General features: G+C 62.2%; 43 protein-coding genes (2 of these 43 running past the window's edge). 14 read left to right on the forward strand and 29 right to left on the reverse strand.

Annotated features, from left to right (window positions below; genetic code table 11):
- A protein-coding gene (locus tag VJ464_09050) for a zinc-dependent metalloprotease family protein (GenBank protein HKQ05265.1) crosses the window boundary here: on the forward strand, positions 1 to 338 show its final stretch. The gene continues 2,680 nt to the left of window position 1, outside the view; 338 of the gene's 3,018 nt are visible here — the last part of the coding sequence; its start codon lies beyond the left edge, outside the window; it ends in the stop codon at positions 336 to 338.
- Between the two features lie 61 nt (positions 339 to 399).
- Here the strand turns inward: VJ464_09050 and VJ464_09055 are convergent, their stop codons facing one another.
- The 7 genes from VJ464_09055 to VJ464_09085 all read right to left on the reverse strand — a co-directional run bounded on the left by VJ464_09055 (position 400) and on the right by VJ464_09085 (position 8,806).
- Entirely contained in the window at positions 400 to 1,209 is an 810-nt protein-coding gene (locus VJ464_09055) for a 2OG-Fe(II) oxygenase (protein HKQ05266.1), read from the reverse strand.
- 110 nt (positions 1,210 to 1,319) lie between these two features.
- Positions 1,320 to 3,833, reverse strand: coding sequence for a TIM-barrel domain-containing protein (locus tag VJ464_09060; protein HKQ05267.1), 2,514 nt, complete (start codon positions 3,831 to 3,833; stop codon positions 1,320 to 1,322).
- A 78-nt stretch (positions 3,834 to 3,911) separates the two neighbouring features.
- Entirely contained in the window at positions 3,912 to 4,862 is a 951-nt protein-coding gene (locus VJ464_09065) for an MBL fold metallo-hydrolase (protein ID HKQ05268.1), read from the reverse strand.
- Between the two features lie 118 nt (positions 4,863 to 4,980).
- A complete protein-coding gene (locus tag VJ464_09070; protein ID HKQ05269.1) occupies positions 4,981 to 6,303 on the reverse strand; it encodes an inositol-3-phosphate synthase in 1,323 nt (440 codons plus the stop codon).
- Positions 6,304 to 6,439: 136 nt separating this feature from the next.
- The gene (locus VJ464_09075) at positions 6,440 to 7,357 is read right to left on the reverse strand and encodes a helix-turn-helix domain-containing protein (protein ID HKQ05270.1); all 918 of its coding nucleotides are present in this window, start codon (positions 7,355 to 7,357) and stop codon (positions 6,440 to 6,442) included.
- On the reverse strand, positions 7,358 to 8,263 hold the full coding sequence (locus VJ464_09080) for a glycerophosphodiester phosphodiesterase (GenBank protein ID HKQ05271.1): 906 nt from the start codon (positions 8,261 to 8,263) through the stop codon (positions 7,358 to 7,360).
- 78 nt (positions 8,264 to 8,341) lie between these two features.
- Positions 8,342 to 8,806: a transcriptional repressor gene (locus tag VJ464_09085; GenBank protein ID HKQ05272.1), complete on the reverse strand. Its 465-nt coding sequence runs from the start codon at positions 8,804 to 8,806 to the stop codon at positions 8,342 to 8,344.
- A 178-nt stretch (positions 8,807 to 8,984) separates the two neighbouring features.
- Here VJ464_09085 and VJ464_09090 point away from each other — a divergent pair, with 178 nt between their 5' ends.
- On the forward strand, positions 8,985 to 9,899 hold the full coding sequence (locus VJ464_09090) for a proline dehydrogenase family protein (GenBank protein HKQ05273.1): 915 nt from the start codon (positions 8,985 to 8,987) through the stop codon (positions 9,897 to 9,899).
- Positions 9,900 to 10,009: 110 nt separating this feature from the next.
- Here the strand turns inward: VJ464_09090 and VJ464_09095 are convergent, their stop codons facing one another.
- On the reverse strand, positions 10,010 to 11,335 hold the full coding sequence (locus VJ464_09095; GenBank protein ID HKQ05274.1) for a S41 family peptidase: 1,326 nt from the start codon (positions 11,333 to 11,335) through the stop codon (positions 10,010 to 10,012).
- A gap of 244 nt (positions 11,336 to 11,579) precedes the next feature.
- Between VJ464_09095 and ruvX the strand changes: the two genes are divergently transcribed.
- Positions 11,580 to 12,020 carry a Holliday junction resolvase RuvX gene (gene ruvX, locus VJ464_09100; GenBank protein ID HKQ05275.1) on the forward strand — a complete coding sequence of 147 codons (441 nt, stop codon included), beginning with the start codon at positions 11,580 to 11,582 and terminating at the stop codon, positions 12,018 to 12,020.
- Complete coding sequence (mltG, locus tag VJ464_09105) at positions 11,998 to 13,131, forward strand: endolytic transglycosylase MltG (GenBank protein HKQ05276.1); 1,134 nt, start codon at positions 11,998 to 12,000, stop codon at positions 13,129 to 13,131. Before ruvX ends, mltG begins: the two co-directional genes overlap by 23 nt.
- Positions 13,132 to 13,260: 129 nt before the next feature.
- Here mltG and VJ464_09110 read toward each other — a convergent pair whose 3' ends face one another.
- The 3 genes from VJ464_09110 to VJ464_09120 all read right to left on the reverse strand — a co-directional run bounded on the left by VJ464_09110 (position 13,261) and on the right by VJ464_09120 (position 18,028).
- Positions 13,261 to 14,451 carry a trypsin-like peptidase domain-containing protein gene (locus tag VJ464_09110; protein HKQ05277.1) on the reverse strand — a complete coding sequence of 397 codons (1,191 nt, stop codon included), beginning with the start codon at positions 14,449 to 14,451 and terminating at the stop codon, positions 13,261 to 13,263.
- A gap of 235 nt (positions 14,452 to 14,686) precedes the next feature.
- The gene (locus VJ464_09115; GenBank protein HKQ05278.1) at positions 14,687 to 14,836 is read right to left on the reverse strand and encodes a lmo0937 family membrane protein; all 150 of its coding nucleotides are present in this window, start codon (positions 14,834 to 14,836) and stop codon (positions 14,687 to 14,689) included.
- 336 nt (positions 14,837 to 15,172) lie between these two features.
- Positions 15,173 to 18,028 (reverse strand): FG-GAP-like repeat-containing protein, encoded by a 2,856-nt coding sequence (locus VJ464_09120; protein ID HKQ05279.1) that lies wholly within the window; start codon positions 18,026 to 18,028, stop codon positions 15,173 to 15,175.
- Positions 18,029 to 18,667: 639 nt separating this feature from the next.
- Between VJ464_09120 and VJ464_09125 the strand changes: the two genes are divergently transcribed.
- Entirely contained in the window at positions 18,668 to 19,420 is a 753-nt protein-coding gene (locus VJ464_09125; protein HKQ05280.1) for a glycosyltransferase family 2 protein, read from the forward strand.
- On the opposite strand, the gene VJ464_09130 is transcribed toward VJ464_09125, so the two are convergent.
- Entirely contained in the window at positions 19,421 to 20,416 is a 996-nt protein-coding gene (locus VJ464_09130) for a transglutaminase-like domain-containing protein (GenBank protein ID HKQ05281.1), read from the reverse strand.
- 17 nt (positions 20,417 to 20,433) lie between these two features.
- On the opposite strand from VJ464_09130, the gene VJ464_09135 reads away from it, so the two are divergent.
- Both VJ464_09135 and VJ464_09140 read left to right on the forward strand, forming a co-directional pair.
- A complete protein-coding gene (locus VJ464_09135; GenBank protein HKQ05282.1) occupies positions 20,434 to 21,786 on the forward strand; it encodes a hypothetical protein in 1,353 nt (450 codons plus the stop codon).
- 87 nt (positions 21,787 to 21,873) lie between these two features.
- Positions 21,874 to 23,031, forward strand: a complete 1,158-nt coding sequence (locus VJ464_09140; protein HKQ05283.1) for an acyl-CoA dehydrogenase family protein — start codon at positions 21,874 to 21,876, stop codon at positions 23,029 to 23,031.
- A 103-nt stretch (positions 23,032 to 23,134) separates the two neighbouring features.
- On the opposite strand, the gene VJ464_09145 is transcribed toward VJ464_09140, so the two are convergent.
- From VJ464_09145 to VJ464_09165, 5 genes are all read right to left on the reverse strand, one after another.
- The gene (locus VJ464_09145) at positions 23,135 to 26,206 is read right to left on the reverse strand and encodes a SpoIID/LytB domain-containing protein (protein ID HKQ05284.1); all 3,072 of its coding nucleotides are present in this window, start codon (positions 26,204 to 26,206) and stop codon (positions 23,135 to 23,137) included.
- Between the two features lie 4 nt (positions 26,207 to 26,210).
- The gene (locus VJ464_09150; protein HKQ05285.1) at positions 26,211 to 27,173 is read right to left on the reverse strand and encodes a TonB C-terminal domain-containing protein; all 963 of its coding nucleotides are present in this window, start codon (positions 27,171 to 27,173) and stop codon (positions 26,211 to 26,213) included.
- Between the two features lie 83 nt (positions 27,174 to 27,256).
- Entirely contained in the window at positions 27,257 to 28,501 is a 1,245-nt protein-coding gene (locus VJ464_09155) for a serine hydrolase domain-containing protein (GenBank protein ID HKQ05286.1), read from the reverse strand.
- Positions 28,502 to 28,592: 91 nt separating this feature from the next.
- Positions 28,593 to 29,447 (reverse strand): RNA methyltransferase, encoded by an 855-nt coding sequence (locus VJ464_09160; protein ID HKQ05287.1) that lies wholly within the window; start codon positions 29,445 to 29,447, stop codon positions 28,593 to 28,595.
- 165 nt (positions 29,448 to 29,612) lie between these two features.
- On the reverse strand, positions 29,613 to 29,771 hold the full coding sequence (locus tag VJ464_09165) for a hypothetical protein (GenBank protein ID HKQ05288.1): 159 nt from the start codon (positions 29,769 to 29,771) through the stop codon (positions 29,613 to 29,615).
- A gap of 480 nt (positions 29,772 to 30,251) precedes the next feature.
- On the opposite strand from VJ464_09165, the gene VJ464_09170 reads away from it, so the two are divergent.
- Together VJ464_09170 and VJ464_09175 are read left to right on the forward strand one after the other, a co-directional pair.
- Positions 30,252 to 32,552 carry an APC family permease gene (locus tag VJ464_09170; GenBank protein ID HKQ05289.1) on the forward strand — a complete coding sequence of 767 codons (2,301 nt, stop codon included), beginning with the start codon at positions 30,252 to 30,254 and terminating at the stop codon, positions 32,550 to 32,552.
- A gap of 42 nt (positions 32,553 to 32,594) precedes the next feature.
- Positions 32,595 to 33,044, forward strand: a complete 450-nt coding sequence (locus VJ464_09175; GenBank protein HKQ05290.1) for a GatB/YqeY domain-containing protein — start codon at positions 32,595 to 32,597, stop codon at positions 33,042 to 33,044.
- A 76-nt stretch (positions 33,045 to 33,120) separates the two neighbouring features.
- On the opposite strand, the gene larB is transcribed toward VJ464_09175, so the two are convergent.
- On the reverse strand, positions 33,121 to 33,903 hold the full coding sequence (gene larB, locus VJ464_09180; GenBank protein ID HKQ05291.1) for a nickel pincer cofactor biosynthesis protein LarB: 783 nt from the start codon (positions 33,901 to 33,903) through the stop codon (positions 33,121 to 33,123).
- Between the two features lie 376 nt (positions 33,904 to 34,279).
- On the opposite strand from larB, the gene VJ464_09185 reads away from it, so the two are divergent.
- The 4 genes from VJ464_09185 (at position 34,280) to VJ464_09200 (ending at position 37,924) form a co-directional block, all read left to right on the forward strand.
- Complete coding sequence (locus VJ464_09185; GenBank protein ID HKQ05292.1) at positions 34,280 to 34,735, forward strand: CBS domain-containing protein; 456 nt, start codon at positions 34,280 to 34,282, stop codon at positions 34,733 to 34,735.
- 242 nt (positions 34,736 to 34,977) lie between these two features.
- The gene (locus tag VJ464_09190) at positions 34,978 to 36,114 is read left to right on the forward strand and encodes an NAD(P) transhydrogenase subunit alpha (protein ID HKQ05293.1); all 1,137 of its coding nucleotides are present in this window, start codon (positions 34,978 to 34,980) and stop codon (positions 36,112 to 36,114) included.
- Between the two features lie 113 nt (positions 36,115 to 36,227).
- Positions 36,228 to 36,557, forward strand: coding sequence for an NAD(P) transhydrogenase subunit alpha (locus VJ464_09195; protein HKQ05294.1), 330 nt, complete (start codon positions 36,228 to 36,230; stop codon positions 36,555 to 36,557).
- A complete protein-coding gene (locus VJ464_09200; GenBank protein ID HKQ05295.1) occupies positions 36,554 to 37,924 on the forward strand; it encodes an NAD(P)(+) transhydrogenase (Re/Si-specific) subunit beta in 1,371 nt (456 codons plus the stop codon). The genes VJ464_09195 and VJ464_09200 overlap by 4 nt, the downstream gene beginning before the upstream one ends.
- A 105-nt stretch (positions 37,925 to 38,029) precedes the next feature.
- Here VJ464_09200 and VJ464_09205 read toward each other — a convergent pair whose 3' ends face one another.
- The 9 genes from VJ464_09205 to VJ464_09245 all read right to left on the reverse strand — a co-directional run bounded on the left by VJ464_09205 (position 38,030) and on the right by VJ464_09245 (position 50,455).
- A complete protein-coding gene (locus tag VJ464_09205; GenBank protein ID HKQ05296.1) occupies positions 38,030 to 38,422 on the reverse strand; it encodes a hypothetical protein in 393 nt (130 codons plus the stop codon).
- A 155-nt stretch (positions 38,423 to 38,577) separates the two neighbouring features.
- A complete protein-coding gene (locus VJ464_09210; GenBank protein HKQ05297.1) occupies positions 38,578 to 40,161 on the reverse strand; it encodes a cbb3-type cytochrome c oxidase subunit I in 1,584 nt (527 codons plus the stop codon).
- Positions 40,162 to 40,499: 338 nt separating this feature from the next.
- Positions 40,500 to 41,603 carry a tryptophan 7-halogenase gene (locus tag VJ464_09215; protein HKQ05298.1) on the reverse strand — a complete coding sequence of 368 codons (1,104 nt, stop codon included), beginning with the start codon at positions 41,601 to 41,603 and terminating at the stop codon, positions 40,500 to 40,502.
- A gap of 65 nt (positions 41,604 to 41,668) precedes the next feature.
- Entirely contained in the window at positions 41,669 to 42,109 is a 441-nt protein-coding gene (locus tag VJ464_09220; GenBank protein HKQ05299.1) for a hypothetical protein, read from the reverse strand.
- 9 nt (positions 42,110 to 42,118) lie between these two features.
- Positions 42,119 to 44,725 (reverse strand): LodA/GoxA family CTQ-dependent oxidase, encoded by a 2,607-nt coding sequence (locus VJ464_09225; GenBank protein HKQ05300.1) that lies wholly within the window; start codon positions 44,723 to 44,725, stop codon positions 42,119 to 42,121.
- Between the two features lie 19 nt (positions 44,726 to 44,744).
- Positions 44,745 to 46,886, reverse strand: a complete 2,142-nt coding sequence (locus VJ464_09230; protein ID HKQ05301.1) for a tyrosinase family protein — start codon at positions 46,884 to 46,886, stop codon at positions 44,745 to 44,747.
- 18 nt (positions 46,887 to 46,904) lie between these two features.
- The gene (locus VJ464_09235) at positions 46,905 to 47,339 is read right to left on the reverse strand and encodes a hypothetical protein (protein ID HKQ05302.1); all 435 of its coding nucleotides are present in this window, start codon (positions 47,337 to 47,339) and stop codon (positions 46,905 to 46,907) included.
- 106 nt (positions 47,340 to 47,445) lie between these two features.
- Positions 47,446 to 49,956 (reverse strand): multicopper oxidase domain-containing protein, encoded by a 2,511-nt coding sequence (locus tag VJ464_09240; protein ID HKQ05303.1) that lies wholly within the window; start codon positions 49,954 to 49,956, stop codon positions 47,446 to 47,448.
- Between the two features lie 112 nt (positions 49,957 to 50,068).
- Positions 50,069 to 50,455 carry a hypothetical protein gene (locus VJ464_09245; protein ID HKQ05304.1) on the reverse strand — a complete coding sequence of 129 codons (387 nt, stop codon included), beginning with the start codon at positions 50,453 to 50,455 and terminating at the stop codon, positions 50,069 to 50,071.
- A 607-nt stretch (positions 50,456 to 51,062) separates the two neighbouring features.
- Here VJ464_09245 and VJ464_09250 point away from each other — a divergent pair.
- Positions 51,063 to 54,995 carry a tetratricopeptide repeat protein gene (locus VJ464_09250; protein HKQ05305.1) on the forward strand — a complete coding sequence of 1,311 codons (3,933 nt, stop codon included), beginning with the start codon at positions 51,063 to 51,065 and terminating at the stop codon, positions 54,993 to 54,995.
- 123 nt (positions 54,996 to 55,118) lie between these two features.
- Here the strand turns inward: VJ464_09250 and VJ464_09255 are convergent, their stop codons facing one another.
- Both VJ464_09255 and VJ464_09260 read right to left on the reverse strand, forming a co-directional pair.
- On the reverse strand, positions 55,119 to 55,859 hold the full coding sequence (locus VJ464_09255; GenBank protein ID HKQ05306.1) for a hypothetical protein: 741 nt from the start codon (positions 55,857 to 55,859) through the stop codon (positions 55,119 to 55,121).
- 24 nt (positions 55,860 to 55,883) lie between these two features.
- Positions 55,884 to 57,671: the 3' portion of a sigma 54-interacting transcriptional regulator gene (locus VJ464_09260; GenBank protein ID HKQ05307.1), read on the reverse strand. Its footprint extends 264 nt past the window's final position; only the last 1,788 of its 2,052 coding nucleotides appear in the window; its start codon lies off the right edge, out of view — the gene reads right to left on this strand; it ends in the stop codon at positions 55,884 to 55,886.

Genomic DNA, 57,671 nt, shown 5'->3' on the forward strand with positions numbered 1-57,671 from the left:
CGCCCATCGTTGCAGACTTTGACGGCGACGGCAGGAGTGATCTGGCTTACGTTACGCCGCCCGCCGGCGGCCAGAGCGCCGTCTATTCCATCCTCAAGTCGAGCACCGGCTATAGCACCGGCCAGCCGCTGTTCGTGCCGGCGGGCTACCCCTCGCTCGGAGACACGCCGGTTGTCGGCGACTACGATGGCGATGGCAAAGCCGATCCCGGCATCTGGCGCTCGTCGCAAGCCGTGTGGATCATTCCGAAGTCGTCGGCGAACTACACGCAGTTCATCATCACTCAGTGGGGTCTAACCGGCGACATCCCGCTGCCGCGCATCTTGTCGCAGAACTGAAGCAAAAGGCGGCTGATGAACTTCTCATCAGCCGCCCGCACGATCAATCGAAGCGATGGCGTCAATTCCCCTTCAGGCGGTGCCGGGTCATTTTGGTGAGTTGCGGGAAGGTCTTGCCGAGGGCGTTGAGCACTGCGGCATCGAGCTTCAACAAAGGCCGTTTGATGATCTCTTCCGGACGCCCGGCAAAGGTCGTGACGTTCAGGTAAGCCCTCTCGCTTGCGGGTTTCAGCGCGAAATAGTAATTCGACACGCAGAGCCGCGGCGCATCAACCCGCACCTGATTGACCGAGTGCCAGCTTGTGCGGTTGGTCAGCATGACGACCAGCCGATTGAACCGTGAAAGGACGGTATGCGGCTGGCGAATCTTCTCGTCCCATAGCTCCAGGTTGCCGCCATTCTCCAACTGCCAGTCCGGCGACACATAAAACAACAGGTTCAACAGGCGATATCTGGCGCGGTCGCCGTCATGCGAATTGTCTATGTGCGGGTTGAGGAAATCGCCTTTGCCCATCAGCGAAACGCCGGACGCATAAAGCGACGGATCGGCCTCAAGCCCCTCAAGCCCGGTGATCTCGGCGATGGCTTCGATCACCTGCGGGTGTTGAAAGGCGAACAGGCATTCGCCGATGCACGAGGCGTAGCGATTGACTTCGACGCCCGTGCGCTTGCGCTCGCGCAGCGAAGATTTCAAACTGAGCTGGTCAGGGTCTGGGAAGCTGCGGCTGATCTTCATGGCGTCATTTGCCGGCAGCAGGTCATCGATGAAGAAATGCTTGACCGGCTGCGCTTCGCGCCACATCTGCTTCAGTCCGGCGCTCTGCGCCCGGATACGTTCGGCAACAGCCTGCCCCATCTCATTGCGGTCCATGGGCTACAACCTCCGCTTGCTTGGATAATTAATCAGCAGGGGGCAAATCGCTTAGACAATAGTGAACACTGACAGGCGGCAAAGGTCAAGGTTTTTTTACGTCGCCGCTTTTATCTTATCTGTACGCTGTGCGCCCGGCCATCGTCGGCGATATGAATAACCAGCTCATCAGCCGCCTTCGTCCAGCCGGCGCCGCGCCCGCCGGCCGTGATCGCCGCCAGCGGTTTGCCGTCGAGCGACACCGATGCGGCTCTCGGAGCCGATTTCACGATCAACGTAATGCCGCGCGCGCCGGCGTTATAGCTGCCTTCCGGGGCGCTGAGCTTGATCTGCATTCCTGCGCCTGACCGCGTGGCGCTCACCTGTGTGCGGCGAAAAGCGCCTTGCCTGTAGGCTTGTGTCGCGCCATCGTCTTCATACACGCTCGCCACCGCCTCGCCTTTGGTGTCGGGATAGATCGTGAGCGTCAGCGGGTCGAACGGCTTCTCGCCGACATAGTTCATCTCTGGCCCCATCGGAATCACCGCGCCGGCGCGCACGTACATCGGCACCAGGTCAATCGGCGCGTCGGCTTGAATCAGCGCGCCGCCCTTGAATCGCTTGTTTGTCCAATAATCAACCCATTCGCCTTCGGGCAGGTAAACCCGGCGGCTGGTCATATCGGGCTTCATCACCGGCGCGACCAGCAAGTCTGTGCCGATCATGAATTCGTCGTCCAGCGACAGCACATTGGCGTCGTTCTGATAATTCAAGACCAGCGGGCGGAAGATGGGCAGCCCCGTGCGGTGCGCGTCTTCGAGCTGGGTGTAGAGGAAGGGCAGCAGCCGGTAGCGCAGCTTCAGGTACTTGCGAATGATGTCTTCGTAAGCCTTGCCGAAGCGCCACGGCTCGTGATCGTAGGTGTCGATCTGCTGATGATTGCGCAGCATCGGCGCGAGGAATCCCGCCTCGTACCAGCGCGTCAGCAGCTCGGCATTCGTCCGTCCGATGAAGCCGCCGACATCGCCGCCGATGAACGGCACGCCCGACAACCCCATCGTCGTATACATCGGGATGCTCAACTGCAAAGTCTCCCACGTCGCCGTGTTGTCGCCCGTCCACATCGTCGAGTAGCGCTGATAGCCCGCGTAACCGGCGCGCGTGATGACATAGGGGCGCAGGTTTGGCTGTAAGCGCAGCAGCCCTTCATAAGTGGCGCGCGCCATCAGCAGCGCGAAGACGTTGCGGTTCTTGCCGTAGAGCGAGCGCTCGCCTTCGTCGTCAAATATCAGGTCGGTTTGCGATTCGCCGGACTTATCAACGAAGTCCGACGGCTCGTTCATGTCTGTCCAGATGCCGGCGACGCCGTTGTCCGTGTAGGCGCGAAACAGGTCGCCCCACCAGCGCCGCACGTCTTCGCGGGTGAAGTCCGTGAAGACCGCTTTGCCCGGCCACACCTCGCCGACATACAGGTCGCCGTTCTTGCGACGCACAAAATAATCTTTCGCCACCCCCTGGTTGTAGACGTAGTAGCTCTTGTCTTGCGACGTCAGCTCGGGCGCAGCCGCCGCGTCGGTCGCGCCTTTGGCCGGCGGCTGGTACTTGACGCCGGGATCGACGATGGGAATCACCTTGACGCCTTGCTGTCTGAGCTTGTCGGTGAAAGCTTTCGGGTCGGGATAGCGCGAGGTGTCCCAGGTGAAAACGCGGTAGCCCTGCATGTAGTGGATGTCGAGGTACAGCACATCAAGCGGCAAGTCTTCCTCGCGGTAGCGGCGGACGATGTATTCGGCGACCGCTTGCGGATAATAGCTCCAGCGCGATTGCTGATGGCCGAGCGCCCACATCGGCTGCATCGGCATGCGGCCCGTCAGGTCTGTGTAGCGGCTGATGATCTTCTGCATCGACGGGCCGTTGAAGAAGTAATAGTTCATCTCGCCGCCTTCGGCTGACCATGCGATGTATTCCTGCGACGACGCGCCAAAGTCGAAATGCGAGCGGTAGCTGTTGTCGAAGAAGATGCCGTAAGCGCGCCCGTTTTCCAGGCCGATGTAGAAGGGAATCGTTTGATAGATCGGGTCGGTGCCTTCTTTGTAGGCCGGGGTGTCGGAGTTCCAGTTGGTGAACTGGCCGCGCCGTTTGTCGAGCGGCGCGGCTTTTTCGCCCAGCCCGTAGAAGCGCTCTTCGTAGCCGAGCCGTTTGGCGGCGGCAACCGTGGCGCTCTTCGGGTCATGCATCATCGGCTTGAAATCGCCGTTGATCAGCTCGTGAGTTTTGCTGTCGCGGAATTCGACCGTAAGCGGCGCGCGGCGGATGACGACTTCAAGCTCGTCTGTAGTGATGATGATCGCACCCGCTTGCTCACTGAGGTTCCAGCGCGTGGCGTCCCAACTCGCACGGGCAATCGCCCACGAATGATCGCGCGCCGGCAGCGGCTTCTTAAACGAAGCGCGCACGCGGACGAGATCAGCCGCCAGCACCGTGACCTGCACCTGCGAGCCATCGGCGCAGTTGATCAGCACGCCGTTTGCCGACCGGGTGAAGCTGCCCACCGCGCCGATGGGCTCAAGCCCCGCGAGGTCAATGGCGCTGCCGGTCAAGTTGACGAGAAAGAGCAAGCAGAACGAGGCGAGCAGTCTTTTCATAACGCCCACATCATAATCCCGCGCTCTGAAATTGCAAACGCGATTCGTGGCCCTGCCCGGATGCCGCGCCGCCGCGCACTAATAAATGTCCAGGTCGCTAGCCGAAGCGAGCTTGCCGCGATAATGCTCGCGCATCTCTTTGAGCAAGCCTTCGTCGGTGTCCTGCTCGCCGCCGAAAAACATCTGGTGGTAGAGCACGAGCAGAGCGGGCCTCGCCTTTGTCGCCAGCTCGGCCAGCTCTTTTGTAGAGGTGTGAAAGTGGGTGATGTACTGCCGCCAAGCCTCGCTGCTCTTGTCATAGCCTTGCTGCGTGTAGACCTCGTGCAGCAGGACGTCGCAGCCATTGCAGTTCTCGATGACGCTCGCAGAGGGCGCGCAGTCGCCCGAGATGACGATCACCCGGTCGGGCGTTTCGAAGCGATAACCGTAAGCTTCGGGCCACGAGCCGTGATGCACCAGGAACGCTTTGACGGTGACGTTCTGGTCTTTGTAGACGACGCCCGGCTTAATCTCATGCACGTTCACCTTGTAGCCGGTGCGGTTGCCTTTCTCCAACCCGTTGGTGCGGATGTCAATGTCTTCTTTGTAGGCGGCGAGCAGATGATCGGTCATCGCCTTGATGCCCTTCGGGCCGTAGACTTCGAGCGGCTCTTTTCGGCCCAGTACCCACGGCGAAAGGATGAGGTCGGCATAACCGAGCGTGTGATCCGAATGCAAGTGAGTGGCGAAGGCGATCTTGAGATTCGCAACCGCCAGGCCCGCTACCCCCTTGCGCACGGCGGCCGCCGTGCGCCGCACGACGCCGGGGCCGAAGTCAACCAGGTACGGCGTGTTGTTGACAACGATGGCGACCGCGGGGCCGAAGCGGTCAGGGTTGGCCGCCGGGTTGCCAGTGCCGAGCATCACCACCTGGGTGTGCGTCGCGGGCGCGCTCTGCGGCTGTGAGCGGCCTGGGGAAGGGAGCAGCGCCGGCAGCAGAATCAGCAGGGCGATGGCGGCACATTGAAAGGCCCGATTCTGAGATTTCATCAATCACCTCTAGCGAAATTGCCACGAAGGCACCAAGACATCAGGAATCACTATACACTTCGTGTCCCTTGGTGTCTTGGTGCCTTCGTGGCAATGGCAGACGGATTCGCGACCCGCGCTAGTCGTAATACTCAAGGCCGAGGTGGGTGATCAACTCTTCACCCTTCAAGTGGCGCAGGGTGTTCTTGAGCTTCATCAACTGAATGAACAGGTCATGCTCAGGGTAGAGGCCCGGCGCAGTCATCGGGCTCTTGAAGTAGAACGACAGCCACTCCTGAATGCCGCGCATGCCGGCGCGATGCGCCAGATCCATGAACAGCGCCAGGTCTAAGACAATCGGCGCGGCCAGAATGGAATCGCGGCAGAGAAAATCTACCTTGATCTGCATCGGGTAGCCGAGCCAGCCGAAGATGTCTATGTTGTCCCAGCCTTCTTTGTTGTCGCCGCGCGGCGGGTAGTAGTTGATCCGCACGATGTGGCTGAAATCTTTGTAAAGCGTCGGGTAGACATCGGGCTGAAGGATGTATTCGAGCACCGAAAGCTTCGACTCTTCTTTGGTCTTGAACGATTCGGGATCGTCCAATACTTCGCCGTCGCGGTTGCCGAGGATGTTGGTCGAAAACCAGCCGTGCAGACCGATCAAGCGCGCTTTGAGTCCCGGCGCAATCATGGTCTTCATCAAGGTCTGGCCGGTCTTGAAATCTTTGCCGCAGATCGGCAGGCCGGCGTCCTGCGCCAGCTTCGTCAGCGCCGGCACGTCTACGGTCAGGTTCGGCGCGCCGTTGGCGAACGGCACGTCAGATTTCAGCGCCGCGTAGGCGTAGATCATCGAAGGCGCGATACAGGAATTGTTGTCGCGCAGCGCTTTTTCAAACGACGCCAGATCATTATGCTCTTCGGTGCAGGTCATGAAGATTTCCGTAGACGCGCACCAGACCATGACCAGGCGGTCGCACTCGTTCTTGCGCTTGAACTCCTCGATGTCGGCCATCAACTGCTCGGCCATCTCCATCTTATTCGCGCCCTGCTTGACGTGTGTGCCGTTCAGCCGCTTGACGTAGCGCTGATCGAAGACCGCCTTCATCGGGCGGACGGCTTGCAGCTCTTCTTTGATCTGATTGATGAGGTCGCGTTCGAGGACGCCGGCGTGCAGCGCCGCCTCATAAGCGTCTTCCTCGAAGATGTCCCACGCCCCGAAGACGAGATCGTTGAGCGAGGCGAGCGGCACGAAGTCTTTGACCAGCGGCACGCGATTATCTGTGCGCTTGCCGAGGCGGATGGTGCCCATCTGTGTGAGCGAGCCGATGGGCTCGGCGATGCCTTTCTTGATAGCCGCGACACCGGCGATAAAGGTCGTCGAGACGGCTCCGAGTCCGACGAGCAACACGCCGAGCTTGCCTTTCGCTTCTTCGATAGCGGCGGGAGTTTTCTGATTTGACATAAGAATTCCTTTCTTGCAGTACGTCCGGTCTGCGCTTGTATTCAAGATGGAATTAAATCAGAGAATTGACCAGAGGCTTGCCGCGATGTTGCGCACTTTTAGCGACGGCTTGCTAAGCAGTAGGCGGGCGAGGGAGCTACCGCTTGCTGCTCTCGCGATAGGCGCGCGGCGGCAGGCCGGTGACGGCTTTGAAAATCTTGGTGAAGTGGCTCTGGCTTTGGTAGCCGACCATCGCGGCAATCTCGATGATCGGATGCGAGGTTTCAACGAGCAGGCGGCGGGCGCGCTCGATTCTCAGGTTGGCTAGATAAACGTGCGGCGTCGCGCCGGTGATCTGCTTGAACAGGCGCGCGAAATGATACTCCGACAGGTAAGCCGCGGCGGCGATCTCTTCGAGCCCTAGCTCGCGCTCGTAGTTGCCATGCATGAACTCAAGCGCGCGCCGCAGGCGGCGGTCTACAGGCCCGACGCGCGACAATTCGATCTGCGCAGACTTGCGCACCGTCAGGTGTGAGCGCAACAGGTGAATGACCATCTGGCGCACCAGCGCGTCGAGCATGATTTCGTGACCGGGCTTTTCATTGACTGCCTCGCCGGCGACCTGACGGCCAATCATCAGCAGCGCGTCGTCCGCCGCGCGCGGGGCGCGAAAGATAATCTCCGCGGTCGTCCGCGTCACATTCATCTCGGCGGCAAGCTCGTTGATGAGTGCCGGCTGAATGTGAATCGAAACGAAGTCAACTTCGTCGGCCTCTGCGGCGTGAAGTTGCCCCGCGCCTATGAAGGCCAGATCGCCAGCACTCAAAACGAACTCCTGGTCACCGACGCAAGCCAGCATGCGCCCGGCAAGCAGCACCGTGACGGTGAACGCCGCGTGCGCGTGCGCTTCAAACCGGCAATGCGCCGTCAGCGTGCGCCGGATGCTGTATTCGGGCCGCGACACGAACGCCTGAATCTCGTCGCCGAACGGTCCCTGGGCCGCGTCGCTTTCGAGCGCTTGCGGCGCGGGAGTCAGGCTGTCGGCTTCTTCGGCGATGTGTGATGGTTTAGACATTCAGCGTTTGCTCGGCCACTTCACCCGCTCGTCCTTACGCCTGCCGGCCTGTGCGGCCAGCACATCGGCGAGGCGATTCGGGTAGTTAGTCATTATCGCATCAACACCGACCGCCAGCATACGGCGCATGAGCAGTTTGCTGTTGACCGTCCACACGGCGACGCCGATGCCTTCGGCGTGCAGAGCGGCGACCATGCGCCGCGTTGCCAGCCCGTAATGCAGGGCCGCTTCGTCAGCGCCGGCGCGTTTGACGGCATTGATGATAGTGCGCGCCGTCATCTCGCCGCGACCGGGAATGGCGAACGTCGCGGCGGTGCGCAGCCGCCGCGCCTGCGCTTTTGCGCGTCTGACGATTTCATGATCGAATGACAGCAGGGTAACGGCACGCTCCATTTTATGCTGCCGGACAAGCGTCAGCACGGCATCGAGCAACGACTGTTTGTCTTGTCGGCGATTGCCTTTCAATTCGATGTAGACGCGCTTAACGTTTGCCGCCGCCGCCATCGCCAGAACGCCACCGAGCCCAGGCACCGATTCGCCGGCAAAGCTCAGGCCGTCATCCTTTGTGAGCTTTGCCACACTTTGCGCCATCGCCCGAGTGCGCGGTCGCCGCGCCAGTCTTCGCGCAAACCAACTGCCGGCGTCGCTCGCCGCCAGCTCGGCGGCGGTCAAGGCGGCGACGGCTCCCATATGATCGGTCGTGCGGTTGAGACGCGCGTCGTGAATGACCACGGGTTGGCCGTCTGCCGATAACTGAACATCAAGCTCGAAGCCGTCAGCGCCGAGCCCTATGGCAAGGCGAAACGCCGCCATCGTGTTTTCAGGCGCCAGTCCCGACGCGCCCCTGTGCGCGATGATCAGAGGAGCAGCCGGTTGCCGGTTCTCAGTTGCCGGTTGAAGAGCCATGAGCTTTTTATTATGCCACTCGGTCGCTTGATTGCTAATTGTGAAGAAGGGGCAGACAACTGACAGGCGGCAACTGCTCTATCCGCGCGCGGCTTTTTCGGCGACTTTGTGGGCGCGCTGGCAGTTGGCGCAGACGCCGAATATCCGGTGGCTGTGGCGCAGCGGCTTGAAGCGGTAGCGGCGGGTGATCTCGTCTTGCAGTCGTTCGATCTCTTCGCTGTAGAACTCGATGAGCGCGCCGCACTCTGTGCAGATCAAGTGATCGTGGTGCGTGTGCTTGTACTCGTGCTCGTAGAGCATGCGCCCGTCGTGGAATTCCAGCTCGCGCGCCAGGCCGCAATCTTTCAGGAGCTTCAGCGTGCGATAGACCGTCGTGAAGCCGACTGTCGGGTCTTTCGCCTTGACGATGGCATAGAGGTCTTCGCTGGAAACGTGGCCTTCAGTATCGAGAAAGACGTCGAGAATGAGATCGCGTTGCGACGTGCGTTTGAGCCGCGCGCGCTTGAGGTGGTCGTGAAAGATTTGTATCTCTTCGCGCTCCATACTCGGTTGCCAGGATTATACACGCGCGCCACTCAGCCGCAAAACTTTAAGGGCGCAAACCCGAAGGGGTGCCGCCTGTCGGCGGCCCGGTTGATTTCATTCGGGCGGTCGTTTATCCTCGTTCGTGGGTCGCTGCCGGCCACAGGCCAGTTCGTCCAAACCTGACATAAGAGAAACGATGCTGACCAAATCCATTCTCCTCTACCTCTCCAACAGTCCGGGATTCAAGAACTTTCTGACGCGCTTCAAATCCTTCAACAACGTCACGCACCGCTTCGTCGCCGGCGAAGAGCTGGCCGACGCGGTTGCCGCTATTCGCGAGTTGAACCGCAAGCAGATTCGCGCCTCGTTCGACCACCTCGGCGAAAGCATTTCGTCCGAGGCCGAAACCCGCGCCGAAGTGCAAGAGTATACGGAAGTGCTGCAAGCCATCAGCGACCATGCGCTCGACTCGAACGTCTCGGTCAAGCTGACGCAGCTCGGCCTGGACGTCAGTCCGGCGCTCTGCTACGACAACACGCGGCGGATTGTCGAGGCGGCCGCTCGCCATCGCAACTTCGTGCGCATCGATATGGAAGACTCGCCGAAGACCGACGCGACGCTGGATATCTTTCGCCGCCTGCGCGGCGAATTCGACAACGTCGGCATCGTCGTGCAGTCGTACCTCTACCGCACTGAAAAAGATGTTGATGAGCTGCTGGCCCTTGGCGCGCGCATCCGGCTTTGCAAAGGCGCTTACAAAGAGCCGGCGTCGGTAGCCTTTCAAGACAAGCGCGATGTGGATGCCAACTATGTCCTTGTCATGAAGAAGCTGCTGGCTTCGGGAATCTACCACGGCATCGCAACGCACGACGAAAAGATGATCGCGGCAACTCGCCAGTTCGCCGCCGAGCGCAAGATCAATGCCGACCAGTTCGAGTTTCAGATGTTGTATGGCATACGCCGCGACCTGCAAGACCAGCTCGTCGCCGACGGCTATCGAATGCGCGTCTATGTGCCGTATGGGCGCTCGTGGTATCCCTACTTTATGCGGCGGCTGGCCGAGCGCCCGGCCAATGTCTGGTTCGTCATGAAGAACGTCATGAAGGGTTAATCGGAGAAAAGAAAAAGCCGCTCACGGTGAGCGGCTTTTTCTTTTCCGTGTGGCGCAAGCTAACAGCTTGCGTCTGGTCTTGCGCAAGCTAACCGCCTTGCGCCACATGACTAGGTCGCCAGGCGGTCGGCGTAGGCGCTATCAATCGCGCTCGCGGCTTTGGCGGCGGCGCGCTTCTGCGCGGCAGCGCCTTTGGCCGGGGCCTGCTTGATGATCTCGAACGCCTTCTTCAACTGCACATCTTCGACCGGCGCTGGCGGCTTGACCGGCGCGGCCTGCGGCTGTTGTTGCTGCTCGGGCTTGTCGGCGTCGTCATCGTCGTCGGTGTCGGGCAGGATGGTTTCGGTTTCGGCCAACCGCTCGACCTTCACCGTCGGGGTGATCCCTTCTTCCATAAACGCCTTGCCCGAAGCCGGCGCGTACTTCGCCGTTGTCAGCAACAGCGCGCCGCCATCGCTCAACGAGAACAACTGCTGATCCGAGCCGGTGCCAAAGGTCTTCTCGCCAATCAACTCGCCGCGCTTCTGATCGCGGACGGCAGCGGCGACGACTTCGGCAGGCCCGGAGGTGCTGCGGTCTATGACCACTGCGAGCGGCCCGTTGAAGACGACCTTCGCCGGGTCAGCCGTGAAGCTTTGAATCTCTTTGTCGCCCTTGCCGAGGGTGCGCGCCAGCGTGCCGGAGCCGACGAAGAGGTTGGCGACGGCGACGCCCTCTTGCAGTTTGCCGTTGGCGGCGCCGCGCAGATCGAGGACGATCTTTTGCGCGCCCTTGGCGGTCAAATCATTCACCGCCGATTTCACTTCCGCGGCCTTGCCGTCGGCGAGACTGGTCACCTTGATGTAGCCAACGCCCGGCTCTTCGATGCGGGTCTCGACGGCGGGCTGGGCGATCTTGGCACGTGTCACCGTCAGCTTGTGCGATTGGCCCTGATGCAGGACGCGCAGATCAATCGTCGTTCCCGCCTGGCCGTTGACCAGTTGCTCGACGTCATAGAGGCTGAGGTCGCGCGACGGCACCTTGCCGACGTATTCGATGAAGTCACCGGCGCGAATGCCAAGCTGGTCGGCGGGCGATCCCTTGAGCACCGCGACGACGTAGGCGTAACCGCCAACCTTTGACAAGATCATGCCGGTCTCTGCACGGCTGGCTTTCGGGTCGTACTGCTTGACCTGCTCCGGCGTCAGATAAGCGCTGTACGGGTCAAGCCCTTCGGCGAGCCCGCGCAGGCTGCCGATGCGCACCTTTTCGAGATCAGGCTGCTCGACGTAGTCGCGGATGATGTGACTGAGCACTTCATCAAAGATGGAAATCTGGCCATACTGACTGCCGCGCGCCACGACCTGGCTCGACTTCGACATGAAGCTGCCGACGATGGCGTAGAAGGCGATAAGAGTTGAGAAAACGACAATCGCGATCTTGGTCTTGAACCGCATCAGGTACTCCTCGTGTGGGCTTTATCCGCCAACTCATGATAACCCGACCCGCTATCAGGCGCAATGGTCAGTTGCCAATGGTCAGGAGGCAGGAGGCAGGAAGCAGGAGGCAGCCAGAGGGTATAAACTGTTTTGACGATCAGTTGTAATCAACGATCAACTGCCTCCTGCCTCCTGCTTCCTGCTTCCTACCCCCGGTCCCCATCGTTGACACTCTCCAAATGCGCTTCATATACTCTTGCCAATGCGAGTACTCGCCATAGACCTGGGCTCGAAGCGCATCGGCACCGCTGTTTCCGACGCGCTCGGCCTGAGTGCCCGCCCGGTCGAAACGATTCGCAGGACGAGCCTCGAACGTGACCTCGCGCGCCTGCAAGCCCTCGTCGAAGACCTCGAAGTCGAAGCCGTCGTCGTCGGTCTGCCGCTGAGAATGGATGGACAGATCGGCGATGCGGCAAGCGGCGTGCTGCGCTTTGTCGAACGACTGCGCGCCCGGCTCGCCGTCCAGGTCTTTACTCAGGACGAGCGGCTGACCAGTTACGAGGCCGAGCAGATGATGATCGAACGCGGCCTCAACCGCGAAGCGCGGCGGGCGCGCTCGGATGAATTCGCCGCCCTGCTGATTCTCGAAGACTTTCTCGCGGCATCGCAAAGAGTGAACCGTGCCACAAATCACCATGATTGAACCGCTCAACATCGCGCCCGGCGCTGCGCCGCCTTCATCCGCACAGCGCGCCGGCGAGCGCGGCTTTTCGCTGTTAAAGTTTACGCTGCTGCTGCTCGTCTTGCTTATCCTGGCCGCGGGCGCCGGCTTGCTGTGGGTGCGCGCGGACGTCAACCGCCCGGTCGAGCATCCGTCAGCCGAACGAATCATCACCATCGAACCGGGCACCGGCGCGGCCGGCGTCATCGCCAAGCTCAGCGAAGCCGGCATCGTGCAGCACCCCATCCCGCTACGGGTCTACTTGCGGGTGACAGGGCACGGCAGCGGCTTGCGCGCCGGCGATTACAAGTTCGCTTCGCCCATCTCACCCATGCAGGCGATTGACAAGATTCGCCGCGGCGAAGTCTTTCTTGAGCGCGTCACGATCCCTGAAGGCTATAACCGCTTTGACATTGCCGAGACGCTCGCCGAGAAGACCGGCAAGGCGACCAAAGAAGAGTTCCTGCGCCTGATGGATGACACGTCGTTGATTCAGCGGATTGCGCCGCAGGCGCGCAACCTCGAAGGCTATCTCTTCCCGGACACCTATAACTACACGACGAAGACGACGGCCGAAGAGTTGGTTCGCGCCATGGTCAATCGCTTCAATGAAGTCTTTACGCCGGAATGGGGCACGCGCGCCAACCAGGCGAACCTCACCGTCCATCAGGTCGTGACGCTGGCTTCGATCATCGAGCGCGAAGCGAAAATCCCCGACGAGCGGCCACATATGGCCTCGGTCTTTTTCAACCGTTTGAAGATCGGCATGCCGCTCGGCAGCGACCCGACCTTTATTTACGCGGCGATTTTGGCCGGCGATTACGACGGCAACCCAAATCAGCCGCGCCACCGGCAGCGCCAATCCCCTTACAACACCTATCTGGTCAGCGGCCTGCCGCCCGGCCCCATCGCTTCGCCGGGCCGCGCTTCGCTCGAAGCCGTGCTTAATCCCGACCAGACCGAAGACCTCTACTTCGTCGTCAACAGCCGCGACGGGCGGCACAAGTTCTCGCGCACCGCCGCCGAGCACGACGCCGCCGTTTCAGAATACCGGAAGCTGCAAAAAGAATTGCGCGAAGAACAGAACCGCTGACCTGCGGTCAGGAAGGCAAAAGTAAAAAGTAAAAAGGCAAAAGGTCGGCAGGGGATTAAATAAGTAGCCTCAGGCTATCTATTATTTCGGCTCCGCCACTTTTGCCTTTTTACTTTTTACTTTTGCCTTTCACTGCTCCTGTGGCGGGCGTTCGCCGAGGCGCACAGGGACGGTCGTGTTGTTGCCGTCGCGCAGGACTTCGACCTGAACGGTTTCGCCAGGCTTCTTGTCTTGCAGCGCGTTTTGCAGATCGTCGCTGCTCGCGACCTTCTTGCCATCTATGCCAACGATGATGTCGCCCATGCGCTGAATCACGATGTTGCCCCAGACGTCCTGGTTGAGCGCCGCGCTGCGCAAGCCGGCAACCGCCGCGCCGCTGCCGCGCACCACATTGCTAATCATCAGCCCTTCGGCGACCGGCAGCTCGAAGGCGCGCGCCAGTCGCGCATTGATGGGGAACGAGCCGACGCCGAGCCACGGGCGCGACACATAGCCTTTGCTGATCAGCTCGGGAATGATCTTCTTGGCGACATCTATCGGCACGGCGAAGCCGATGCCGACCGAACCGCCGCCGTTCGGGCTGTAGATAGCGGTGTTGATGCCGATCTGCTCGCCTCTGGCGTTCAACAGCGGCCCGCCCGAATTGCCGGGATTGATTGAGGCGTCGGTCTGAATCGCGCCGTTGATCGTGCGCCGCGATGCCGGATCGTTCAAGGGGCGCTCAAGGCCGCTGATGATGCCGGTCGTCAGCGTTCGCTGCAAGCCGAACGGATTGCCGATAGCTAAAACTTTCTGGCCGACCTTCAAACCCGTCGAGGTGCCCAGGCGGATCACCGTCAGCTTGTGATCGCGCGGCGGCTCGATCTTGATGACCGCCAGATCATTGTCGCGGTCGGTGCCGACCAGCTTGCCCATGTACTTGTCGTTCTCGACCTGTACTTCGAGTTGCGTCGCCCCCTGGACCACATGAAAGTTGGTCAGGATGTAGCCTTTCTCATCGATGACCGAGCCGGAGCCGGTGCCTTCCGAAGGGTAGATGCCAAAGAGCGTTTGCTGATACACCTTGCTGGTGATATTGACAACGCCGGGGCTGTAGACTTGATAGATTTCGATGTTGTTCTGCTCGTCGGTGGCGACGGTCGGATCGGCGATGGCGACCGGCTCCAATCCGGCGCCGAAGCTGCCGAGACCGCGGCCCGATTTGTCCAACGTGCGCTGCGCCAGGACGATGACCAGAACCGCAAACAGTGCCGAGAGCATGGCAATCGCTACCAGTTGCTTGCCGGAGACGCGATACATAGTTACTTCCTCCTTCATCATAGCTACGACTCCCAACCCATTATGGTAATCCAAAGGCGCGCGTTCAACCATCAGCCGGCGCGCTTATCAATAACGCCTTCACCGCTGGTCGGGTTGCGCCATTTTCGCTCAGGGTTGTTAAGAGTTTGTAAAGAAGTGGAAGAAGTCGGCGCAGAAAAAGAGGCCGGCACACAGACCGGTCAAAAGACACGGGCCCGTGCGCCAGCCTATCCCAAAGTCAGTTTTGTTTGTCTGCTCACACAACTGTGCGGCGACCGCTCAGCAGGTTGATGATCAACACGACCGCGGCGATAACCAACAACAAGTGAATCAGCGCGCCGCCGACGTGGCCGACCAGGCCGAGCAGCCACAACACTAAAAGAATGACAAAGATTGTCCAAAGCATCGTGTCCCTCCATCTTCAGTTTGTAGTTACGCTCTGCCCGCATCGCCAGCTATCGGCTTCTGCGTCGAACGCTCACTCTTACTAGAGCAATGGCTGTGCCATCAGCGGAGAAGTTGCGGATAGGCCCAAGATGCGGAGAAATAAGTCGGTTTTGAAGGCCGCGGAGGAGCGGCCGGCGGCGTGCGTATCCTATCTTTACAAGCAAAGCAATGCAGTGTATCGAATGTCGCGTGGCGCGGTCAGCAGAGAGGAAAAGCAGGCCCGACGCGGGCGTTGCGCGAGGCGCGGCGACAAGGGGTATGACCTGTCGCCGCGCCTCGCACTCGTTGCCTTCTCCTAAGGCTGGGTCAGGCAGTTGGGAAGGGCCACATCGCCCTGCTGGCCCCATTGGGTGAAGATGAAGGACGTATAGTTGGCCGACGATTTCGGGATGATCCAGATGCCTTGCGAGGCGCGCCAGATACCGGGATCGGCTTTGCCGTCACCGTCGAAGTCACCGACGACCGGCGTGTCGCCTAAGGAGGGGTAGCCTGCCGGCACAAACAGCGGCTGGCCCGCCGCGAAGCTGTAGCCGTGGCTCGACAGCAGAATCGCAAAGGCCGCGCTCTGGCCGCCTACAGGCGCCGCCATATACCCGATGTCGGCTTTGCCGTCACCATCAAAGTCGCCCGCAATGGGCTGCAATCCAGCGCCGCCCCAATTGAAGAACTGTGCGTTGTTGGTGTTGTAGTTTGCAGACGACTTCAAGAAGCCCCATATGCCATTGCGATAGTAGCCGAAGTCGGCTTTGCCATCCCCATCGATGTCGGCAACGATGGGCATATCGCCCTGCTGGCCCCACTGGGTGAAGATGAAGGACGTATAGTTGGCCGACGATTTCGGGATGATCCAGATGCCTTGCGAGGCGCGCCAGATGCCGGGATCGGCTTTGCCGTCACCGTCGAAGTCACCGACGACCGGCGTGTCGCCTAAGGAGGGGTAGCCTGCCGGCACAAACAGCGGCTGGCCCGCCGCGAAGCTGTAGCCGTGGCTCGACAGCAGGATGGCGTAGCTCGCGCTCTGGCCGTTAGCCGGCGGCACGACGTAGGCGAGATCGGCTTTGCCGTCGCCATCGAAATCCGCGACGACGGGCGCCATGCTATTGCCGCCCCAATTGAAGTAGGTGCTGCTGTCGAAGCCGAGATTCTTCGACGATTGCAAAAAAGCCCACATCCCGTTGCGGTAAAAGCTGACATCGCTCTTGCCGTCGCCGTCCAGATCAGCCGCCACGCGATGCGGCGGCGCGCTGCTGCCGACATTAATGGCGACGTTGGGTGACATCGCGCCGAAAAAGCCCGTGACATTATCATTGCGGTACATCTGCCACTGGAAGTTATAGGTGCCGGGCGTCGTCGGCGCGGTCGCCTGGAATGTGATGTTCAGTTGCTGGCCCGCGGCTGTCGGCAGCAAGCTGTCGAGCGGCAGGCCATTGCCGCCCCAGGTCGAATTCAGCGCCGGGTTCTGCGAGCCGAGGTAGTACATGCCGGCTTCGTTCCAGTTTGCCGTGCCGCTGTCCAAGAAGATGATCGTCGCGGTGAAGACCTGGCCGGGGCTCAATGTGCTCGGCACCGACTGCGAAATGAATTGCGCATTGTAAGTCCCGCCGCCGCCGCCGCCGCCCGCCGAGTTGATGGTGATCGATAGCGGCTTGCTGGCGGTCGCCTGCGTGGCTGCCGAATCGTGAACCTGGACGGTGAAGTTCGCCGTCATTGCGGTCGTCGGTATGCCGTTGATGACGCCGGTCAAGGCGTTCAGCGACAATCCCGCCGGCAGCGCGCCGCTCGTCAGGCTCCAGGCGTAAGGCGGTGTGCCGCCGGTCGCTTGCAGCGTTGCCGCGTACGCCGTGTTGACTGTGCCGCTGGGCAGCGAAGCCGTCGTGATGCTCAAGCTGCCGCCACCGCCACCCGAGCCGGGGTAGATCGACACGATGCCTGCTTTGTCGTCATCCATGACGGTGGCGCATCGGCCATCGAAGTGCGCGTAGGCATACATCGTCCCATTGGGATCGGCCGTGTGGCCGAGCCCCATCGCATGGCCCATCTCGTGGGTTGTGATCTCGCGCACATTGCAGTGGTCGTTGAAATAGCAGCTCGCATACGGGTTGAACGAGATGAAACCGCCCTGCGCCTGTCGGTAGGTGACGCCGCCGATGACTGTGGTAGTGCCGTTCCAGCCCAGGCCACCGAGCGCCAGGACCCCCGAACAGCCTGTGCCCGCCGACCAGCGGCCATCACAGGAGTTGAACAGAATCAGGTTGAGGCCACCGGCTTCGCGGCAAGCGCCCGTCGTCCCGCCGTTGATGATCCGCAAAGAGGTGCCGGGAACCGCGCCCCAGCAGTTCATCGCCGCCGTGACGTCGTCCATGATCTGCGCGTTCGGCGCGCCGTCGGGATTGACCAGGAAAGAGACCGGCTGGCCACTGTCGGGCTCGAACCAGCGCGGGTGCGAGCTGCTGATGTAAGTCCATTCGGCATGAATGTCGCCGTGGCCGGCAATCTTCTTGTATTCGGCGGGCCGCCCGTTCAAAGGCAGATTCGCGTAATAGGTCTGCTGAAACTGTTCGGAGCGCTCAAGGTTGGCCGCCAGCCGCTCGCGCACCATCGCGAGGTAGCTGTTCTTCTCCATGCGGTCGGTGATCGTGCGCGGCGACTGCTTGCCGAGCGCTTGCGGGCGCAGCGAGGTATTCTCGTCCGATTCGCCGCGCTGGTAGTATTCGCGCCCGCTGGCTTCGTCTTTGACGACCGTGAATTTGCCGAGAAACATCTGGTAGGTGCGCAGGCTGCCGTCCTTCCAGGTGTCGAGGTAGAGCAATACGCGCTCGTCGCGCTTGAACTGCGGATTGCCCCAGACCGTCAGGCCGCGGTCGCCGACTTGCCCGCCAAGCTCTTTCAAGACGATGCGGCGCTCGCTGATCTGGCCTTTCAGAACTTCCTGAACCTTGACCGTGATGTAGGTATAAATGCGATCCTGCTGGCTGTCGTAGTTGCTTTCGATGCCCAGGACTTTCCCGGTGACGATGACGCGGGCGCCGACGATCATATCGTCATCGGCCATCGGCACGATGGTGGTGGCCGAAGTCGGCTGCGCGGCGGCCAGCAGACCGAGCGTCAGCACGAAGAATTGAATAGATGCCGATTTGAATAAGCGGATCATACTTGCCTCCACAAATGGGACCCCTGCGATGGAATGACGCCAGCTCGTAAACTGCTGCGCGACTTGCTGCGTTCCCACTTGCCGGACGGCTTGAACAGCCGCGCCACGGCAGCGCTTCAGTCTGAGGCAGTTGCTGCTAGACGATTAACTGTTTAGTGCTGCAGGGGCTTACTCACATCGGAATCGGGGCAAAGGCTTCACCGCTTTTCCGACCCGGAGCTTATCAAGTTACGAAATGAGATCGCTTAGCTAATACTAATTCAGGGGCTAATCAACCTGCAGTCGTGCTAGTAAATCACAGGCACGGACCTTTGTCAAACGTAAGAAAACCAAGCAAGATCAAGGCCAATCTTCGACCCTTGCGCGATACGAATCGGCGCTCGCACAAATCCGGCAAAAGACGACAATGGCTTACCGCAATGGGTAAAGTCGGTGGCCGCAGCCGCCCTTTCGGTTCACGCCGCCTCGGCTTAGAAAGGAGACGCCGCCCATCCGTGCGACAAATTGTGTCATCTGGCAGCGCCGTTTTCTCGCATCGCTCGGAACCAATGACAAAGGATCAATTGACTTTGCCGCCGCCGCGCTTTTACACTCGCCTTTGCGCGGCGCGCCGGTCTGGGCGCTGAGAACCACGACCCCATGAAGCTTTCCGTCGTCATCCCTGTCTTCAATGAAGCGGCCACCATCGCCGAAGTCATCCGCCGCGTTCAAGCCATAGACCTGCCTAAAGAACTGCTCATCGTTGATGACGGCTCGACCGACGGCACGCGCGACCTGCTTGCGCAACTCGCGGCGCGGCACACGAACCTGCGCCTTTTTCTGCAACCGCGGAATCAGGGCAAAGGCGCGGCGCTCAGGCGCGGCTTTCAAGAAGCGACCGGCGATTACGTGCTGGTGCAGGACGCCGACCTGGAATACGACCCGGCGGATTATCCTGTGCTGCTGAAGCCGCTCGTCGAAGGCAAAGCCGATGTCGTCTACGGCTCGCGCTTTTTGACGACCAAAGAACACCGCGTGCTGTTCTTCTGGCATTCGGTCGGCAACCGGCTGCTGACGCTGATCTCGAATATGTTTACGAACTTGAACATGACCGATATGGAGACTGGCTACAAAGTCTTCCGGCGCGAAGTGATTCAAGCCATCCGCCTGGAGCAGAATCGCTTTGGCTTCGAGCCGGAAGTGACCGTGAAGATCGCCCGCATGGGATTGCGCATCTACGAAGTCGGCATCTCGTATTCGGGGCGCACCTACGAAGAGGGCAAGAAGATCGGCTGGCGCGACGGCGTCAAAGCGCTGTGGTGCTTGCTGAAGTATTCGGTCAAAACACCGCGCACCAAATTTCAGACGGCCCCGCAGAAACCCCAGCCGAGCGACCAGGCGTTCGATCACTGACTAGGGGCGATCTTTGAAGGTGTAGAAGTGATGGTGGCCCGTGGGAAAGATGGTGAGCAACAGCCCTGCAATGTCGTGCCGCCAGTTCTCAGGAAATCGCTGGTACAGGTCTTCGTGTATCAGGCTGGGATCGAGCCGCAGCTCGCGATAGCTGGCCACCTCGCCGTCGCGGTTACGGTAGACCGTTCCGTAAGTCGGATCGTACATATGCCACGCGTTGCCATAAAAGACTTCGACGACCGCATGCGTGCCCGGCGGTATCTGCCCATTGCTCAAGTGAATCTCGCGCACCTTATAGTTGCCATTGCGCAGCAGCGTTGCCATGGCGGTGCTAAGGTGGCCGCAATAGCGCGAGCCGCTCTCCAGAATGCGACGCGGCGTGCCGATCTCCCACTGCGTTTCGTCGTAATTGAGCTTGGTGGCGACATACTCATTGACCGCAAGGATGATCGCTTCGTCGGTCTGCTTGCCCGCGGTGATCTGATTATAGAGGTCGCGGTAAAACGCGCCGTTGGCCGCATCATAATCCTCGTAGGAAACCGTTGTGATGCCGGGCAGGTCGCGCAACGTGACGGCTTTGCCGCCATCAAACGCCAGGTCGCCCAGCTCGATGATATTCTCCCAGGGTGCTTGCGGTGGCGAAACGGAAATCAATCTCCCGGTTTCGCCGTCCCTTGACAGGATGAGGTCATAGCTCGCGCCCGGATACCAGGTGACATCGAGCAGCAGGAAGCGCCCCGCCTGATCGCTCAGCGCCGCCCAACCTGAGCGTGAATCGAGCGCCTGAATCTGCGCCCCGGCGACGCCGACCTTGCCGGCGAGAGAGACCAGTTGCGGCGCGTGGCCGCGCCACCGCGAAACTCTCATCTCGGCTTTCACGATGACGCGATGCGCTTGATGCCGCAGCTTTTCGGAGAAGAGCAGGCCCGCCAGCAGCGCCACCAGCAGCGCCGCGAGAAAATAGAAACCAACGCGTCTGACGGTCGCAAGCGTCATAAGAGATGACCTCGATTATGCAACTCAGAGATGGAAGAAGACAACGGCTCGCCGTGCTGCTCTGCGGCGCTGTGCTGATGCTGTCTCAGTCAACTCCTTTGCCGGCGGCAGCGGGCCAGAAAGCCCATGCCAATGCGCCGGCGCAGGCGACGGGCCAGCGCGCGCCAACGCTCGGCGCAGACCTTTACTTCGCCAATAACATCTCGCCGCTGATCGCTGCCTGGCAAGACAAACAGCAAGGCGACGAGATGGCCGCGGCGTTTAAGGCCGCCGGCTTGAAGAGTCTGCGCTTTAGCTCGCACGGGTATTACAGCGCCCGCGGCGAGCAGGCGACCGCGCAGGTCAAAGCCGAAAACAAGCTGACGAATCAATATCCCTGGTTCGCGCTCGACGACTACGCCGACTTCATCGCCGCGCATGACTTCACGACGGTCTTTGGCGTCAACGTCGAAGAAGGGCCGCAGGCCGCCTTTGATGCGGTGCAGAAATTTCTGAGTCGCAACTTGCAAGCGAAGCTCGTCGCCGTCGAATTGTCGAACGAGCCGTGGCTGAATTACCGCCCGTGGCAGCCGGAAGAATATGCGGTGCGCGCCGCCGACGTGATTGAGCGATTGACGCCGCTCGGCGTGCGCTTCGCCCTGCCGCTGACCGTCGGCAACGATAACAACACACCGACCAAACTCACAGACACGGTGTGGAACACGCGCATGCTTCAGGCGCTCACGAAACGCATTGATCTTGCGAGCCGCACGGACATCCTGGGCGTGCTGCATCTCTACTCAGGCGGCATGCGCGGCAAGAGCGTAGATTACTTTAACCAGATCGTCCGCCCGTTTGCGCCGCGCATGCGTTATCTGGTTACCGAGTTCAACATCCGCCTGAGCCTCGAAGGCAATCCGCACCTGACGAACAAGTACGCGATGGAGATGGCGCGCAAGCTCGCCGACGTCCTGAGCCGCCCGGAAATCGAAGCCATGTACATTCACGCCGTGCCTTATCATTCGGTGCTCTACTGGGCGAACCGCCGAGGCCGCGTCACGGTCGTCGGTCTCGCCGACGAGCGACTGAAAGGCGAGGCGCTCAATCGCGGCTGGCACCTGACGCCGGCGGGCCGCGTTTATGGCTTCTATTCACGGCTCGCCTGGAATGGTGACCTGCTCGATTATCACGGCGGCGACCAGCAGAGTTACTGGGCGGTGCGCGCAAGCGACGGGCGCACCATCATCACGCTGCTGAATGATGATGACCGGGCGACGAAGAAGAAGCTCAAGGTCGCGGGCCACGAGTTGACGCTCGCCGCGCCGCCGCGCGCCATTGTCAGCTTCGACATCAGCGGTCAGGAGGTCGAGCGGCTGGTGCTGCCTTACTGAGCCGCGCCTGTTTGACTCGCCGTTCGTCGCCTTATACAATCCGCCTTCGCCCCGGCCTGCACTCATTATCCGAAGGAGGATCAATCGGTGGACGAATTACTGAGCAAAGAGAATCTCGATTACCGCGACCGCGCACGCCAGGTCGCCGAACAGTATGTGAAGCCGGTCGCCGCCGAGCTTGACCGCACCGGCGAATATCCCTGGGATGTCATCAAGGCCCTGCAAGAGACTCAGCTCATGGGCATGTGGATTCCGAAGGATTTCGGCGGCGGCAGCTCTGGCCTGCTCAATCTCTGCATCGTCGTCGAAGAAATCTCGCGGGCCTGTGGCGCCATCGGCTGCGCTTATGTGGTCAACGCGCTCGGCTCGCTGCCGATTGTTCTGGGCGGCACCGAAGAACAGAAGAAGCAGTACCTGCCCGACATCGCCGCTGGCCGTAAGCTGATCGCCTTCTGCCTCTCTGAAAAGAATGCCGGCTCGGACGCCGGTAGTCTGCAAACGCGCGCCGAGCGCGACAGCGATGGCTACGTCATCAATGGCGATAAGAAGTGGACGACCAATGGCGCGGCGGCGAGCCTCTACACGGTCTTTGCGACGACCAACCCGGAGCGCGGCACGCGCGGCGTCACCGGCTTTATCGTCGAGCGCGAAACGCCGGGCTTCGAGCTGGGCAAGCGCGAAGACTTGATGGGCATTCGCTGTGTGCCGGTCAACGAAACGCACTTCCGCAATGTGCGCGTGCCCGAAGCGAGCTTGCTCGGCGGCAGCGAAGGGCGCGGCTTCAAGCACGCAATGATGACGCTGGATGTCGCTCGCCCCTTTGTCGCCGCGCAGGGCTTAGGCATCGCGCAGGGCGCGTTAGACCTGGCGCTCGGATACACCAAGCAGCGGCAGCAGTTCGGCCAATCCATCGCCTCGTTCCAGGGCATTCAATTTATGCTCGCAGACATGGCGACGCAGGTCGAAGCGGCGCGCCATCTGGTCTATGCGGCGGCGCGCGCCGTGGACGCGGGCGTCAAAGATGTCTCGAAGATTTCGGCGATGTCGAAAGTCTTTGCCACAGACACGGCCATGCGCGTCACCACCGACGCCGTACAGTTGTTTGGCGGTTACGGTTACTGTCGCGATTATCCGGTCGAGAAGTTCATGCGCGACGCCAAGATCACGCAGATTTACGAAGGCACGAATCAGATTCAACGCATGGTGATTGGCCGCGCTTTGATCCGCGAGGGAGCATCGAGATAAATGATGAACGATGAATGATGAATGATGAACTGCCGGAGACAAGTCCCATTACGGCGGGTGCTAGCTCTGTAATTCATCACTCATCATTCATCGTTCATCATTTTCAATAGACCTTCTGCACGCGCACGCCGGTGTAGTACTTCTGAAGAATCTGTGTGTAGGAGTAGCCATCGCGCGCCAGCCCGTAAGCGCCTACCTGGCACATGCCGACGCCGTGGCCCCAGCCGCGCCCCGTGAAGACGAAAGCCGTGACCCGCCCGCGCGCATCAAACTCGCGGTCAACGACGAAGAGGTTTTCTTTCAATCCGAGAACGCTGCGCAACTGCGGCCCGCGCAGGCTCGTCGTGCCGTCCGGGCCGGCGACTTCGATTTCAATCACGCGGCTCGACTCGGTGAATTCAGTCGGCGTGAGGCTGTCGAGCGGCCCGACGTTGACGCCGGCGCGCGCCAATCGCCGCCGCACTTCTTCAGCACTGATGCGTTCCTGCCACTGCGCGACGCTGGAAAAGCGGTCGCTCGAAGCGCCGCGCTCCGACGGCGTGGCTTCAAGAAAATCGACGCGCCCCGCCGAGTCCATGTGATAGATGACGCTCTCGCCGCCCACCAGGGTCAGGCGGTCAACCGCATAGCCCGCGTCGCCAAAGCGGCGGAACAAATACGCGCCCGGTTCGACTTCAAGGCCATCGAGCGTCTGCCGCCCGGCAAGGCGATTAGTGGAATTGTCGCGGTCAAAGCCCGAGGCGTTCGAGTAAGCAATAATCTCTTTGGCGGTCATCTCCTGGCCGGCGCGCGTGGGCCGCGCCTCGGCGTCGATGCTTGCGAGCGTGCCGGGCTGGCTGCTTGATCTCGCGGGGGCCGTCGAAGCCGGCGGGCGCGGCTTTGCGCTGGCCAGAGCCTTCGAGTTGGACTTGTTTGCGCTGGCGACCGCTTTCGGTTTCGCGTTGCGACGAGCCGTGATTTGTGGCGGCGCACTGGCGCGGGCTTCTTTGCTCGCCGTCGTCTTCACCGAAGCGACCGCGGCTGCCGGCGCTCTAGTCGCGGGCGGCAGCGCAAGCAACAGTCGGCCCTGCTCGGCGGCCCGCGTCGTTTCAAATTTCAAGCCCGCGGTAAGCGACAGCAGATTACCGTTCTGCATGGCGCGTGATTTCAGCAACAGGGCGCGGGCCAGCGTTTCAATCACCAGCGCGCGCGTCAGCGGGGCGCGGCTGTCGAAGCCGGCAGGCCATTGCAAGAGGCGGTCGCGCAACAGCAACGCCAGGCTGGCGCGCATGTCGGGCGTCGCTTCTTTCACCGCCAGGCCCGTAAGCAAGTAATCGACATCGGCGGGCGTCAGCAGCAAGCGGGCATGGCCTTCGCCATAAATCGCCGAAGCCAGCAACAGCGCGAAGCCGCCGAGCCGCGTCGTCTCTTTAAGCGACCGCGGCGCGGCGTGGCCGACTATCTCGGCGGCGCGTCGCATCCAGTTCTGCATCTCGCCATCGTCGGGCGCGCTGCGCAGATAATTCGTTGACGCCTTGCGCGGCAGCACGAAGCCGAGCACTTGCAGCAGCGCCAGGTCGCGCCCCCCTGCGCGGTTCTCCGATTCAATCAAGGATTCCGCCGTTCGGTTTGAAACGATGTCGTGACCGGCGAAGGTCTGCCGGTCGGGCTGGCAGGTGACCGAGCGTAGATAAGAGAGCGGCTTGCCGCCAAAGATCACTTCGTTATTTTCGGTGCGCCCGCCGCAGTTGGCCGTGTAGAGCGCATCAATCGGCACTAGCCGGCCTGCGTCGTTTGTATAAAGAATGGCGACGCCGCGCGTTTCTTCGACGGCGCGGTTCGTCAGGTCGCGCTCGGCGCTCAAGCCGCCGTAGACCTGCGAGCGCGTGTCATCGCGCAGATCAAAGTCTGCATCGCGCGACTGCGTGCGATGCGCCAGCGCGTAGGTGCGCGCCGCCACCGCCTGCGCCTTCAAGGCTTCGACCGCCGGGTAAGCGCCCGGCGACAGCTCCATCGGCACGACGCCGCGCAAGTACTGCTCAAGCGGCAGCACGTTGACGACGTTGATGCGGCCACGCGCGTTGAGGATAAGCTGCATCTCGCCGCGATACTCTTTGCCGCCGACGCGTAAGAATGACGCGGCTCGCGACGACGAGTTGCCGCCGAGCGCCGGATTGATGACCACGCTGGCCGCGTCGTTGTTCAGCGGCTTCGGGCGCGCGCCCCACAACCGCTCGGCGTCGCGCTGCTGGGTTTCGAGATAATCGCTGTCGCGTTTCGTCGTCTCTTTTTCTTTGCGCGGTTCGGTTCGCGTGTCGGCAGGCGGGCGCGGCGGCTCGGCCGTGTTAGCGGCGGTGATCGTCAGCCGGTCATCGCTGCTTGCAAGCAGGTGATCGCCTTCGACGGCGACCAGTTGCGACAGCCGTTGATAAGCAGGCTCCGCCTCGCGATGTGCGGCCGGTTTGTTGGTCGTGGTTTTTGCTACAGAAGATTTGCTCGCGCCATCACCCTCGTCGGCGGCGTAATCGGGCGCGACGTGCGCCGCGCCATAGCCTTCGCGGCGCAGCCGTTCGATCATCGTCAGCGCGCCGCGCCGGTCATCGAATTTGCCGATGACGATATGAAAGGCGAGCTGCTGTTTGTCGTAGACGATGCTCGCCGGCTCGGCGATGCGCTGTTTGAGGTCGTCAACGACTTTGCGCGCCTGGCGGGCGTCGGTGACGGTGCCGACTTCGACGCGGTAATCATCGCGTGACGCTTCGTTGATGTCATGGGTGCTGCGACGATCATCACGCACTGCTGCGGTCGCCGGCTGGCGCACGAGCTGCTGGCGAATCTCGAAGCGTACCGCCTGGCGGGCGATCTTTTCGGCGTCGCGACGCGCCCCGTTGCGCAGCACAATGAAGCCTGACGAAGAGCTTAACGTCACGTCGGTCACATCGGTCATCAGGGCGACGCGAATCAGCGGGCCGTCATCGTCATAGGCGCGGTCGGCGTCTATGCGGCGCGGGCGCGAGGCGCTTTGACTGGCGGCGTCATCACTCTGACCGGCGCGCTCGACGATTGAATCATTGGCCGATTGCTGCGCGAAGACGCGCAAGAAATCGCCGCCGTTGAGCAGTAAGCCGGCAGACAAAATAAAAGTAAGCATCGCGCGCCTGCCTTGCAGCCGCACAGATCGTTTCGCTGTTCGCATAACATCACCGCGAAGGGTTGTAATATACCGTCACTGTGAGCGGGATCGTATCACCTGCGGTCTGGGGGTAACCTTCGAAGGGGCTGGCATTAAATATAGCCTGTCTGGCGATATCGTCAAGGGCCTTGTAACCGGATGGGCGAACGAGGGTCAACGACGCGACGCGCCCGCTGCGATTGAGAACCAGCGCGAACTCGGCGGAGACTTCGCGGCTCAGCGTCGTATTGACGAAATCGCGGGGCATGTAGGCTTCATTGGTGCGGCGGACTTTGGCGCGCACCAGGGCAATGTACTGGGCGCTGATGCGTTGCGTGCCAAAGGCGCTGGCTTCGCTGCTGGTGCCGCGCTGCGTGCCGGCAGGCGTTTCGGGCGCACTGTCGGGCGCGGGCCGTGGAGCGGGCGACGCGGGCGGCGTCACCGTAGGCGAGCCGGCGGCAGGGGTGACCGGTTGCGGCGCGCGGGCGCTCGGCACCGCGGCAATCACCGGCGGCGGCGGAACTGTCGAACGGTCGGGCGAATGACCTTGATTGCCGCCGCCGCGAGCGGGCTTGATTTGCGCTTCGATCTCGCTGGCCGATGGCCGCGCTCCCTTGCTGCCGCGCTGCGTCGAAGGGTTGGGCGAGCGGGCGATCAAGTCTGTGTCGTTAGCGGTCTGCGGATCGAATTCAAAGCGGTTGGCCTCGGCGCGCTCAAGCGCCACGGTCGGCGTGCGCATTCGTGAAGACGATGGCGGCGGCGCGATTTCCGTGATCACTTCGAGCGCCGCGACTTGCCGCCGTCGTGGCTTGATGTGGCGCATCTCCCATGAGTTCAAGAGAATGATGCCGGCGTAGAAGCAGATATGTAGGACGACAGACACCGCCAGCAACCGCGCAAAGACGCGCTCGTTGTGCAGCCACACGCGCACGCGGTCGCGCATGCCGCGCAACGGCTGCTCTTCGATGTACTGGTTCAGCGTCTCAAGCACGACAACGACTCATTGGTTTCTGGTTCCTGGTTCGAGCAGGTCGTGAGCCGTGCGGCTGGGTACTACCAACCAGGAACTAGACACTAGCCCAGCGCTTCAACGGCGAGCGTGTTGAAGCGCTGGCGCACGCCTTTCATATCAATCGGCCCGATGTGCGGATGAACGCGGTTGGTCAACAGGACGAAGACGCGCTGCGCCTCGGCGTCCATCCAGACGCTCGTGCCGGTAAATCCATTATGGCCGATAGCGGTCGGCGGCAGGGCGGCGCCCGCCGAACAGTCCGCCGTCGCCGCCAGCACCCATCCGATTGAACGCGCCGTCAGGCGTCCGGGTGTCAAATTCTCTGTCAGCCAGTTGAGGCCGCGCTCGCTCACCAGACGGCTGCCGCGCAGCGATTGACTGGCAATCTGAAAGACTTCGCGCGCCGTCGAGAATAAGCCCGCGTGCCCGGCAACGCCGCCGAAGTAATGCGCATTACCATCATGAACCTCGCCCCAGATGACGCCTTCGCGCCACAGATAAGACGCGGGGACGCGAATGGGCGACGCGGGGACGGGGGGACGCGGCGACGCGGGGATTATCGTCCGCTGGTCGTTGGCTTCTTCTTTCTCCGCGTCGCCGCGTCCCCCCGTCCCCGCGTCGTCTTTTTCCGCGTCTGCGCGTCCGCGGTTCTCGGCGTCGCAAGCGGCGTTGGCATGCTCGAATGACTGACCAAGCTCGGTCGCGGCGATCTCGCGCTTCCACTCAGGCGGCGGATTGAAAGCCGTGCGCGTCAGCGCCAGCGGCTCAATGATCTCTTGCCGCGCCAGGCGGTCGAGCTTCATGCCGGTGATGCGCTCCAGGGCGGCGCCGAGCAGAATGTAGTTCAAATCGCTGTAGACCACCGGCAGCATCGTGGCGCCCGAGACCTCATCGATCAGGCCGGCAATATAAGCCGGCACCGCCGCCGGCTGCGCGGTCTCAAGGTAGAGCGGTCGCCAGTTCGGCAGCCCCGATGTGTGCGTCAGCAGCTCGGTCAGCGTCACCCGGCGCTTGCACTGCCGCAGCTCGCTCAGGTAATCGGCGGCAGGCGCGCGCAGGTCCCAGAGGCCGCGTTCGTCAAGGATGACGGCCAGCAGCGCCGTGACCAGCGGCTTGGTCAATGACGCGAGATCGTAAATCGTATCGAGCGTCGCAGCGATGCGCTCAGGCTCGACGACCGCATGGCCAAGCGCCGCTTCAAAGACGATGTGGCCGGCTTCGCCGATGACATATTGCGCGCCGGGAAAAGCGCCGCGCGCGATTTCGCTTTCGAGGTACGTAGAGATGCGGGTAGATGTGCGTGTCATTTTTATCTTTGTTCGTTCCGGGGCGTTCAACAAAAATTATAAGCGGCAGGCGAACCCAAAGGGAAGCAAATCCTTGGCCTGCGCCGCGCGGTCATTTCATGTTGAGGAATTGACGCTGGCGCGCCGCTTCGTACAGAAGGATGGCCGCCGCCGCCGAAACATTGAGCGATTCGATGCGCGGGCTCATGGGGATGAAGACGAACTGGTCGGCGTCGGCTACCACCTCTTCGTCGAGGCCCGTGGCTTCGCGGCCAAGGATGAAGGCGAGCGGCACGGTGAGATCGGCGTCGGTGTAGGCGTGAGTCTTTTCAGCGCGCGCCGCGTCTTCGATCATCACCGCCATGCGCGCCGGCGACGTGCGCGTGCCGACCAGCGCGACCTGATGCGAGCGGCAGAGCTGCGCGATGTCGGCGCGGGCGACGTCGGTGACAATCGGCAGGCGCAGGGCCGAGCCCATCGAAGCGCGCAGGGCTTTCTGATTGAACGGATCAACCGTGTCCCGCGTCGTCACCAGGCAGTCGGCTGCGGCCGATTCCGCTGTGCGAATGATGGTGCCGAGATTGCCGGGGTCTTGCAGGCCGTCGGCGATGACGACGAGCGTCGGGCGCGCGGCGAACAATTCGGCAAGCTCGTAAAACGGACGGCTGACAATGGCCGCGACGCCTTGCGGCGATTCGGTGTCGGCGATGGCCTGCATCACCTGCGGCGGCACGTGTGCGCCGCGGCAGGGAATCTTTTGCAGCTCGTCGAGCAGCCGCAAGCCGCGCTCGCCGGTCTCAAGCGATGAGGTGAAGGCGATGGTCTCGAAATGCGCCCCGGCCTCGACGGCGTCTTCGATCAGGCGGACGCCTTCGAGAAAAATGTGATGGTGCTCGCTGCCGGCGCGCACCCGGCGAAAGCGTTTGACCAGTGGGTTTTGTCGGCTGGTGATTTTTTCAACGAGCATGAGCGTTGGCCATCAATCGGTCGTCCGTGGTTTCAGGCAGACAGGCGAGATTTCTCGAAGCTCACCACCGTGCCGAGAAGTCCGGCGCTGCCCGGGTCGTCGGCTTGAATATAGCATATCGCGCCGGCTAAATTGACAGCCGCACGAGAGATCATTCCCGCCGGCTTATTTCTTCTTTTCCTGAAAGCGGTGGCCGCAGTACCGGCATTTATAGAACTGGCCGGCACGCTTCTTCGCGTACTTGCCGGCCCTGCGACAGTGCGTGCAGACACGCTTGATCTGCCGCGTCGCGTCGTTGATGAGGTGCGTCCAGATTGGGTTCATAACATCCCTGTGCGGTTGATTGCGCTCGTTGTCGCAGGAGCCGCAGCGCCGTTTGCCGCTGCCGTGTTCGCAAGCGCTTCTTATCCTAACATAGAGGCTCGCCGCGCCGTCGCGCTTGCCCGGCTTGACAAGCGCGCGGGCCGGCGTATGCTATCCACTTGCACAAGGGACTTGCCGATATGAAGAGGCCCGCCGTCACCTCCATTTCTGGTTCCGAATTCGCAATTGGAGAAATAGCATGCCTGTCGCGGTTTGTGGCTACTCGCTGCGCCGACGCTTTGCGAGAGCGGTGTCAGGCTGGTGGGCGAGTGCGCGTCCGGCCAGACGCCAGCGCGTGACTAGCACTCGCTTGAAGGGCTTTGTATGATTAGTCAGGACGCCCGCGCAATCGATTCCCGCAACCGCGAGCGCGGCTGACCCCGGATAAGCGCCTTTTGCCTTCTCACCAGGAGTGCCCGGAAGGCTTTCGGTTGATTGGTTATGAACCTTACAAAATCATCGGGCCGCGTGAAAGTCGTCGTGGCGACGACGGTGATGCTGTCATTCATTTCGTTCTGGCGGGCAGCAGCCATTGTCTTGAACGATCTCGGCTCGTCGGCTTTCTATGTCGGCGGCATCGCCGAAAAGGCGGTCGGCAAGTCGGCCCCGTGGCTCATCCTCGGCGTCATGCTGTTGAGCGCGGCGGTCTCGGCGCTCTACATCGAATCGTCAACGATGTTCACGCGCGGCGGCGTCTATCGTGTCGTCAAAGAAGCCATGGGCGGGACGATGGCGAAGGTTTCGGTGTCGGCGCTGCTCTTCGACTTCATCCTGACCGGGCCGATATCGGGCGTTGCCGCCGGCCAGTACATCGTCGGATTGGTGGCGCAAACGCTCACCTACTTCGGCCACCCGTGGCAGCCGCCGGACGCCGAGAAGAACCTGCTGGCGGCGGCGATGGCGGTGCTGGTGACGGCCTACTTCTGGTGGCGCAACATCAAGGGCATTCACGAATCGTCGGACGACGCGCTGCGCATCATGTACATCACCACCGTCATGGTCATCATCATGATCGGCTGGAGCGTCTTCACGCTGCTGGAGCGTGGCGGCCAAAGCGTGCCATTGCCGTCGCGCGACACTTTGAGTTATGCCGGCGCGCCCGAGCATGCGCTCGGCTGGATTGAATCCTTGCGCTGGTTCGTCTCGGACGGCGACCGCTTCCGCATCGCCGCGAGCGCGCCGACATTGATTGGATTGCTCGGCATCCTCGTTGCCTTCGGCCATTCGGTGCTGGCCATGAGCGGCCAGGAGACCCTGGCGCAGGTCAACCGCGAGCTGGAACATCCGAAGCTGCATAACCTCAAGCTCGCGGCGCTGGTCATCTTCATCTACTCGCTGCTATTCACTTCGCTGGTCAGCTTCTTTGCGGTGGCGATCATTCCCGACGAGGTGCGCCCGCAGGTTTTCGACAACTTGATTTCCGGCCTGGCCATGAGCTTTGTCGGGCCGACCTATCTGAAGCTGATCTTCCAGGCGTTCGTCGTGGTCGTCGGTTTCTTGATGTTGTCGGGGGCGGTCAACACGGCGATCATCGGTTCGAACGGCGTCTTGAATCGCATCTCGGAAGACGGCGTGCTGACCGACTGGTTCCGCGCCCCGCACAAAAAGTACGGCACCACTTACCGCATCGTCACGATCATCGCCGTGCTGCAAATCATCACCATCATCGGCTCGCGCGGCGACGTTTTCCTGCTCGGCGAGGCGTACGCGTTCGGCGTGATCTGGAGCTTTTCGTTCAACGCCGTAGCGACATTGTTACTGCGCTTCACGCGCCCAAAGGGGCGCGAATGGAAGGTGCCGGTCAATCTAAGAATCGGCAAGACAGAGATACCGATGGGGCTGATCATCATCGCCCTGATGCTGCTGTCGATTGCGATGACCAACCTGCTGACCAAAAAGGTGGCGACGATTTCGGGCATCGTTTTCACGCTGGCTTTTTTTATCACCTTCACGATCTCCGAGCGCATCAACCGCCGCAAGCTCGACCTGACGCTGGCGAAGCTCGACCGCTTCCAGTTGCAGCACAGCGAGGCGGTGAGCGAACAGTCGGTCGGCGTACGGCCCGGCAACGTGCTGGTGGCGGTGCGCGATTTCAACACCCTGTCGCACCTTGAGCAGGCGCTGACCGAAACGAACACCGAAGAGCAAGACATTGTCGTGATGACGATGCGGCTGGTTTCGGGCGACACCAGCGGCGAGCCGGCGGACGAGACCTTGTTTGACGAGTACGAGCAGAAGCTTTTCACGCGCGTCGTGGCGCTCGCGGAAAAACATGGCAAGCCGGTTGACTTGCTGATCGTGCCGGCGACGAACATCTATGACGCGGTGGTGCAGACCGCCTATCAGCTCGACTCGGCAGAGATCGTCGCCGGCACCTCGGCGCGGGTGACGATGCAGGAACAGGCGCGCGAGCTGGGCCGCTCGTGGGAGAAGCTCGGCCAGGCGCCGCGCCGCCGCGTGCTGTTCAAGATCATCGAGCCGAGCGGCGACGAGCACGTCGTCGAGCTGGGCGCGCATGCGCCGCCGCTGACGGACGAAGACGTTGCCCTGGTGCATAAGCTCTGGCTACAGATTTCAAACATCCCGAGCCGACGCCGCGTCCACCACCGCGATGTTGTGCGCGTCGCGCTCAATCGCCTGGAGCGCGATATGAAGGGCCGCGCCGACGTGATGTTAGACTTCTACAAGCTGGAGCATGAGAGCGATGACCGGCAGCGCGACGACAACGGGCGCCGCCGCTAGTCGGGCTCGACGCCGCAACCGAAAACGATAAGAGGACTGGATATGGCAATCGTAGAACAGATCAACCGCGACATCACCGCCGCCATGAAGGCGAAAGAGGCCGAGCGCCTGAGCGCCCTGCGCATGATGAAAACGGCGCTGACCTTGCGCGAAACCGAGCTGCCGGGCGCCGTGGACGACACCGAAGCCGGGCGCGTGCTGAACACCTTGCTCAAGCAGCGGCGCGACGCGGCAGAGCAGTATCGCGCCGCCGGCCGCACGGATCTGGCCGACAAAGAAGAGAGCGAAGCGCGGCTGATTCAAACCTATCTGCCGGCTTCGGCCAGCGAAGAAGAGATGGCCGAAGCCGTTGACGACACCATCGCCGAGCTTGGCGCGGCTTCGATGAAAGACATGGGCGCGGTGATGAAGGGTGTGCGCCCGCGCCTGGAAGGCAAGACCGTTGACGGCAAAGCCCTGAGCGAGCTGGTCAAGGCGAAGCTCTCTCGGTAAGAAGTCAGGAGTCAGAAGTCAGAAGACAGAAGGGAAGAGGAAGCCGTCGGTGCGTACACTGTTCGCGCCGCCGCTTTTATTCTGACTCCTGACCCCTGACTCCTGACTCCTGGCCTTTGCGGTTAATCAGGCTGGCGACGTAGCCGGCTCCGAAGCCGTTATCGATGTTGACGACCGTGACGTTCGAGGCGCATGAGTTGAGCATGCCGAGCAGCGCCGCCAGCCCGTTAAAAGACGCGCCATAGCCGATGCTTGTCGGCACAGCGATCACCGGCACGCTGACTAATCCACCAACTACCGACGGCAAGGCGCCCTCCATACCGGCGACAACGATGATGACCCGCGCCGCTTCAAACTCGGCGCGCGCTCCGAACAGCCGATGAATCCCCGCAACGCCGACGTCATAGACGCGCGCCACGCGATTGCCCATTGCCGTCGCCGTCACCGCCGCCTCTTCGGCCACAGGGATGTCCGAGGTGCCGGCAGAGATCACCGCAATCACGCCCGCGCCGCGCTCTGTGCGGTCGCGCAAGACCGACACCATGCGCGCCTCGTGGTGAAACTCCGCTTCGGGCGCGAGCTTCAGGATGGCCTGAAAGACCTCTTCCGTGGTGCGCGAGACCAGCAGGTTGGCGTGGTAAGCGAGAATGCGCTCGGCGATGCGGGTGATCTGCTCGACGGTCTTGCCCTGGCCGAGAATGACTTCGGGGAAGCCGTGCCGCAGGGCGCGGTGATGATCGATGCGGGCGAATTCCAGGTCTTCGTAAGGCAGGTGGGCGAGTTGCTCGGTCGCTTCGTCTATGGACACGCGCCCGTCGCGCGTCTCTTCCAGCAGTTGCTTGATGCGTTCGCGGTTCACGCAACGATTCTAGCACACAGGGTCTATTTATTCTCCGGACTTGAACCGCCAAGACGCCAAGGACGCCAAGAGAACGCCGAGCTTTTCTTGGCGATCTTGGCGTCTTGGCGGTTTATATCCGATGGTTATTCGAGAATGAATAGGCCCTGTTCTAGCACAGCGGTCCGTTGACAATAAAAACGCGGCGCGGGTAGACTCAGGCCAGCTGCAAAGACGTGCAGTTTGTGACCTAAGCAGTCGTCGTCAGCGCGGGCCTTCATCGCTGAGTGGACGACTAACGCACGATCACCTTTCCTCGCCCGAGGCGGTGCGTTGGCCGTTCAAATTATCCAGACCCTAGCGGAACCGCCTGCCCAACAGGCGACGAGGAGGGACTATGAAAAATCTCGGCTCGATAGTCAAGGACTCGGATCGTGACCTCTTCTGCATATCGGTTGACGACACCGCCTATGCCGCAGCGCGCTACATGGCTGAACGCAACATCGGCGCGGTGACGGTGGTTGAGGGCGAGCGCATCGCCGGCCTGTTTTCGGAGCGCGACCTGATGCGGCGCGTTGTCGCCGAAGGCCGCGACCCGCAAAATGTCCGCGTCGGCGAGGTGATGACCACCAACCTGACCATCGCCAGCCCGGACGAAAGCTACGAATCGGCGATCTCGAAGATGCAGACGGCGCGCTGCCGCCACCTGCCTGTGCTGGAAGGGCAGCGCTTCGTCGGCCTGGTCTCGTTGCGCGATTTGCTCAAGGTGGACGCCGACGAGAAAGCCGAAGAGATTCGCTTGCTCAACACCTACATCAACTATGTGCCGCCCGGCAAGGCACACGGCGCGTAAGCGCCGGGCCACGCCGGTAGCAACAAAACCGACTCGGAGATACGCCGCCAGGGGGTGCCCGCTCTAGCCGCCGGCCGCCAGGGCGAGCCAGGCGACGTGCGAATCAATGGGATGGTATTCCACGCGGGTTAGACGTCAAGCCGCTTCCTGATACAATGCAGCAACAGATATCGCCGCCGCTGGTGATCCGGCAAGCGGCGCGCGGGTCTCTGTCTGAATCGTTCGCTGCCGAAGGAGCCTGAATGCAGGTCGTCGTCGTCAAAGAATCGCAGGCGAGCGAGTCGCGCGTCGCGCTCGTGCCTGAGTCGGTCAAGAAACTCGTCGCCGCAAACGTGCGGGTCGCCGTCGAAAGCGGCTCAGGCCGCGATGCCGGCGCAAGCGATGAAAGTTACACGGCCGCCGGGGCCGACGTGTCGGCGGATCGCGCCGCGCTGCTCGGCGCTGCCGACGTGCTGGCCACGGTCAACGCGCCATCCGTCGAAGTGATCGATCAATTGAAACCGGGGGCGGTAGTCATCGGCTTTCTGCGCCCGCTCGATGAGCCGCAAGCGATGCGCCCGTTTGTCGAGCGCCAGCTTTCGGCCTTCGCGATGGAGCTGGTGCCGCGAACGACGCGGGCACAGGCGATGGACGCGCTCTCTTCGATGGCGACGGTCGTCGGCTACAAATCGGTGTTGATGGCAGCCGAGCGCTTGCCGCGCATGTTCCCGATGCTGACGACGGCAGCGGGCACGGTGCCGCCGGCGCGCGTCCTGGTGTTGGGCGCGGGCGTCGCCGGCTTGCAAGCCATCGCGACGGCGCGGCGGCTAGGCGCGGTCGTCGAAGGCTTCGACATTCGCGCCGCGGCGGGCGAAGCGGTGAAGTCATTAGGCGCGAGCTTTCTTGAGCTGGACTTGAGCGGCTTGCAGACCGAAGATGCCGGAGGCTACGCGAAAGAGATTACCGAAGAAGCGATGGAGCGGGCGCGCGCCCTGATTGCCAAAGCGGCGCGCACGGCGGACGTCATCGTCACTTCGGCGCAAGTGCCGGGCCGCCGCGCGCCTTTGCTGGTGACCGACGAAGCGGTGGCCGGGATGAAGCGCGGTTCGGTGATCGTTGATCTGGCGGCTTCGACGGGCGGCAACTGCGCGGCGACTCGCGCCGGCGAAGATGTAATCAAGGACGGCGTCCAGATTCTTGCGCCCTTAAACCTGGCGGCGACCGTCGCCGTGCATGCCAGCCAGTTGTATTCGCGCAACCTGACATCGTTCCTGAGCTTGATGATCAAAGACGGCGCTTTGAACATGGATATGAGCGATGACATCGTTGCCGCGTCCTGTGTCGCGCACGAGGGCCGCGCCGTCAACGCCCGCGTCGCCGCTGCGCTCGCCGGGAAGTAGTTTATGAAGCTTGTGCAGGTGTGAACTGAATTACAGAGAGGGGTCTAATGCTTGAGCCTTTGGCACTCATCCTCGCGCTGGCCGAAGCGCCGTCTACGGACGGCGGTTCTTTTATGAGCCCCGAGATGTTCATTGGCGCGCTCTACGTCTTCGCGCTGGCGGCGTTTCTCGGCTATCAAGTCATCTCGCGCGTGCCGCCGCTGCTGCATACGCCGCTGATGTCTGCGACCAACGCCATCTCGGCCATCTCGGTGGTTGGCGCGCTGGTCACTGCCGGCAGCGGTTATAACCGGACGAGCACGATCCTCGGCTTTCTCGCCGTCGTTGCCGCGATGACCAACGTCGTCGGCGGCTTTATGATCACCGACCGCATGCTGCGCATGTTCCGTAAGAAGCCCGCCGATACAGACACCGCCGAAAAGGAGACGAAGCGACGCGGATGAGCTACTTCAGCGAGATCACTTACCTGCTAGCCTCCATCTTATTCATCTTCGGCCTCAAGAGCCTGAGCCACCCCGACACGGCGCGGCGCGGCATGAACCTCGCGGCGATTGGCATGCTCACGGCCATCGTCGGCACACTGGTGCGCCACGAGATCGTGCGCTTCGAGTGGATCATTGCCGGCATCATCATCGGCTCGCTGATCGGCGCGGCGATGTCTATCTGGATGCCGATGACGGCGATGCCGCAACGAACGGCGCTCTCGCATGCGTTCGGGGCGCTCGCCGCATCGCTGGTCGGCATCTCGGAATACGCGCGGCATGGCGAGGCGCTCGGCACCTTTAAGATGACCGCGCTCGGCCTCGAAGTCATGCTCGGCAGCCTGACGGTGACCGGCAGCCTGATGGCTTTCATCAAGCTGCAAGACTTGATTCGCGGCACGCCTATCACCTACAAGGGACAGAACATTTTTAACATCACGTTGTTTGTCGTGATGATCGGGCTGTTCGTTTACCTCTTGTTTGTGCCCTCGACCGGCGTGGCGTTTTACACGATGGTCGGCCTGGCGTTCGCCTTCGGCGTTCTGCTGGTGCTGCCGATTGGCGCGGCGGACATGCCGGTGGTGATGTCGCTGATGAACTCGTATGCGGGATTGGCGGCGGCAGCCACAGGCTTTGCGATATCGAATAATGTGTTGATCATCGCCGGCACGCTCGACGGCTTTTCGGGATTCATTCTATCAATCCTGATGTGCCGGGCGATGAACCGCTCGGTGACGAATGTGCTGTTCGGCGCTTTCGGCTCGGACTCGGCGGTTCAGGCGGTGCAGGCCGAAGGCGTGATGCGCGAGGTTTCTCCCGAAGACGTCGCCGTGCAATTAGCGTATGCCCGCCAGGTGGTCTTCGCGCCGGGATATGGCATGGCGACGGCGCAGGCACAGCATGCCGTCCGCGAGCTGGGCGACCTGCTCGAAAAGCGCGGCGTCAGCGTCAAGTATGCGATTCACCCTGTGGCAGGCCGCATGCCCGGTCACATGAATGTGTTGCTGGCCGAATCCAACGTGCCCTATTCGCAGTTGTACGAGCTGGAGCAGATTAACCCTGAGTTCCCCTCGACCGATGTCGCGGTCGTCATCGGCGCCAACGATGTCGTCAATCCTGATGCCCGCGACAATCCGCAAAGCCCGATTGCCGGCATGCCGATTTTAGAAGTTGACCGCGCGCAGTCGGTAATCGTCTTGAAGCGCGGCAAAGGCAAAGGCTTTGCCGGCATCGAAAACCCGCTCTTCTTCAAGCCGAACACCGGCATGCTCTATGGCGACGCCAAGTCGTCGCTGACCCGCCTGGTGCAGGCCGTCCAGGAAGTGTGATGAGTTGAAAAACAGACAGGCCACCAAGGCACAAAGACACGAAGAATCACAATCTTCTTTGTGCTCCTTTGTGCCTTGGTGTCTTTGTGGCTAATTCTCTTCAGCCTACTTCTCGACAGACGATGTGCAACTTGCAACCGTCGAGCCGTAGCCGCATTCGCGGTCGTAACCGCCCAACTCGACCGTCGCCGTGACGCTGGTGTCGGCGGCCACCCCTTTCGTGTCAACGGTGATGGTGGAGGTGCCCTGGCCCGAACTGATCGCGCCTGCCGAGACTGTCCAGTTGTAGGTCGGCGTCACATTCTGATCGCCGCCCTGAACATTGGCCGTGAAGGTGAGTTTCTCTCCGACTTTAACCAGATCGGGGCAGACCATTTTAGTCGTCGGACACTTGGACTGCGATTGTTGCGCCGCCGTGTGAAAGCTGGCGCCCGAAAGAGACAAGCAAACGACAACTACGATCAACCCCACCCGATACCGCTCATTCAGTTTTATCATCGAATCGCTCCTGAGGTATTTTTGCCCGCCAGAACAACCGCTACACCTTACCGGCAGATTCTCATGCGGTCAACAACGCAGCGCCATAAAATGAAAGCGGCTGGCTCACGACGAGCCAGCCGCTTTGGCGTGTACGGCAAACTTCATTGCCGCTCTTAGTCGCCTGAGTAAGCTTCGCTCGCCTTGATTCGCGGCTGTCGCCGGGTGTCGCGCGATTCGACTTCGCTCGGCTTATCAAACGAGCGGCCCGTGAACAGGTTGATGACGAACCAGCCGAGCAGCAACGCGCCGATGGCAAACAGCGCATCGCCCGGCCCGCGCAGCCAGCGCAGCTTTTCAAGCAAGCCGGTCTGCAAGAACTCCGCCGAGCGCGCGTACCACGTGCCGTGCTCGACCGAAGCCCAGGTCTGCATCAAGCCGATGGGCAGCAGGCTCAAGACGACCATCATCGTCAGGCCGATGTTGATCGTCCAGAACGCCCACTTCAACGGCCACTCCTTCCACGCCCGGCCCGGCTTCAGCGCCCGCAGCACGAACAGCATCAAGCCGATGCCGAGCATGCCGTAGACGCCGAACAGCGCGGTGTGTCCATGAACCGGCGTCGTGTTCAAGCCCTGCATGTAATAGAGCGCCACCGGCGGGTTGATCAGGAAGCCGAACAAGCCGGCGCCGACCAGATTCCAGAATGCCACGGCGACGAAGAAGTTGATCGGCCAGCGATAATTCGCTACCCATTCTTTCGTCCGCGACAGCTTGATGTTGTCCCACGCCTCGCGCCCGATCAGCACCAGAGGGACGACTTCAAGCGCGCTCGGGATGCCATAGAAACCGTCGCCTTCGACGCCGTAATGCGCCGTGACGGCGCCGAGCAAAATCTGCACGACGATCAACGCTGTGACGACGATGAAGTATTTGATCGTCGCGCGCTGCGACGGCGTTGGCTGGAAGCCAAGCAGCGGATCGTTGTTCGGCACGTCCTTGGGTGGGGCTTCGCGCTCACGCGTGCTGTAATACCAGACCAGAGCGCCGATGCCTGCCAGCAAAAGGATGAAGCTGATAATGCTCCAGACCGTGGCGCTCGTCGTCGGGTGGTTATTGATCAGCGGCTCGTGCGGCCAGTTGTTGGTGTAGCTGACAGAATCATTGGGGCGGTTGGTTGACGCCGCCCACGCCGTCCACCAGAAGAACGACGCCATCTGCCGCTGCTTGGTCTGGTCGGTCAAGGCGTCGCGCGGGATCGCATATTCGCTGCGACCATTGGCGAACACATCGGCGTAATACTTCGAGAGCGAGTCGAACGCCTCAGCGCGCGCCGGATCAATCGTCAAGGTGCCGGTCGCGGCGTCGTAGGTATTCGTGCGAAACACAGTTTCGAGGCGCGCTTTCAACACGGCCTGCTGCTCGGCATTAAGCGCCGCGAAGCTTGCCTGGCCGTAGCCGGCGGCCCATTTGTCGAGCGTGTAGTTTAATTCGCGGTGCAGATAATCCGCCGTCCAGTCGGGAGCGACGTAAGAGCCGTGGCCCCAGATGGAGCCGGTCTCCTGGCCGCCGATGGATTGCCAGACGTTCTGCCCGTCTTGAATAGTTTCTTTGTCGAACAGGATACGACCATCGGTCGTGACGACGCGCTCCGGGATAGGCGGCGCGTTGGATAACAATCGGGTGCCGACGCCGCCGAGCACGGCGAACGAGCCGACGACCACCACACACAAAGCTATCCACAGACGTTTATACGCCATAATAATTCCTTTCCGGGTTGTACTCGATTAGGCTGCTCGGGGCGAGAGCATGCCCAGACGCCGCCAACCCGTCCTTATTGCAATAGAAGTGCCAGGCGAAGGGAGGAGCCGTAAACGTCGGCAGAATCAGCAAGCGCGAAACGGCGGCGCGGGAGAATCATTGCGTACTGCGAATTATTCCTCTAGCCCACTGTGAAATTCTGCTCATCTTTGCTCTGCCGGTCATTGCCGTGTCTGCCATCGTGCGGCACTCACCCTTCAAGCCTTAAGCTTAAGCGAACGCCGCGGGCGGCGCGTTGACTTAAGTCACACAACAACCGACTTCGCTGTGCAGCCGGTTACGGCGGCGCGTGATCGTCGAGTGCATGCCGACGACGCCAGAACTCGCTGGCGGGCCATCGCTGTTCTTCGCGGTAATATTTCGCGCGGGTCTCGGTGTAGCTGTTGAACTCTGCGAGCACGAAGCGGCGATAACGGCGCACGCCTGCCTCATCGCCTCGCGTCAGCCAATCGCCGATTGCGTAGGAGGCGAATATTCCGGACCGCAGCGCCTTGAGGATGCCCTGAGAAGAGAGGGGGTCGAACCGCGACGCGGCGTCGCCGACCGCCAGCCAGTCGCCGCCCGCTGCCGGCTCAAGGCGGCGCGACTCAGAGGAGTGAACGACCAGCGGGCCAGACGGCTTGCCCTCCCGCGACAACGCGCCGACTGCCGGCATGGTCGCGAGCTTCTGACCCCACCGCTCCGCATCGCTGAGTCTCATGCGGCGGGCGATATCCGCGTCGGTCATGCAGGCAGTGATGCGCCGCCCGCCAGGCAATCCGGCGGTGTACCACCAGCCATCCTCAAAGGCTTCGACGAGAACGCGCGGGTCGTCGCCGCCGCCATCAAAGAGGCGACTGATGCCGACGAGTCGGTCGGCGTCAACAAAACGTGCGCCGCAGCGACGGGCGAAAGCGGCGACGCCGCCGGTGGCATCAACAATGAATCGGGCCGCGAGCCGGCGGCCTGACGAAAGCGCCAGCCGCCATTCGTCGCCGACGCGTTCGGCGTCGCGCAGTCGGGCCCCGAGGATGAGCGTCGCGCCGCAACGCTCGGCCTCGCCCGCAAGCATCTGGTCGAAGGCGGCGCGGTCGAGATGCCAGCCGACGTTGGCCGGCGTATAGATGAAGTCGTTGTCGAGCGGCCTGGCCGTGCCCCACACTGCCGCCGTGCCATACACCTCGCGGTGCGGTTGGGCGCGGAATGGCTGCCAGACGCCGAGGTGTTCAAGGATGGTTTGCGCCAGAGGCGGCAAGGTCTCGCCGATGCGCGGCGTGTCGTACCGCGACGCTTCGATGACGACGACAGAGAGCGATGGCGCGTGGGCGCGCAGCGACAGCGCCGTCGCCGCACCGGCGGGGCCGCCGCCAACGATGGCCACATCAAAAGACGCAGGCTCCATAGTATGTGGCGCAAGCTAACAGCTTGCGTCAGGTCTCGCGCAAGCTAACAGCTTGCGCCACAAGTCTAGTCCACCCGCACCGCGTAGAACGACGCGACGACGCCTGCCGGGGCGACGGTTCCGGGTTGGCCTCCCGAATGCGGGATGGTGCGCACTATCGAGCCGACAATCGCCGCCGTCTGAAGCGAGTCGTTGCTGTTGGGCCAGACCGGCACGAGCCAGCCGATGTAGTCATAAACCCACTCTTCTCCCTGCACCAGCCCTTTGCCCTGGAAGCGCACCTGCCCCGGCGAGCCATAGCCAATCGAGCCGTGCAGATCGAGCGACCAGTTCCCTTGACCGGGACCGAGGCTGCCGCCAATCGTGCCGCCGAGCGTGTCCGAAGACGGCGCGGTGATGACCAGCGTGCCGCGCCCGAATTCGAGGCTATCGAAGTCTGTGTTGATGTCAGGGTCGTTGAGTAAGCTGCGATAGGTCCAGGTGCCGACGAATGGATTGTCGCTCATAGTTTCTCCTTAGTCGTTCTTGTCGTATTTCGTGCGTTCGGTGCTGATGTATTTCTGGTCTGGCGGCAACGTCGTCGGTTTGACGTCACCGGGAGGCAAGAAGGGGTTGCGGCGAATGAAGCCCAGCCGCCACCACTCTGTGACCATCTTCAAGTCGCCGGCGTTGGTCTGCGGCACGCCCGGACTCCAGTCGCGCCAGGCGATGTTCGGCTGGCCATCGCTGACCGACAGCAACTCCCACGACTGGAGCGGGCGGTGCGCCGGCCACCACAGCGTCTCCCAGACGCGGCGCTCGCGCTCCATCAGCTTGTCTTTGTCGCTTTCGGGATAGATCACGTTCCACATTTCGTAGGTGATATCAATCGGCTGCGTCGAGCATTCGTTGAAGTCGGCCTGCCAGGGGACGGACATATACTTGGTCAGGTCGCCGGGCTGTAAGCCTGTCTGGAAATTGTTCTCCAGGCTGAGATCGTCGCCGGCATAGAAAGCAAAGTCGCCGTCGGCAACCGTGCCGGCGGCGCTCGCCTGCGCCGGCGTCTGCCCGAAGTTATAAAATGCCGGGTCGGCATTGATGCGATAAGGCTCACGCCAGATCGATGGGGTGCGCATCACCCAGCCGAGCTCGGCGCCGGGGCAGAACGAGCCGCCAAGGAGGTTGGTCAGCACCGCCCGGTCGAGGTCGCGCGCCGTGCGGTTCACCCAATCGGCGTACGGCTGCCAGGGGTCCGGGTCGCCCCAGCCTTCGAGCTTCTCGTTGTAGAACAAGCCGAGCGCCCATTGACGCAGCAGATAAAACTGGTAGTCGGTGAGGCGCAGGAACTTTGACACCAGCGTGTTCGAGATCGGGTTGTCGCCGCAGAGCAGCGGCATGCGCGGCAGGTCGTGGACGCGGCTGCTCGGCCTGCCGCCGATGACGAATTGATTCTCCTCGCCGGGCGCGCGCAGCAGGTCGAAGAGGTAGCGCCGCAATGGGCCATAAGGATCATAGGTGTTGGCGGCGATGCAGCGGCGGCGGCAGTCTTCGAGGAGCCTGCCCGTCACATATCGCCGCAGGTGGTCGCGCATGAGCTGGTGGAAGCGGTCGCCGAATTCGTCGCCGCGCGGCGCGCGGGCGTCGGCGATACGGTCTACGGCGCGCTCCAGCTTCTCGGCGTCCGTGGTGTTCCACATCGCCCCGGTCGCCGCCTGCCAGCGCCGCTGGTAGCTGTCGAAATCGTCACCGGCGTCGTCGCCAACCACCTCGCGGGCAAAGCCCGCCAGCAGCTCGCGCAGCTCGCCGACTTGCGCCTCGTCTACCAGGTACGGCTGATTGTCGGCGCTCGCCGCCGAGCGCGGCGCCGCCGTCTCAAGCGGCAGCAGCGCCGCCGTCAGCGTGTCAATGAAGAGTTGTCCCGAATGGTGGTCTTCAATACATTTCTTCTCGCAAGCGACGACCGCCGGGCGGTCAACCATCGGCGGCAGCCCCAGCTTTTCCGGGTCGAAGGAACCGCGCGTCGATTGGTTGTGCGGGTAGTTCGACTGCCCCAGGACGTCACAAAGGTAGCTGTACTCGTCCGGGCGGTAGAGGATGCGCCAGATGTCGCGGAAGAACCAGGGCTTGTGCTCAGGGTTCCAGCGCAAGCGCCCGGCCCGCCAGTGAATCAACGCCCCTTCGTCTGTGGGCGGGATGTGCGGCGGGTCGTTGAAGGTCCCCGCCGTCCCATAGAGGTCTGTGCGCGCCGCGAACTGCCGGATGGCGAGGTCTTCGATCACATCGTCCATCGTCACAATGTCGAGAATCTCCGGCACGTAGCGCGGGTAGGCGACGACGACCCAGGCCGGGAATTCGACATCGATGTAACGGATGCGCTGCACCAGCGGCGAGAACATGACGAGCCGCGCCATGACCGGGCCATCCGAGGTGTCGTCGAACCAGCCATCGTTGTTGGCGTAGTCTTCGATGCGCGGCTGCCCGAAGTCGTCATACAGGTACGAGCCCGAGTTGCCGTGACCGCCAAGCACCAGCAGCCTCCCCGTGTCGTCCGTCAGCAGGTCGCCGAGCGTGTCTATGGAGTTGGGCTTCAGCGGCGGCGGGAAGGTCGGCGCGTAGATGTCGTAGCCTTCGCGGCTAAAGCGCGCCGTGCGCTGATTCGTATGATCGACGGTGCGCGGGCCGGGATCGATGATCAGTTGCTGGCGGGCGTTCGGGTCAGTGATGGCACTGTTACGCAGCGGGTGATCCGGGGCGTAGCCATGTTCGCCGTCAAGCTGCTCGAACTGATACCACGAGGCTTTCTTATTCGCCAGGTAGACGCGCCACTGGATATCGATGAGCGTGCCGGCGTTGCCGCCGCCTTCGATCTGGTCGCCGAGCTTGAGGGGATGGCCCTCCGGGTGGTCGTCGTCATAGGCCCATATCTGGAAGCGCGCCGCCTGACGCTTGATGCGCCCTTCGCCGTCTTTGAAGCTCTTGATGGTCTGCTCGGTCACGCCATCGGGCGACAGCCGGGGATTGCCCCGCTGGTCGCAAGCGATGGGCATCGCGGCGGGCGTCTCCGGCCCGATGTAGAAGGCGTCGGGGCTGTTGCCGAGTCGGGCGACGCCGACTCCAGGGTGGATGCGGTAGGTCGTAGGCATAGATTTTTCTTCCTCGGAATTAGTCGAGAAAATCGAGCGACACGCCGTCGAGCCGCAGCAAGTCTTTCTCTTCCTGGTAATCGGCGCCGATCACTACCAGCGTGATCTGCAAAGTCGTCGCGCCCTGGTCGAGCAGGCGCTTGGCCGCCGCGGTGACGTTGACGCGGTGGTTGCGCGGCGTGTTGTGATGGCGCGGCCGCTGGTCGTACTGCCGAGGCCGACCCGGCGGCAGGTCGCAATGGCCCGGCCCGCCGATGCAAGAGCCATGACCGAAGATGGCCAGATAGCCGGCGTAGTGCTCATCATCAATGGGCGTCGAGGCGTCGGCGTCCGCGAGGTTCAGGAAGACGCGGATGAAGCAAGAGCGCGGCAACTGCGGGACGCGATGCAGGCGAACTTCCGCCTGATTCAACGTCCCGCGCACCGCCTCGGGCACATTGATCGGCTGCGAGACGAAGCGGCCCACGGGCGTCTCCAGCCCCACCGGCACCAGGAAAGCGCACTTGACGTATTCGTAACCGAAGCGCGCCATGTCGAGCGTGTCGGCAATCGTATAACTCCACGGCGTCAGCACCGCGTCGAGGTCTTTGGGCAGCGAGTGCGGGTTCAACTCCTGCCACTCGTGCCAGGTGCGGTCGATGTTGGAATGGATGGGCCAGAAGACCGGGTCAAACGAGGCCGTCAGGTTGCTCAGCATGTCACCGAATTCGGGCTGACTGTAGAGGTCGCTGCGCGAGTGAAAGCGGCGGCCTGTGACCCGCACGCCGCGGTTACGGTCGCCGGCGGCCTGGCGCAGCGTCACCATCTTGGGGCTAGCCCCCTTGGGGCCGGCCTCGGGCTTGGGGCCATCCACGAGCGGGTTCTGGCCGCCCGTCCAGATGTGCATGGTGTTGTGCGGGTTCTGATCGAGAAAGCCGAACGAGTCGTCGTAGTAGCTGCCGCCGCCGAAGTCGCGGAAGGTCCGCAGGCTGAGAATCTGCGCCATGTCCTCCGGCGTCGGGTAGTGGTAGTGAAAGATCGAGCGGTTGACCGGCACCGGCTTTTTGGTATTCGGGTCGAAGTACTCCCCAGGGTAACGCAGCGGATACCACAAGGAGTTTGCCGCCAGCAGCGCGTCGATGAAGCGGTTGCGGTACTCGCCCTGAGTGTAATCCTCGTTCTTCGTGATCTCTACGACCGCCGCGAAGAAGGCGGTCGGAGAAGTGTAAACCTTCTGCTTGTCAACCATCTGCTGCTGTAGCTTTTCGCCGTCCGCCTTGTCGATGCTCGGTATGGCGACCTCGGTCAGGTAAGTGATCGACGCCGTGGTCAGGTAGGCCTTGAAGGAGGGCGGGATGACCGAGCCGGTTTCGGGCGAGTGCGGCGAGTACATCGCCATGGTCCAGTCCCAGTAAGGAAGGGTGACGCCGGGGCAGACATCTTGAAGCGCCTGCTCGAACTCGTAGAGGTAGACGCGGTGCCAGGGCAAGAAGCGCTCCCACCCATGCTGGCAGTGATTCTGATGAATCAAAGCCATGTTGTTATAGCTGCGCCGATCCTCCGGCCACTTGTTGAGGCGGTAGAGCTGGCGGAAGGCCCAGCGCAATTTCTCGTGCTGCGTGTCCGACATGCAGTCGAGGTTCATGCGCTGTTTCAGCTCGCCGTAGCGGTAAGGGTATTCGTTCGGCGCGCCTTCGTAGACCTCGAAGCGGTGCGCCGCCGGCTCGACGTTGGCCGCCTCGATCTTCACCAGCTCGGGCTCGGTGGCCTCGCCTTTGAGGTCGAAGGAAGTCAGGTGGTCGGCAGCCGGGCAGCCATCATCGATCCAGTCGGCGATGAAGTTGATGTCGGCGACGGCGACCGCCTGGCCGCCCCAGGGCAGCGGCGGGAACTGCGAGCCATCAAAAGGTAGCTGGCCGCGCAGCCCTTTGATGAGGCCCGACCGCGCGCTGCGATTCGTCGCCGTCTCGCCGGTCGCCTCGTCATGATGACAGCACGAATGGACGGCCGGCTCGGGGGGCGCGATCATGCGCACGCCGTAGACCTCAACATTCAGGAATTGTGATAGCGGCAGATGCCAGAAGTGGCCCTGCCCGTCATAATCCGCCGTGCTCTGGCCGGCGGCCGCATCGAGTATCTGCTTGACCTGTTCGTAGCGAGTCGTCTGTGCCTTGTCCACCATAATCCTTTTTCCTTTGCCTTAGTGACCGTCGCGGGTCGGCGCTTGGATGAGCGGGCTCATCCGCGGCTCGCCATCGCGCCCGAGTGGCGGTCGTTCGCATGGCGCACAACCTTCATGTGCCGCGGGTATTGGCTGCCACGCGCGCCAGATAGCAGCCCCGAGTAGTGCAGCGATGCCGACGTAGACCAGCGCCTGGTTGTCGAGAACGAACTTGCCGCCGAATACCGCGAGGCCGCCCAGCAGTCCCGGCAGCACCGGGCCATATCGCCGACCGCTGCCGCCCGGTAAAGCCAGAACGCCGACTGTCAGGCCGAGCCAGATGGCCGTGAGCGGCGGCAGCCAGGCGCGATAGAACGGCGCGGTGACGGCGGCGCTGCCGACCGCGCCGAAGAATGCCATCAGACAGAAGGGGCATTTCGGCGCAACCGCGAGCAGAACTGAACTGATGACCATCCATCTTCTTCGCCGCTGATTCGACATAAGCCCTTCTCTGTGGCGCAAGGCGGTTAGCTTGCGCAGAGCCTCGCGCAAGCTAACCGCCTTGCGCCACTCAGCTACGCTAGTGATGCGAGTAGGGCGACCGCGCCGGGGCCACTTCAACGACCGTCATCATGCCGCGGTCTTCGTGCGCCAGGATGTGGCAATGCAGCACGTAGTAGCCTATGTAATCAACGAAGCGGCTGCGCATCTTGAAGTAGCCGGGCACCTGCACCGGCTGGCCCTGACTGTTCATCAGGGGATTATTGCCGGCGGCGTCGGTCGTCGGCGCGTACCCCGAAGGGATCGGGAACGTGTCCCACCAGATCATGTTGGTCTGCGGCAGCGGCGGCCCGCATGGCTTCCAGGATTCGGGATTGTTGGGGTCGAGGTAGCACTGCCCCGGCGCCAGGTTGGTCGCGTGGAAGGCGTACTTGACCGCCTGCTTGTTGGTCTGCGGATCGATGTACGGCTTGCCTGTGCTTGGATCAATCGGCGGCTTGCCGGTCTTTGGATCGATCAGCAGCTGGTTGGGGTCGAACACTTCAACCACCTGGAAGGGGTTGATGTGGATGTGGAAAGGGTGCGAGATCGGCGGCCCGTAGGTCGCGTTCACCACCTTCCATTCCTCTGTCTGGTTCAGCAAGGTGACTGCCCCGACTTCGCCATCGAACTTCCGCCCGTCGATGGTGTGCGCCGACTGCATGGGCGGCGTCGAAGCGAAGAGAATCGTCTTGGTGCCTTTCACTTCACTCGCCGGGATGTCGGCGAGGAACAGCGGGAAGGTTGGCGCATGCGGGATGAACTTTGCGCCGTTCGACTTGGGATCGACCGCCGAGCCTGTGAGGACGACCGATAGCAGCGTCAGCGGCTGCGCTGTGCTAAGGTCTTGCGGGTCCACCTCAATCTGGACTTTGACCGGGCAGTCGCCGGGCTTGGCGCAGCCGCCGCTCGGGGCCTTGACCAGCAGGTCTGCGCGGTTGCCCGCCGCCAGCAAAAACTGGCGGTTGAGATTGGTGCTGTCGGCGTAGTTCGTGTCGTTGAACTGGACGCCGTCTTGCGCCAGTTGCTTCCACTGGAAGTTCGCCGGCGGGCCGAGGAAATAGGTGCCGGCGCGCCCGGAGGTGTTGACGAAGCGCCACATCTGCACCTCGCCGGGCCGCATGTGGATCACCGGCCAGTACTGGCCATTGACGGAGAGGTCCGGCCCCTTGTCTTGTTGGCCAGGGTTCGGCCCATTCGGATTGGCCTTGCGCATCAAGTTGGGAGAGGTGCCGAGCTGGTTAATCACCATCACCGGCTGCGTGCGCGTCCAGCCGTCGCCATAAAAGGTGTTCAGGTCATCGTCATATTGGCCTTCGATGATGAAGGCGCCCGTCATGCCGTTGGCGACGTTGATGGCGGTCGAGCCGTGCTTGTGGGCGTGATACCAGTGCGTCCCCGGTGCCTGGCCCATCATCAGGACGCGCGAGCTGTCCGGGTCTTCGGCGGTGCCGGCGCCCTGGTGCGCCGCATGGTTTACGGGCGGTGGGAAGACCGTCGCCGTGTACTGCGGCAGGCGGAAGCAGTAGGGGAAAGCGCCGACGTAATACTGCGGCCATGCGCCCTGTTGCAGTTGTCTCGCGTCAACCGGCCAGAGCTTTTTCGCGACGCTGCCATAGTTCTGTTCGAGCTGGGCGTCGTAGAGCTTGAGCAGCCATTTCTGCTCGTCTGTCCAGGCGCTCGGCAGATCGTCCCAGGTCTTCGGCCATTGCCGCAACTGGTTGAGGCTGAGCTCGGCCTCGCACTGCTTGAAGAACTCGCCGAATGGCTTTTCGACGCTCTCGGGGGTGACGATGGGCTTGCCGTTGACGCGCAGCGACGGGCGCACCTCGATGAAGACGTTATCGCCGGTCGTGTTCATGTTCGTGTGCGTGCCGTGAAAATGAATGTTGCCGGTGCTGGACCCGTGGAAGCAGTCCGGGTAGCGGTCGCCTGTGTTCCGCGGGTAGGCGCTGCTTTCGTCGCAGCCGCCATTCTTTCCGGTCTCGCCGCGGTCTATGGTATCGCCGAAATTCGCCGGGTTGACCTGGTTGATCAAAGTGAGCTGCACCAGGTCGCCGACCCGCGCGCGCAGCGTCGGCCCGGGTCGCGGCAGGGCATAGGCCCCTTTCGAGAACGGCCCTGAAGGCACCGAAGCCATCGTCGGGGCAGCGCCCAGCTCGCGGAAAACCCGAATGTATTGCGGGGCGCATTCCGACTGGCTTTGATCGCTAGGCGCTAAATTGGTGGACGAAATCGGCAATCGCGTCGGAATCCACGCCTGCTCGTCGCTCAGCCGGATCGTGCCGCGCAGCCTGCCGTCGGTTGCGCCGATCACCGGGACAGGGATCAACTTCTGTCCGTGCATCAGCTCTTTCGGGCATGGGTTCGCTGGCGCCTGGGCTCGCGCCGCCGTGGCTTGCGACAGCAGCACGGCGAGGAAGGCCGCCGCCGTCAGCAGCCCGCTCGCCGCGGCACCTCGGAGCCGGGATTCAGGCGCTCCCCCTGGCCCTCGTTGACCGGCCTGTCGAACCGCTTTGCAACTGTAGAGCTTCAACTCTTGCCTGCGCATGCCAATCTCTCCTTATGTGGCGTAGCCTGCCGAACTCGACGGGACCGGCGCGCCGAACCCCAGGACGCTTCGGCCCCGACATCATGAGTTAAGCGGCTGATCGATGCCCGCCTCAAGTGTTCGGGTAGATACTGCCGTTGATCGTGCCGCGCTCACTTTTGGCCGTCGGGTGCAGCTTGCAGCCATAGTAAACCGTCCAGGTAGCGGGCGGGCCTTCGGGCTGGAGCGGCTGCGTGACCACGTAGCTTGGCCGTGAGCTTCCCTGCGGCGGGATGGGATCGGAGAGATAATTCTCCGAGTCTCTCGGCACCGGGTCGGGGAGCAGCTTGTAATTCGAGTCGGTCGGCCACGGCTGATGTGTATCGTTGGTGGTGTTGTTCCAGGTGACGAGGTCATTTACTCGTGTGGGCAGCGCATCACCCGGCTGGTAGCCCTGAAGGTCTGGAACAAACGCCGCCCCCTTTTTGGTTGTAATGATTTTGATTGACCAGTCCGGCATAATCTCCTCCTCATCGTGGCAGGGCATTCGACCGATTGACTTGCCCGCGGGTGCGCGAAGTTGCTTTGGATAGCTGCATCAGCCAACGCTCGCCAATGGGCCTGGGCGGCCTGGCATGTTGAGTGCGGCGTTATGGTGACGATGCAGCATAAGGCCGCGACCTTCAGTCAATACTCACGGACAGCGGGTGATTTTTTATCCGCTCGCCGCAGCGGAACAACCTTGAGATGGAAATGCAGGTAATTAAGACGCGCCGATACTACGCGAATCTCCTTACCTTGTCAATCAGATTTTTATCGCCTTTAATCCGGGGCCAATTACTAAACATAATAGCCAAAATATCCGGGACGGCGATCACTCGACAACGACCGGCAGGCGGCCCGCTTGCCCGCAGACAGGCCGGCAAAATCATCTCCACTTTTGCGCCTTGCCGGGGCGTGCTATAGTTATCCTGCCTTAGCAATCGTCAAATCAGGCGGGTCACTGTCCCGCAAGGCTCGGCGTCACGGACGCCCCCCGATTGCCATCGCATTCTTCCTCACAAAAACAAAAACCGTCCTGGCGACGCACCCCGCGCCAGAGGATATTTAAGCAGGAGAATTCCCCAATGAGCGGCTCTCTCAGCACGGCGCAGCAGTATCTCGATAAAGGTCTCGTCTTTTACAACAAAGGCTGGCTCGACGAAGCGATCAACAGCTACCGCATGGCGATTCAGATGCGCGAGGGCAACTTCCCGCGGGCGCATTACCAGCTCGCTCGCGCCTTGCTCGATCTCGGCGACATTGACGGCGCGATTGAAGCCTTCCGCGCCTCTATCGAGCAACAGCCCGATAACCCCGACGCCTATTACAGTCTCGGCATCACGCTGACCCGGCGCGGCCAGTATGCGGAATCGATAGACGCTTACCGCAAAGCCATCGAGCAACGCGGCGGCAATCACCCGTGGGCTTATCACAATCTTGGATTGTCGCTGCTCAAGCGCGGCGAGCTGGACGACGCCGTCGCTTCATTCAATCAAGCCATCGAACAGCGCAACGGTGAATTCCCGAAAGCCTGGCACCACCTCGGCGCGGCGCTCGCCCGCAAGGGCGATCTCGACGCCGCCGCCAATGCCTTGCGCAAGGCGCTCGATCAACGCCACGGCAGTTATCCCGACACACAGTTCGAGCTGGGCCGCGTGCTGCTCGAAAAGGGTGATCTTGCGGCAGCCGCCGACAGCTTCCGCGCCGCCGTTCAACAACGCCGCGCGCCTTTCCCGCAGGCGCACCTTGAATTGAGCCGGGCGCTGTTCGGGCTCGGCCAGCTCGACGACGCGATTGCCGAGAGCCGCGCCGCCATCCAAGAGCAAGCGGTCTATCCCGAAGCGCATTACGCGCTGGGCCGCGCCCTGTCGCGCAAAGGCCACCTGCAAGAAGCCGTCGCCGCTTACCGCACGGCCATCAGCCAGCGCGATCATTTTCCCTGGGCCTATCATAAGCTCGGCGTCGCCCTCGCCCGCCAGGGCAATCTCAACGAGGCGGTCGAGGCGTTCCACAAGGCGCTCGAACAGAATCCGCAGTTCCCGCGGGCTCATTATGATCTCGGCCTGGCGCTCTACAGCCTCGGCAATGTTGCCGATGCCGCCACCGAGTTCAAGACCGCCATCGAGCTGCGCGGCGGCAGCTACCCGGATGCCCACTACGAGCTGGGCCGCATCTATGCCAGCGAGCAGAAATACGATCTGGCCATCGAAGCCTTCAAGACGGCGCTAGCGCAGAACGATCATTTCCCCGAAGCCTATCACGACCTCGGCTGTGCCTATTACGAGAGCAGCAAGCTCGAAGAATCGGTGACGGCTTTTCGCGAAGCCATCGCCCAGCGCAATGGTGATTTCGCCCGCGCCCATCACAACCTCGGCCTGGCGTTGGCTGACCTCGGACAGGGCAACGACGCCATCAGCGAGTTTCGCGAAGCCATCAATCAGCAGGCCGTCTTCCCGCGCGCCTACCGCAACCTGGGCCGGGCGCTCTACCGTTCGGGCGACCTCGACGGCTCGATCACCGCCCTGCGCACCGCCGTCGATCAGCGCAACGGCGAATTCCCCGAAGCCTATCACGACCTCGGCCTCGCCTACTTCAGCAAAGGCATGCTTGACGAATCGATTGGCGCGCAGGGCAAAGCCATCGAGCAGTCGAAGGATTTCGCCGAAGCCTACTTCTGGCTCGGCACCGCTTACAACGCCAAGGGCGAAGTGCAGAGCGCCGTCGAAAGCTATCGCGGCGCGATTGCCAACCGGCGCGGCGCTTACCCTGAAGCGCATTACAGTCTCGGCTTGGCGCATGCCCGCAAAGGCGAGCTTGACGAGGCCATCGCGGCCTACCGCGCGGCGCTCGACGAAAACGAGAGCTTCCCGGCGGCGCACTATTCGCTGGGCGCGGCGTTGCTCGAAAAGGGCTCGCTTGATGAATCGGTCGCCAGCCTGCGCCGGGCGCTGGAATTGAATGACGAGCTGCCGTGGGCGCACCACCGGCTTGGCATTGCCTATTACCAGATCGGCCAGCTCGACGATTCGATCAGCGAGCTGCGCCGCGCCGTCCAGCAGCAGCCCATCTTCCCCGATGCTTACTTGAACCTGTCGCGCTCGCTCTACGATTACGGCGATCTCAACGGCGTCGTCGAAACCTGCGAGCGCGTGATCGCGCAACATGGCAACGAATTTCCCGAAGCGCATCACCATCTCGGCCGCGCGCTCTACGAGCTGGGCGATCTGGACGCGGCGGCAACCGCTTTGCGCGCCGCCATCAAAGCCGATCCGAAGATGGCCGAAGCGCATCGTGACCTGGGCCGCGTTTACTACGACCTCGGCGATCTCGACAGCGCCATTGCCGCTTACCGCGCCGCCATCGAACAGCGGCCCACCTATCCGATGGCGCATCACGATCTCGGATTGGCGCTCTATCAAAAGGGCGCGCTCGAAGATGCCGCCACCGCTTTGCGCCGCGCCACGACCGACGCCGCGGAGAAGTTCCCGGTTGCCTGGCACAACCTCGGCGTCACGCTCTATGACCTCGGCGAGCTGGATGAGGCCATCGCCGCGCACCGCGCCGCCATCGAGCAACGCAATGGCAATTACGCCGAGGCGCATTACAATCTCGGCAACGCGCTCTACGAGCGCGGCGACCTGCCTGCCGCGGTCGAGGCCTACGAAACGGCGATCAGTCAGCAGCGCGGCAACTTCCCCGACGCGCACCGCAATCTCGGCAACGCCCTGGCGCGGCTCGGCGAGCTGGAGCGCGCCGGCGAATCGCTCAACCGGGCGATGGCGCAGGGCGACGTCAGCGCCGACGCGCATCACGACCTCGGGCTGATTCTCTACGGGCGCGGCGAGCTGGACGCGGCAGTGCGCGAGTTCCGGCAGGCGCTCGAGCTGCGCGAAGGCAACGACGCCGAAGCGCACCGCAACCTGGGCCGGGCGCTCTACGAGATGGGGGCGCTGGCCGAAGCGCGCTCAGAGTTCGAGATTGCCATTGCCCAGCGCGAAGGCGCCGGCACACAGAGCCGGGGCACGGGCCGCGTCGGCGTGACAACGATGGGATTCAGCCAGGACGACGAGACGGGCCCGATGAGCGACGCCGGCACGCGCACGCTGGGTGAAGATGAGATGGCGGCGCTGCTCGCCGCGCCGGACACCGCCGATCTCGGCTCGCCCGGCGAAACACTCATGATGGGCGCGCCGCCGTTGAACGGTAGTCCGAGCGGCACGACGCAAAAAATCTCTGCGCCGGCCATCAACGCGCCGCCGAGTTTTCCCGAAGCGCACGTTGATCTGGGGCGCGTGCTTTATGACCTGGGGCAGGGACAGGACGCCATCGCCGAGTTCCGCAAAGCCATCGAACAGCGCGGCGGGTTGTTCCCGCGCGCTCATTACGAGCTGGGTCGCGCCTTGATCCGCGCCGGCCGCACCAACGAGGCGATGGTCGAATTGCACAAAGCCATCGAGCAGCAGGGCGGCGCTTTCCCGGAAGCTTATTTTCAGATAGGCCAGTTGCAGTCGCGGCAAGGGGACAAGGACGCGGCGGTTGACGCTTATCAAATGGCAATTGAGCAGTCGGGCGGCGTTTACCCCGAAGCCTATTACCAGCTAGGGCTCACGCACGTCCGCAGCCGCAACAACGAAGCGGCGGTGCAAGCCTATCGCACGGCGATTGAGCAGCGCGGCGGCTTTTACCCCGATGCCCATCAAGACCTGGGCCGTGTGCTCTACAGCCTGGGCAACCTCGAAGCCGCTAACGAAGAGTATTCGACGGCTGTGCGTCAGCGGAATCCGCACGCCGCGGTCGAAACGGCGCGCCGCAAGCCCGTGGCCTCGTCGGCCGGGCCGCAGTCGTCGCGCCAGGATGCGGTCACCGAAGAGTTGCAGACAGGTCTCAGGCAAGCGCCCGCCGCCGCCGACGCCGGCAAAGTCGCGGCGACGACCGCAACGCTCGCCTCAGACGTGCTGCCCGACGAGATGGGATTGACCAGCGACGCCTTGCGCCCGGCAGCCGGCGACGGCGACTGAGACAAGACGCGACGCGCAGACACGGAGACGCGGCGAAGGAAGGACGATGAGACGGGTTCGATCACACCCGTCTTCAGGTCTTTCCCGCGCCGCGTCTCCGTGTCTGCGCGTCTCCGCGTCGCGTTATTTCTTCTTCGCCGTCCAGGTGCCTTCGCCGAGGCTGCCATAGACCGCTTTGCCGCTCATGGCGTCGGCGGCGGTGCGCTTGCCGGTGTAGGTGACGGTGATCTCTTCGCCCTGCGGCGAGACCTTATACATCAGCGTCACGTCGTTGCCTTTGACCGTTCCGGTGACCGGCGATTCGCCGAGCTGGCCTTTGTAGGTGCCGGTGATCTTCTCGCCGTCCTGTTTTAAGGTCAAGGTCGGCGTGCCCGTGCCCATCGGCGTTTCGACGGTGACGTTCCAGACGCCGGAGATGTCGCCGTTGCCAGTGCCAATGCTGCTGCCGACGCCGGGGCCGGGCGCAGGCGTCGCGGGCGTCGCCGCCGCGCCTTCCTTGTGTGGCACGGCTGACCACGTGCCGCTAGCAAAGCCGCCGAAGTCGGCGTCACCGCTCATCTTCTCTTTTTCAACTTTGCCTTTGTAAGTGACGACCATGTCCTGGCCCTGCACGTTGATCGTCATGAGGAAAGTGATGTCGCTGCCTTTGACCGTGATGCTGTCGAGCGGGCGCTCGCCGTTCGGTCGCTTCATCACGCCCGTGAGCTTATCGCCGTCCTGCTTGATGACGAGTTGCGACGTGCGCGGCCCCTGCGGGGTTTCAATGGTGATGTCCCAGGCGCCGACGGCGCTCTGTGCCTGCGCGCGGGCGACTGTCAGGAAGAATACGAACGTGAACAGTGTGAAGCTGAGGAGCCTTTTCATAAGTCGTAACCTCCGGTTGTTGAATTAGTCTGGTGTCTCCTGGTGGTGATAGAGCTGCAACTTGCGATAGAGCGTCTTGCGCCCGATGCCGAGAATCTGCGCCGCCCGCGAGCGGTCGCCGCGCGTGTAAGCCAACGTCTGCAAGATCATGCGCTTTTCGACTTCGTCAATCGAAGTGCCGACTTCGATCTCGATGGTCTTATTCGTTTCCGCGCCGCGCACCGCCGCCGGCAGGTCTTCCATATCGATCATGCGCCCCTGAGCGATGATGACGGCGCGCTCGATGCAGTTCTCCAGCTCGCGGACGTTGCCCGGCCAATCGTACCGCCTGAGCCACGCCATCGCCTTCTTGCTGATGCCGGTGATGTTCTTGTTCGAGCGCTTCTTGTAGGTCTCAAGGAAGTGCAGCGCCAGCAGCGGAATGTCTTCGCGGCGCTCGCTGAGCGCCGGCAGCTTGATCGGGTAAACCGCCAGCCTGTAATAAAGATCACGCCGAAAGCGACCGTCGCGCACCGCCTCTTCCAGGTCAACATTCGATGCCGCGATCACGCGCACATCCACCTTGACGACCTCGTTGCCGCCGACGCGGGTGAACTCGCCGTTCTGCAAGACGCGCAGCAAGCGCACCTGCGCCATCAGCGACATCTCGCCGATCTCGTCAAGAAAGAGCGTGCCGCCATTGGCTTCTTCAAACTTGCCGAGGCGGCGGGCGCGCGCATCGGTGAAGGCCCCCTTCTCGTGGCCGAAGAGCTCGGATTCGAGCAGCGTCTCAGGAATCGCGCCGCAGTTGATCTTGATGTAAGGCTGCTCGCGCCGCGACGAGCGCGCCTGAATCAGATCGGCCAGCATCTCTTTGCCGGTGCCCGATTCGCCTTGCAGCAGGACGGTCGTATAGCTGTCGGCGACATAAGCGGCCATCTGCATCGAGCGCATGATGTTGTCGCTCTTGCCGACGAAGGTGCCGCCGTTGTGCTCTGTGTGCTGGGCGTTTTCGAGCTCGCGGCGCAAGCGGATGACTTCCGCCGACAGCCGCGCTTTCGATATCGCGATGGCCAGTTGGTCGGCGATGCCTGTGGCGAGCGCCGAGGCTTCTTTCGCAAACGACGGCTGCGGCTCGGCCCACAGCAGCACCAGCGCCCCGAAGATTCTGTCTTCGATCAGGATCGGCACGACAATCGAAGCGCCCGCCGAAAAGACTTCGCTGAGAAACGAGCGCGCATATTCGTGCTGCGCCGGACTTAAAATCTTGAGCATCTGGCCGCGCTCGACGGTCTTCGGCAGCAGCTCGAGGATGGGGAACTTCAGCGACGGGCGCTTCAGCACCGTCGCCGGGTCGGCCCCCGTGGTGCGCAGGTTGGTGAAGTGAATCTCGCTGTTGGTGGCGTCGACAATCGCCAGGCAAGCCGCCTGAATGCTCAACAGATCGAGGGCGCGGTCGAGGATGGCCTCGGTGACTTCGTTGAACTCTGAGCCGGTGTTGATGTCGTTGGCGATATCGAGCAGCGCCTTGGTGATGCGCGCCTCTTTCTCCTTCTCGCTGTAGATGTGCGTGTAGCGATAACCGATAGCGATCTGCTGCGCCAGGTTGCGAATGAAATTGATCTCGTCGTCGGTCCACGGATACGGCTCGCGGCAGTGGTGCAGGCCGATCAGCCCGAGCAGTTGCAGGTTGAAGGTGATCGGCACGATCAAGACCGATTTGCTGCCGAAGCCCTCGACCAGCTTCTGCACCGGCGGCGGCATCTCGTGGGCGCTGCGGTCGGTGATGGCCAGCGGGTGGTAAAGGTCGATGCTCTCTTGCAGGCGCTCCAG

The organism is Blastocatellia bacterium (assembly GCA_035275065.1).
In the GTDB taxonomy this organism is placed as follows: Bacteria; Acidobacteriota; Blastocatellia; order UBA7656; family UBA7656; genus DATENM01.

Bases quoted from the DNA above. Each gene is read 5' to 3' on its own strand.
- VJ464_09055 (HKQ05266.1), bottom strand. From the start codon at position 1,209: ATGGACCGCAATGAGATGGGGCAGGCTGTTGCCGAACGTATCCGGGCG.
- VJ464_09060 (HKQ05267.1), bottom strand. From the start codon at position 3,833: ATGAAAAGACTGCTCGCCTCGTTCTGCTTGCTCTTTCTCGTCAACTTG.
- VJ464_09065 (HKQ05268.1), bottom strand. From the start codon at position 4,862: ATGAAATCTCAGAATCGGGCCTTTCAATGTGCCGCCATCGCCCTGCTG.
- VJ464_09070 (HKQ05269.1), bottom strand. From the start codon at position 6,303: ATGTCAAATCAGAAAACTCCCGCCGCTATCGAAGAAGCGAAAGGCAAG.
- VJ464_09075 (HKQ05270.1), bottom strand. From the start codon at position 7,357: ATGTCTAAACCATCACACATCGCCGAAGAAGCCGACAGCCTGACTCCC.
- VJ464_09080 (HKQ05271.1), bottom strand. From the start codon at position 8,263: ATGGCTCTTCAACCGGCAACTGAGAACCGGCAACCGGCTGCTCCTCTG.
- VJ464_09085 (HKQ05272.1), bottom strand. From the start codon at position 8,806: ATGGAGCGCGAAGAGATACAAATCTTTCACGACCACCTCAAGCGCGCG.
- VJ464_09090 (HKQ05273.1), top strand. From the start codon at position 8,985: ATGCTGACCAAATCCATTCTCCTCTACCTCTCCAACAGTCCGGGATTC.
- VJ464_09095 (HKQ05274.1), bottom strand. From the start codon at position 11,335: ATGCGGTTCAAGACCAAGATCGCGATTGTCGTTTTCTCAACTCTTATC.
- ruvX (HKQ05275.1), top strand. From the start codon at position 11,580: ATGCGAGTACTCGCCATAGACCTGGGCTCGAAGCGCATCGGCACCGCT.
- VJ464_09110 (HKQ05277.1), bottom strand. From the start codon at position 14,451: ATGATGAAGGAGGAAGTAACTATGTATCGCGTCTCCGGCAAGCAACTG.
- VJ464_09115 (HKQ05278.1), bottom strand. From the start codon at position 14,836: ATGCTTTGGACAATCTTTGTCATTCTTTTAGTGTTGTGGCTGCTCGGC.
- VJ464_09120 (HKQ05279.1), bottom strand. From the start codon at position 18,028: ATGATCCGCTTATTCAAATCGGCATCTATTCAATTCTTCGTGCTGACG.
- VJ464_09125 (HKQ05280.1), top strand. From the start codon at position 18,668: ATGAAGCTTTCCGTCGTCATCCCTGTCTTCAATGAAGCGGCCACCATC.
- VJ464_09130 (HKQ05281.1), bottom strand. From the start codon at position 20,416: ATGACGCTTGCGACCGTCAGACGCGTTGGTTTCTATTTTCTCGCGGCG.
- VJ464_09135 (HKQ05282.1), top strand. From the start codon at position 20,434: ATGCAACTCAGAGATGGAAGAAGACAACGGCTCGCCGTGCTGCTCTGC.
- VJ464_09145 (HKQ05284.1), bottom strand. From the start codon at position 26,206: ATGCGAACAGCGAAACGATCTGTGCGGCTGCAAGGCAGGCGCGCGATG.
- VJ464_09155 (HKQ05286.1), bottom strand. From the start codon at position 28,501: ATGACACGCACATCTACCCGCATCTCTACGTACCTCGAAAGCGAAATC.
- VJ464_09160 (HKQ05287.1), bottom strand. From the start codon at position 29,447: ATGCTCGTTGAAAAAATCACCAGCCGACAAAACCCACTGGTCAAACGC.
- VJ464_09165 (HKQ05288.1), bottom strand. From the start codon at position 29,771: ATGAACCCAATCTGGACGCACCTCATCAACGACGCGACGCGGCAGATC.
- VJ464_09170 (HKQ05289.1), top strand. From the start codon at position 30,252: ATGAACCTTACAAAATCATCGGGCCGCGTGAAAGTCGTCGTGGCGACG.
- VJ464_09175 (HKQ05290.1), top strand. From the start codon at position 32,595: ATGGCAATCGTAGAACAGATCAACCGCGACATCACCGCCGCCATGAAG.
- VJ464_09185 (HKQ05292.1), top strand. From the start codon at position 34,280: ATGAAAAATCTCGGCTCGATAGTCAAGGACTCGGATCGTGACCTCTTC.
- VJ464_09190 (HKQ05293.1), top strand. From the start codon at position 34,978: ATGCAGGTCGTCGTCGTCAAAGAATCGCAGGCGAGCGAGTCGCGCGTC.
- VJ464_09195 (HKQ05294.1), top strand. From the start codon at position 36,228: ATGAGCCCCGAGATGTTCATTGGCGCGCTCTACGTCTTCGCGCTGGCG.
- VJ464_09200 (HKQ05295.1), top strand. From the start codon at position 36,554: ATGAGCTACTTCAGCGAGATCACTTACCTGCTAGCCTCCATCTTATTC.
- VJ464_09205 (HKQ05296.1), bottom strand. From the start codon at position 38,422: ATGATAAAACTGAATGAGCGGTATCGGGTGGGGTTGATCGTAGTTGTC.
- VJ464_09210 (HKQ05297.1), bottom strand. From the start codon at position 40,161: ATGGCGTATAAACGTCTGTGGATAGCTTTGTGTGTGGTGGTCGTCGGC.
- VJ464_09215 (HKQ05298.1), bottom strand. From the start codon at position 41,603: ATGGAGCCTGCGTCTTTTGATGTGGCCATCGTTGGCGGCGGCCCCGCC.
- VJ464_09220 (HKQ05299.1), bottom strand. From the start codon at position 42,109: ATGAGCGACAATCCATTCGTCGGCACCTGGACCTATCGCAGCTTACTC.
- VJ464_09225 (HKQ05300.1), bottom strand. From the start codon at position 44,725: ATGCCTACGACCTACCGCATCCACCCTGGAGTCGGCGTCGCCCGACTC.
- VJ464_09230 (HKQ05301.1), bottom strand. From the start codon at position 46,886: ATGGTGGACAAGGCACAGACGACTCGCTACGAACAGGTCAAGCAGATA.
- VJ464_09235 (HKQ05302.1), bottom strand. From the start codon at position 47,339: ATGGTCATCAGTTCAGTTCTGCTCGCGGTTGCGCCGAAATGCCCCTTC.
- VJ464_09240 (HKQ05303.1), bottom strand. From the start codon at position 49,956: ATGCGCAGGCAAGAGTTGAAGCTCTACAGTTGCAAAGCGGTTCGACAG.
- VJ464_09245 (HKQ05304.1), bottom strand. From the start codon at position 50,455: ATGCCGGACTGGTCAATCAAAATCATTACAACCAAAAAGGGGGCGGCG.
- VJ464_09250 (HKQ05305.1), top strand. From the start codon at position 51,063: ATGAGCGGCTCTCTCAGCACGGCGCAGCAGTATCTCGATAAAGGTCTC.
- VJ464_09255 (HKQ05306.1), bottom strand. From the start codon at position 55,859: ATGAAAAGGCTCCTCAGCTTCACACTGTTCACGTTCGTATTCTTCCTG.